Annotated in this window: 48 protein-coding genes and 1 rRNA gene (1 of these 49 running past the window's edge); 33 read left to right on the top strand and 16 right to left on the bottom strand. The window is 41.9% G+C overall.

Translation table 11 applies throughout. The features are described from left to right. The 3 genes in view from MTF66_RS27280 to MTF66_RS27270 are tightly spaced (at most 50 nt apart) and all read left to right on the top strand, a layout consistent with a single transcriptional unit that may run on beyond the window. A protein-coding gene (locus MTF66_RS27280) for an ATP-binding protein (protein WP_248529217.1) crosses the window boundary here: on the top strand, nt 1–782 show its 3' portion. 697 nt of this gene lie to the left of the window's left edge; only the last 782 of its 1,479 coding nucleotides appear in the window; its start codon lies off the left edge, out of view; the stop codon is at nt 780–782. Then, entirely contained in the window at nt 782–1,243 is a 462-nt protein-coding gene (locus tag MTF66_RS27275) for a response regulator (protein ID WP_054562693.1), read from the top strand. Before MTF66_RS27280 ends, MTF66_RS27275 begins: the two co-directional genes overlap by 1 nt. Nucleotides 1,244–1,293: 50 nt before the next feature. Then, nucleotides 1,294–3,261, top strand: coding sequence for a response regulator (locus MTF66_RS27270; protein ID WP_248529215.1), 1,968 nt, complete (start codon nt 1,294–1,296; stop codon nt 3,259–3,261). Here MTF66_RS27270 and MTF66_RS27265 read toward each other — a convergent pair. Genes MTF66_RS27265 through MTF66_RS27255 form a run of 3 tightly spaced genes read right to left on the bottom strand, consistent with a single transcriptional unit; the run spans nt 3,224 to nt 6,952 of the window. Beyond that, a complete protein-coding gene (locus MTF66_RS27265) occupies nt 3,224–4,246 on the bottom strand; it encodes a LacI family DNA-binding transcriptional regulator (RefSeq protein ID WP_248529213.1) in 1,023 nt (340 codons plus the stop codon). The two genes, MTF66_RS27270 and MTF66_RS27265, sit on opposite strands and share 38 nt — an antisense overlap. A gap of 21 nt (nt 4,247–4,267) precedes the next feature. Further along, on the bottom strand, nt 4,268–5,599 hold the full coding sequence (locus MTF66_RS27260; RefSeq protein WP_248529211.1) for a glycoside-pentoside-hexuronide (GPH):cation symporter: 1,332 nt from the start codon (nt 5,597–5,599) through the stop codon (nt 4,268–4,270). 24 nt (nt 5,600–5,623) lie between these two features. After that, complete coding sequence (locus tag MTF66_RS27255) at nt 5,624–6,952, bottom strand: GH1 family beta-glucosidase (protein ID WP_248529209.1); 1,329 nt, start codon at nt 6,950–6,952, stop codon at nt 5,624–5,626. A 230-nt stretch (nt 6,953–7,182) separates the two neighbouring features. On the opposite strand from MTF66_RS27255, the gene MTF66_RS27250 reads away from it, so the two are divergent. The 3 genes from MTF66_RS27250 to MTF66_RS27240 all read left to right on the top strand — a co-directional run bounded on the left by MTF66_RS27250 (nt 7,183) and on the right by MTF66_RS27240 (nt 11,693). Next, nucleotides 7,183–8,451, top strand: a complete 1,269-nt coding sequence (locus tag MTF66_RS27250) for a sugar MFS transporter (RefSeq protein WP_248529207.1) — start codon at nt 7,183–7,185, stop codon at nt 8,449–8,451. Between the two features lie 47 nt (nt 8,452–8,498). Then, complete coding sequence (locus MTF66_RS27245; protein ID WP_374237594.1) at nt 8,499–10,976, top strand: exo 1,3/1,4-beta-D-glucan glucohydrolase; 2,478 nt, start codon at nt 8,499–8,501, stop codon at nt 10,974–10,976. 105 nt (nt 10,977–11,081) lie between these two features. Beyond that, the gene (locus tag MTF66_RS27240) at nt 11,082–11,693 is read left to right on the top strand and encodes a fumarylacetoacetate hydrolase family protein (protein ID WP_248529204.1); all 612 of its coding nucleotides are present in this window, start codon (nt 11,082–11,084) and stop codon (nt 11,691–11,693) included. Here MTF66_RS27240 and MTF66_RS27235 read toward each other — a convergent pair. The 3 genes from MTF66_RS27235 to MTF66_RS27225 form a co-directional block, all read right to left on the bottom strand. Next, on the bottom strand, nt 11,644–12,570 hold the full coding sequence (locus MTF66_RS27235; protein WP_248529201.1) for an ABC transporter substrate-binding protein: 927 nt from the start codon (nt 12,568–12,570) through the stop codon (nt 11,644–11,646). The genes MTF66_RS27240 and MTF66_RS27235 overlap by 50 nt on opposite strands. Before the next feature lie 136 nt (nt 12,571–12,706). Then, on the bottom strand, nt 12,707–13,759 hold the full coding sequence (locus MTF66_RS27230) for an aldo/keto reductase (RefSeq protein WP_248529199.1): 1,053 nt from the start codon (nt 13,757–13,759) through the stop codon (nt 12,707–12,709). Nucleotides 13,760–13,771: 12 nt separating this feature from the next. Continuing rightward, entirely contained in the window at nt 13,772–14,200 is a 429-nt protein-coding gene (locus MTF66_RS27225) for a thioesterase family protein (protein ID WP_058586547.1), read from the bottom strand. A 153-nt stretch (nt 14,201–14,353) separates the two neighbouring features. Here MTF66_RS27225 and MTF66_RS27220 point away from each other — a divergent pair, with 153 nt between their 5' ends. The 4 genes from MTF66_RS27220 (at nt 14,354) to MTF66_RS27205 (ending at nt 19,090) form a co-directional block, all read left to right on the top strand. Continuing rightward, a complete protein-coding gene (locus tag MTF66_RS27220; protein ID WP_054562678.1) occupies nt 14,354–14,560 on the top strand; it encodes a hypothetical protein in 207 nt (68 codons plus the stop codon). Nucleotides 14,561–14,621: 61 nt separating this feature from the next. After that, on the top strand, nt 14,622–15,674 hold the full coding sequence (gene dinB, locus MTF66_RS27215; protein ID WP_058586545.1) for a DNA polymerase IV: 1,053 nt from the start codon (nt 14,622–14,624) through the stop codon (nt 15,672–15,674). A gap of 106 nt (nt 15,675–15,780) precedes the next feature. Next, nucleotides 15,781–17,463 carry a carbon starvation protein A gene (locus tag MTF66_RS27210; RefSeq protein WP_058586544.1) on the top strand — a complete coding sequence of 561 codons (1,683 nt, stop codon included), beginning with the start codon at nt 15,781–15,783 and terminating at the stop codon, nt 17,461–17,463. Between the two features lie 103 nt (nt 17,464–17,566). Then, a complete protein-coding gene (locus MTF66_RS27205) occupies nt 17,567–19,090 on the top strand; it encodes a leucyl aminopeptidase family protein (protein ID WP_248529197.1) in 1,524 nt (507 codons plus the stop codon). Between the two features lie 63 nt (nt 19,091–19,153). On the opposite strand, the gene MTF66_RS27200 is transcribed toward MTF66_RS27205, so the two are convergent. Together MTF66_RS27200 and MTF66_RS27195 are read right to left on the bottom strand one after the other, a co-directional pair. After that, nucleotides 19,154–20,788: a methyl-accepting chemotaxis protein gene (locus tag MTF66_RS27200; RefSeq protein ID WP_248529195.1), complete on the bottom strand. Its 1,635-nt coding sequence runs from the start codon at nt 20,786–20,788 to the stop codon at nt 19,154–19,156. Between the two features lie 149 nt (nt 20,789–20,937). Continuing rightward, on the bottom strand, nt 20,938–23,163 hold the full coding sequence (locus tag MTF66_RS27195) for a S9 family peptidase (protein ID WP_248529193.1): 2,226 nt from the start codon (nt 23,161–23,163) through the stop codon (nt 20,938–20,940). 112 nt (nt 23,164–23,275) lie between these two features. Here MTF66_RS27195 and MTF66_RS27190 point away from each other — a divergent pair, with 112 nt between their 5' ends. Beyond that, nucleotides 23,276–23,680, top strand: coding sequence for an HIT domain-containing protein (locus MTF66_RS27190; protein WP_058586540.1), 405 nt, complete (start codon nt 23,276–23,278; stop codon nt 23,678–23,680). 63 nt (nt 23,681–23,743) lie between these two features. Beyond that, a complete protein-coding gene (locus MTF66_RS27185) occupies nt 23,744–24,493 on the top strand; it encodes an ABC transporter substrate-binding protein (RefSeq protein ID WP_248529191.1) in 750 nt (249 codons plus the stop codon). A gap of 72 nt (nt 24,494–24,565) precedes the next feature. Here MTF66_RS27185 and MTF66_RS27180 read toward each other — a convergent pair whose 3' ends face one another. Beyond that, nucleotides 24,566–26,266, bottom strand: a complete 1,701-nt coding sequence (locus MTF66_RS27180; protein ID WP_248529189.1) for a Zn-dependent hydrolase — start codon at nt 26,264–26,266, stop codon at nt 24,566–24,568. 273 nt (nt 26,267–26,539) lie between these two features. Here MTF66_RS27180 and MTF66_RS27175 point away from each other — a divergent pair, with 273 nt between their 5' ends. Continuing rightward, nucleotides 26,540–27,382, top strand: a complete 843-nt coding sequence (locus MTF66_RS27175; RefSeq protein WP_217874855.1) for an HDOD domain-containing protein — start codon at nt 26,540–26,542, stop codon at nt 27,380–27,382. Nucleotides 27,383–27,441: 59 nt separating this feature from the next. Here MTF66_RS27175 and rdgC read toward each other — a convergent pair whose 3' ends face one another. After that, complete coding sequence (gene rdgC / locus MTF66_RS27170) at nt 27,442–28,350, bottom strand: recombination-associated protein RdgC (protein ID WP_175080272.1); 909 nt, start codon at nt 28,348–28,350, stop codon at nt 27,442–27,444. Nucleotides 28,351–28,440: 90 nt separating this feature from the next. After that, on the bottom strand, nt 28,441–30,204 hold the full coding sequence (locus MTF66_RS27165) for a sensor histidine kinase (RefSeq protein WP_054562670.1): 1,764 nt from the start codon (nt 30,202–30,204) through the stop codon (nt 28,441–28,443). A gap of 236 nt (nt 30,205–30,440) precedes the next feature. Between MTF66_RS27165 and MTF66_RS27160 the strand changes: the two genes are divergently transcribed. The 4 genes from MTF66_RS27160 to thrC all read left to right on the top strand — a co-directional run bounded on the left by MTF66_RS27160 (nt 30,441) and on the right by thrC (nt 35,698). Further along, nucleotides 30,441–30,815 (top strand): response regulator, encoded by a 375-nt coding sequence (locus MTF66_RS27160; protein ID WP_248529186.1) that lies wholly within the window; start codon nt 30,441–30,443, stop codon nt 30,813–30,815. A gap of 227 nt (nt 30,816–31,042) precedes the next feature. Beyond that, entirely contained in the window at nt 31,043–33,460 is a 2,418-nt protein-coding gene (gene thrA / locus MTF66_RS27155) for a bifunctional aspartate kinase/homoserine dehydrogenase I (RefSeq protein ID WP_248529184.1), read from the top strand. Nucleotides 33,461–33,469: 9 nt separating this feature from the next. After that, nucleotides 33,470–34,396: a homoserine kinase gene (thrB, locus tag MTF66_RS27150; RefSeq protein WP_058586208.1), complete on the top strand. Its 927-nt coding sequence runs from the start codon at nt 33,470–33,472 to the stop codon at nt 34,394–34,396. Between the two features lie 18 nt (nt 34,397–34,414). Further along, nucleotides 34,415–35,698 (top strand): threonine synthase, encoded by a 1,284-nt coding sequence (thrC, locus tag MTF66_RS27145; protein WP_248529182.1) that lies wholly within the window; start codon nt 34,415–34,417, stop codon nt 35,696–35,698. Between the two features lie 56 nt (nt 35,699–35,754). Here the strand turns inward: thrC and MTF66_RS27140 are convergent, their stop codons facing one another. Then, nucleotides 35,755–36,123 (bottom strand): hypothetical protein, encoded by a 369-nt coding sequence (locus MTF66_RS27140; RefSeq protein ID WP_130166844.1) that lies wholly within the window; start codon nt 36,121–36,123, stop codon nt 35,755–35,757. A 291-nt stretch (nt 36,124–36,414) separates the two neighbouring features. Between MTF66_RS27140 and glyA the strand changes: the two genes are divergently transcribed. From glyA to MTF66_RS27090, 10 genes are all read left to right on the top strand, one after another. After that, the gene (gene glyA, locus MTF66_RS27135) at nt 36,415–37,671 is read left to right on the top strand and encodes a serine hydroxymethyltransferase (RefSeq protein ID WP_217874848.1); all 1,257 of its coding nucleotides are present in this window, start codon (nt 36,415–36,417) and stop codon (nt 37,669–37,671) included. Between the two features lie 108 nt (nt 37,672–37,779). Next, nucleotides 37,780–38,229, top strand: a complete 450-nt coding sequence (nrdR, locus tag MTF66_RS27130; RefSeq protein WP_054552576.1) for a transcriptional regulator NrdR — start codon at nt 37,780–37,782, stop codon at nt 38,227–38,229. A gap of 2 nt (nt 38,230–38,231) precedes the next feature. After that, on the top strand, nt 38,232–39,371 hold the full coding sequence (gene ribD, locus MTF66_RS27125; protein ID WP_054562664.1) for a bifunctional diaminohydroxyphosphoribosylaminopyrimidine deaminase/5-amino-6-(5-phosphoribosylamino)uracil reductase RibD: 1,140 nt from the start codon (nt 38,232–38,234) through the stop codon (nt 39,369–39,371). 4 nt (nt 39,372–39,375) lie between these two features. Then, nucleotides 39,376–40,029, top strand: coding sequence for a riboflavin synthase (locus MTF66_RS27120; RefSeq protein WP_054562663.1), 654 nt, complete (start codon nt 39,376–39,378; stop codon nt 40,027–40,029). Between the two features lie 42 nt (nt 40,030–40,071). After that, nucleotides 40,072–41,187, top strand: a complete 1,116-nt coding sequence (gene ribBA / locus MTF66_RS27115; protein ID WP_248529180.1) for a bifunctional 3,4-dihydroxy-2-butanone-4-phosphate synthase/GTP cyclohydrolase II — start codon at nt 40,072–40,074, stop codon at nt 41,185–41,187. 105 nt (nt 41,188–41,292) lie between these two features. Continuing rightward, entirely contained in the window at nt 41,293–41,757 is a 465-nt protein-coding gene (gene ribE / locus MTF66_RS27110) for a 6,7-dimethyl-8-ribityllumazine synthase (RefSeq protein ID WP_054562661.1), read from the top strand. A 15-nt stretch (nt 41,758–41,772) separates the two neighbouring features. Further along, the gene (nusB, locus tag MTF66_RS27105) at nt 41,773–42,183 is read left to right on the top strand and encodes a transcription antitermination factor NusB (protein ID WP_054552571.1); all 411 of its coding nucleotides are present in this window, start codon (nt 41,773–41,775) and stop codon (nt 42,181–42,183) included. 44 nt (nt 42,184–42,227) lie between these two features. Further along, entirely contained in the window at nt 42,228–43,202 is a 975-nt protein-coding gene (thiL, locus tag MTF66_RS27100; protein WP_054562660.1) for a thiamine-phosphate kinase, read from the top strand. Continuing rightward, entirely contained in the window at nt 43,199–43,684 is a 486-nt protein-coding gene (locus MTF66_RS27095) for a phosphatidylglycerophosphatase A (RefSeq protein ID WP_054562659.1), read from the top strand. Before thiL ends, MTF66_RS27095 begins: the two co-directional genes overlap by 4 nt. A gap of 33 nt (nt 43,685–43,717) precedes the next feature. Then, nucleotides 43,718–46,804, top strand: coding sequence for a ligand-binding sensor domain-containing diguanylate cyclase (locus MTF66_RS27090; protein WP_248529177.1), 3,087 nt, complete (start codon nt 43,718–43,720; stop codon nt 46,802–46,804). Nucleotides 46,805–46,853: 49 nt separating this feature from the next. On the opposite strand, the gene dxs is transcribed toward MTF66_RS27090, so the two are convergent. The 3 genes from dxs to xseB all read right to left on the bottom strand — a co-directional run bounded on the left by dxs (nt 46,854) and on the right by xseB (nt 49,940). Continuing rightward, the gene (gene dxs, locus MTF66_RS27085) at nt 46,854–48,716 is read right to left on the bottom strand and encodes a 1-deoxy-D-xylulose-5-phosphate synthase (RefSeq protein WP_248529175.1); all 1,863 of its coding nucleotides are present in this window, start codon (nt 48,714–48,716) and stop codon (nt 46,854–46,856) included. Nucleotides 48,717–48,805: 89 nt separating this feature from the next. After that, nucleotides 48,806–49,693: a (2E,6E)-farnesyl diphosphate synthase gene (ispA, locus tag MTF66_RS27080; RefSeq protein ID WP_058586204.1), complete on the bottom strand. Its 888-nt coding sequence runs from the start codon at nt 49,691–49,693 to the stop codon at nt 48,806–48,808. Between the two features lie 4 nt (nt 49,694–49,697). After that, the gene (gene xseB / locus MTF66_RS27075; RefSeq protein WP_054552565.1) at nt 49,698–49,940 is read right to left on the bottom strand and encodes an exodeoxyribonuclease VII small subunit; all 243 of its coding nucleotides are present in this window, start codon (nt 49,938–49,940) and stop codon (nt 49,698–49,700) included. 272 nt (nt 49,941–50,212) lie between these two features. Between xseB and pomA the strand changes: the two genes are divergently transcribed. The 4 genes from pomA (at nt 50,213) to MTF66_RS27055 (ending at nt 54,490) form a co-directional block, all read left to right on the top strand. Beyond that, nucleotides 50,213–50,980: a flagellar motor protein PomA gene (gene pomA / locus MTF66_RS27070; protein WP_175083277.1), complete on the top strand. Its 768-nt coding sequence runs from the start codon at nt 50,213–50,215 to the stop codon at nt 50,978–50,980. A 3-nt stretch (nt 50,981–50,983) separates the two neighbouring features. Beyond that, nucleotides 50,984–51,907 carry a flagellar motor protein MotB gene (locus tag MTF66_RS27065; RefSeq protein ID WP_058586203.1) on the top strand — a complete coding sequence of 308 codons (924 nt, stop codon included), beginning with the start codon at nt 50,984–50,986 and terminating at the stop codon, nt 51,905–51,907. Between the two features lie 129 nt (nt 51,908–52,036). Further along, nucleotides 52,037–52,513, top strand: a complete 477-nt coding sequence (locus MTF66_RS27060) for a hypothetical protein (protein ID WP_054562655.1) — start codon at nt 52,037–52,039, stop codon at nt 52,511–52,513. Nucleotides 52,514–52,579: 66 nt separating this feature from the next. Further along, complete coding sequence (locus MTF66_RS27055; RefSeq protein ID WP_248529173.1) at nt 52,580–54,490, top strand: DNA topoisomerase III; 1,911 nt, start codon at nt 52,580–52,582, stop codon at nt 54,488–54,490. Between the two features lies 1 nt (nt 54,491). On the opposite strand, the gene MTF66_RS27050 is transcribed toward MTF66_RS27055, so the two are convergent. Then, entirely contained in the window at nt 54,492–55,805 is a 1,314-nt protein-coding gene (locus tag MTF66_RS27050) for a M20 family metallopeptidase (protein WP_248529171.1), read from the bottom strand. An 83-nt stretch (nt 55,806–55,888) separates the two neighbouring features. Between MTF66_RS27050 and MTF66_RS27045 the strand changes: the two genes are divergently transcribed. Together MTF66_RS27045 and MTF66_RS27040 are read left to right on the top strand one after the other, a co-directional pair. Next, the gene (locus MTF66_RS27045; RefSeq protein ID WP_248529169.1) at nt 55,889–56,746 is read left to right on the top strand and encodes a tetratricopeptide repeat protein; all 858 of its coding nucleotides are present in this window, start codon (nt 55,889–55,891) and stop codon (nt 56,744–56,746) included. Nucleotides 56,747–57,363: 617 nt separating this feature from the next. Further along, nucleotides 57,364–57,671 (top strand): 16S ribosomal RNA (locus MTF66_RS27040); the annotation flags it as partial.

Raw genomic sequence — 57,671 nt, 5'->3', positions numbered from 1 at the left:
CAGAACGTACGCAAGAGCTAACTATCTATTCAGATGAGCTAAGCCGTTCAAACAGAGAGCTTGAAGACTTTGCCTTTGTTGCAAGCCATGATTTACAAGAGCCACTGCGTAAGATCCAAGCTTTTAGTGACCGCTTAGAAAGAATGTTTAAAGATGAACTCGGTGAAAAAGGTATCGACTATATTAGCCGGATGAAAAATGCGGCGCAGCGTATGTCTAATTTAATCAATGACTTGCTTGAGTTCTCACGCGTAACCACCCGTGGTAAAGATTTTACTGATACTGATTTAAATGAAGTGGTTGCAGAAGTTTTAGATGATCTTGAAATTGCGATAAAAGAATCTGAAACCACAATTAACCTTGATACTTTACCGCACATTCAAGCCGATCCAAGTCAAATGCTGCAATTGTTCTTAAATATTCTTTCTAATGCGGTGAAGTTTAGGCAAGAGAACGTTGCGCCTGTGATTGATATTACATACCAGCGAACGTCAGAGTTTAGCGAAGCTCACAATAGTGATGTGGAGTGGGAAGTTATTACTATTTCAGATAACGGCATTGGCTTTTCTGAAGAGTATCTCGAAAAAATATTTGTTCCGTTTCAGCGACTGCATGGTCGTTCTCAATATAAAGGCACAGGCATAGGTTTATCGGTTTGTCGTCGTATTGTTGAGCGTCATGGCGGAGAAATAACCGCAAGCAGTCGCGTTGGTGAGGGTGCAAGCTTCACCCTTAAACTACCCGTGGAAGCATCACTTTTCACATTACAAGGAGAGGCGTAATGCCACTTAATAAAGTTAAACCAATTACCATTTTAATGGCTGATGACGACGAAGATGATCGTTTATTAACCCAAGATGCATTGGCTGAAAGCCGTGTATTGAACGAGCTGTTTTTTGTTGAAGACGGTGTAGAGTTGCTTGAATACCTTGAGCGTAAAGGCAAATTTAGTGAAAAAGAAAACTCGCCTCGTCCGGGCTTGATTTTACTTGATTTAAATATGCCGCGTATGGATGGCCGAGAAGCTTTACAAGCAATCAAAGCTAACCCTAACTTAAAGGGTATTCCGGTGGTGATTTTAACCACATCAAAACAAGAAGAAGATATGGTTAAAGGCTACGATTTAGGCGCTGCATCATACATCACTAAACCGGTTACTTTTGAAGGTTTAGTTGAGTTAATGCAAACTCTAGGGAAATACTGGGTAGAGTTTGTAGAGCTACCACCCTCACAGAACGATTAATACCAATTAGCAATAATAATTGATTAAGCAAACTGGTATAAGGAATAAGAATGTTAGATAAGGTAACCCGATTACTCTTAGTAGAAGACGACGAAGACGATTATATTCTTACTTGCGACTACCTAGACCTATTAGGTTCCCATACATTCGATGTTGAGTGGTTAAGTTGCCCTGAAGAGGCCATTAGTGTACTTAGCGAAAACAAGCATGATATTTGTTTGTTAGATTACCGCTTAGGAGCATCAGATGGCCTCGAAGTACTAAAACGGGCTGTGGCAAATGGTTTTCGTGGCCCGATTATAATGCTTACCGGGCAATCAGATGAAGCTCTCGATTCTGCAGCGCTCGATGCCGGTGCAGTTGATTATCTGGTTAAAAGCGAGATGAACTCTAGCCGCTTTGCCCGTGCTATACGTTACGCTTTAGCTCGCCGAGATGTTGAAGATGAACGTGTTGAGCGTTTAAAAGCAGAAGCTGAAAACCGCTCTAAAGACCGCTTTTTGGCTCATTTGAGTCATGAGTTACGCACACCCCTGTCTTCTATCTTGGGTTACACAGAGTTACTCATGCAAAGTGATAAAAATCAGCATGCTCAAAATGAGTTGGGTGTGATTTACCGAAATGGTAAACACTTACTGAGTTTGCTTAATGATGTGCTCGACCTATCAAAGATTGCTGCCGATAAACTGGAGCTCAATTGCAGTGATGTTAACTTAGATAGCCTTATGGCTGACGTTTATACCTTAATGCGCGTTTCTGCGCTTGATAAAGGCTTATCGCTTAAGTTTGAGTCGCAGCAAGCTCTGCCTTTAGTTATAAACACAGACGCTACACGGTTACGCCAAATCCTCATTAACATCATCAACAACGCAATCAAGTTTACCAACCAAGGCGAGATCACAGTGCGAGCTTGGACTGCTTGGGTTAATGAACGAGAAATGCTGTTTTTTAGTATTAAAGACACTGGCCTTGGTATTCCAGCTGAAAAACAAGCACTGATTTTTAAACCATTTGAACAAATTGCTGATGTAGAATCACGAGATGTCGGTGGAGCGGGGCTTGGCCTTGCTATTTGTTCAGAGTTACTTAGTCGTATGCAAGGCTCTATTGAACTTGAGTCAACTCAAGGCGTGGGCTCTGAATTTACCCTTTCGATTTACCCTGGCAATATTCGAGATATTGAACGCCAAGTGCTGCGCTTTGATTCAAACCCCGATTGCCAGCAAAAACTAGCAACGTTAAAAACCACTGGACGAGTATTAGTGGTCGACGATTTAAAAGATTTACGTAATCTCGTTGGTCACATGATTACCAGTACTGGCGCAGAAGTGGATTATGCAGAACACGGTAAACAAGCAATTGAAAAAGTAGCCAGTGCAGAGCAAGCGGGTAAGCCTTTTGATATTGTATTTATTGATTTGCACATGCCGGTTATGGGCGGTAAAGAAGCCACTATAGAGCTACGCAAAATGGGTTATCAAGGGCCGATTATTGCACTTACCGCCGCCACCATGAAAGGGGTGAAAACTGAGTTAAGTGCGCTAGGTTTTAACGATATGATTGCAAAACCGGTTGATTCTGGGCTGCTTTACCAAGTGCTCAATCATTATATTTGCGAAGGCAATACAGAACCTGTCGTTGAGCAAGACGACAGCCCTGAAGTGACATTACAAAGCACACGCTATTTATTGGTTGAGGACGACAGTGATGCGGCGCAAATCACTCAGTTATTGCTTGAAAGCTTAGGTGTTGAAACTGTTATAGCACCAAGTTGTGCTGCGTGTCTTGCGACCCTGAGTGACGATCAAAACTTTGCTAAAGTGTTACTCGATATGCACTTACCCGATGGCGAAGGGCTTGATTTAGCCCATGAAATAAAACAGCGCCACCCTGACTTAAATCTAGTCATTGTTAGTGGCGCAGAGCCAGAGCCTGAAAAAATTGAACAACTTGAGATTGAACAAGTGCTATTAAAGCCAATTAACCTTGGCTTGTTATCTGAGCTGATTGGCGGCTAATTGAATGCCTAACTATCAGCTCTGGTTCAAATAGCGTTTGTAGTGGTGGGGTTTGTGTTTGATAAACATGATTTAACACCCAATCTGCTGCCATGCGACCCATTTCATCTATTGGATAATTAACAGTACTCAATTGAGGGTATACGTGACGGGTGAAAAACACGTTATCGTAACCCATAATCGACAATTGCTTAGGTAAAGTTAACCCTAAATCACGCGCGCTAGCCATGGCACCTACGGCCATTTCATCATTGGCACAGATAAGCGCAGTGAATGGGTGTGTTTGTTGATGCAGCGCTTTTAAACCTTCGTAACCACTCGCTTCCATGAAATCACCTTGGAATAATAGGTTTTCATCAAACTCAAGGTTAAACTCAGCAAGAGCCTGTTTATGACCTTCTAAGCGGTCTTTAGCATCTCGTTTCCATAGCGGCCCGCTGATGTAGGCAATATCTTTATGACCTTGTTCTAAAACATGCTTAGCAGCTAAGTAACCACCTTTAATATTGTTAAGTAAAATACAGCGATCACTGAGTTCTTTGATATAGCGGTTGATCAATACAAACGGGGTACGGCCTTTACTGAGCTTAATAAGGTAGTCATCGCTGACCGCTTCAACATGTAAAATAAGGCCATCGCAGTTACGGCTTATTAAAAATTCAATCCCTTGTTTTTCGCGTTCTTCATCACTGTGGCCTGCAGCAATAATCAAATGCTTGCCTTGATTCCGAAAGGTATTTTCAATACCACTCATCATAGGCCCGTAAAACGGACCCTGTAATTCAGAGACCAGTAGGCCAACACTGTTCGAGCAATTTGATGCTAATGATTGAGCAATTGAGTTAGGTCTATAGCCAAGCTCATCCATTGCGGCAGTGACCTTTTTACGAGTTGCATCACTGACATTTGCATTGTTGTTCATTACTCGTGAAACGGTTGCAAGAGAAACACCTGCTAGTTTCGACACCTCGTAAATGGTGGCCATATTATTCCTTTTTAAACAAAATTATGGATGCTGCTTTAGCGATAAATCGGCACTGATCTGCTCAACCGTTTGGTTATCCAGAATATACCTTTTCATTATAAAAGCGACAAGCATACTACCTATTGCTGGGTAAAGGGTAAACGAAATTAAGATACCTGAAAGCGTATGTTCGCTTAATTCTGTATTAGCTTCATAGCCATAAAATGCCAGTAACCAACCTGCAATGGCACCGCCAAGGGCAAGACCAAGCTTAATAAAGAAGACCACGCTTGCGTAGACTAGGCCTGTAAGCCTTTCACCGGTTTTCCACTGCCCGTAATCTATGGTGTCGGCCATTTTTGCCCACAGTAGCGGGGTTGCCATTTGCGTGAAGAAACACCATAAAAAGTATACTGCAAAGGCAAGTATCAGTTGTTCGCCCGGCAGCCAAAATGCCACACAACTAATTGCCGCAGAGATATATTGCAACCGAATATAGGCGGTTTTCTTATCTACGCGTTTGCTGAGTGGGTTTGCACAGGCACAGCCAAGAATATTACCTATCATGCCGATGGTAACAAAGTAGGTGACCAGCTCTGCTTCACCAAGCACATATTTTACATAGTAAATGGCAAGGGTCGTGCGCAAAACCATACTGGTTAACAGCATAAATGCAGCAAAACACAACACTTTAAATGGGCCATTTTGCCATAGCGTGTTCATGCGGTTTTTCCAGCTCAACGATGAGCTGTTCTGAGCTACAACGCGCTCTTTGGTAAAGCGAAAACAAATCAAAAATAAGATCACACCAAAGCCACTCATTAAAGCCATAGTGAGTTGGTAGCCGGTAGCGTTATCACCTTTGCCTAGCCAGTTTACCAAAGGTAAAGTGCAGGCACTGACAATTAAGCCGCCCAGCATACCAAATACAAATCGGTAAGATTGAATGGATACTCGCTCTTTAGGATCGCCACTTAATACCCCACCTAACGCTGAGTAAGGAATATTAATAGCGGTATAAACCAGCATCAGTAAAGTGTAAGTGACAAATGCGTAAATGACTTTACCTGATTCTGGTAGGTCTGGTGTGGTGAAGGTGATCATGCTGATCACACCAAATGGTATAGCAAGCCAAAGCAAGTAGGGGCGATAGCTTCCCCACTTAGTGCGGGTCGAATCGGTTAAAGCCCCCATTAGTGGATCGGTAACTGCGTCTACGAATCTCACCACTAAAAACAAGGTGCCAACAATAGCGGGTGAAATACCAAAGATATCAGTATAGAAAAAAGTTAAAAATAACATCACCGTTTGAAAGATGATATTACTTGCTGTGTCGCCTAATCCGTAGGCTATTTTTTCTCTTTTTGTCAGCATGTGTGTTCTCTATTGTTGTTATTTTTATCGCTGTTTGAGTAGCGCGCGATATTGTTTTGCGCTTTCTTTTAAAATGCGTTGTTGGCTTTGATAATCAATATAAACTAAGCCAAAGCGCTTTTCGTAGCCATACGCCCATTCAAAGTTGTCCATTAAGCTCCATGCAAAGTAGCCTTGAATATCGACGCCTTGGCGAATTGCATCACACACTGCATTTAAATGAGTGTGGTAATAATCTACCCGCTCGATGTCGTTCACTTCACCATTTTCTAACGTGTCGGCCATGGCTGCGCCATTTTCGGTGATGTACATTTTTGGTAAGTCATATTGCTGGTGCAATGATACCAAAAGCTCAGTTAAACCTTGTGGGTAAACTTCCCAGCCCATATCGGTAACACGAACATCTGTAAGGCTTGCTTCTTCAAACCAGTTATCAGCGGTATTTTTGTAGTGTATGCGGGTATAGTAGTTAACGCCAATAAAGTCGACGTCTTGGCTAATAATTGCCATATCGCCAGCAATAACAGTTGGCTTAACTTCATCAGCTAAATCATTAAATAAAGATGGATAAGCGCCTTCTAAAACCGCTTTGATATACCATTGGTTGTGATATTGATCAGCAAGCTCAGCGGCTTTTTTATCATCGGCGGTTAAAGGGTAGGTCGGGCTGAAGTTTAATACGATACCTGCTTCTGTGTCTGGGCAGTTTTTACGTAATACTTGCATTGCAAGACCGTGGGCAAGCAATAAGTGGTGCGCAGCTTGTCGGCCAGCTTGTTGCGATTTAATACCTGGTGCATGTACACCGACTTCATAACCTAAGTAGGCACTACAAAATGGCTCGTTCAAGGTGGCGAATGAATCAACTAAATGGCCAAGGTGTTGAGTAACAAGTTCGGCATAGTCTTTAAATTTATAGGCCGTTTCGCGATTTAACCAACCGCCATTATCTTCAAGGTATTGGGGTAAATCCCAGTGATATAAGGTGACGTAGGTCTTAATATTACGTGCTTTTAACGCCGATAATAGCTGAGCGTAAAATGCCACACCTTGCTCGTTAACTGAGCCATCTTGCTGCATGACTCTCGGCCACGAAATAGATAAGCGGTAAGCATCGACAGCCAAATCTGCAATCATCTCGATATCTTGTTGCCAGCGTGCAACATGATCACAAGCTACATCGCCATGGCTGTTATCTGCAATGGTGCCAGGCTTTTCGCAAAATGTATCCCAAATACAATCGAGGCGCTTATCGCGTGCCCCTTCAATCTGAAATGAGGCTGTTGCCACCCCAAAAGTGAATTCCGGCTTTAGCAAAGCCGAATCTGGTAACAGTGAGATTGATTTATACACAGTTAATACTCGTCCTTTGGGTTAGTGTAAGGCTTGAATATTTAGAGCTTTGACTCGGCTGTAAGCGCTTACATTTTTTCTGTAAATAAATTGCTAAATATGATTTATATGTTATAAATGTAAGCGCTTACATTTAATGTTGCAACATTTTTCGCTATTTGTTGTTAGTGATTAAGTACCAGAGTTTGCTGTAACAAACTGATAAATATAATTAACTAGAGAAGAAAATTATGGCTCATGTATCAACTCCTGTTTCGGCTGCAGCAGGCCAAGCAGATATGCCAAAGCAGCACTTTGCGCTGGCATCATTGACCACATTATTTTTTATGTGGGGGTTCATCACTTGTCTTAATGACATATTAATCCCTTACTTAAAAGGCATGTTTTCACTTAACTATACGCAGGCTATGCTCATACAGTTTTGCTTCTTTGGTGCGTATTTTGTGATGTCGATTCCGGCAGGCAAGTTGGTCAGTCGTATTGGCTACCAATTTGGTATCGTGGTCGGCTTAGTGGTTGCAGCCATTGGTTGTGCGCTGTTTTACCCAGCTGCTGTTGCTCATGTGTATGAGTTATTCTTACTGGCCTTGTTTGTACTGGCCTCGGGCATCACTATTTTACAAGTATCTGCCAACCCTTATGTAAGTGTTCTTGGTCCACAAAAAACAGCGTCTTCGCGTTTGACTATGACACAAGCGTTTAATTCTTTAGGAACAACAGTCGCGCCAATTTTTGGTGGTTGGTTAATTCTATCTGAAATTAGCCAAGCAACGGCAGAAGAAGTGAAACTCCCTTATTTAATGTTATCGTTAAGCTTATTGGTACTTGCGGTTATCTTTGCGTTTTTAAAACTGCCAAAACTAGGTAAAGAAAGTGATAGCGAAGCGGCACATCAAGACTTAGAAGACTTTGTTGATTTAGGCAGTGTTTGGCGTTACCGCCACCTTATTCTAGGTGCTGTAGGTATCTTTGTGTATGTAGGCGCAGAGGTAGCGATTGGCAGCTTCTTAGTAGGCTTTTTGACCCTAGATAACATTGCTGGTTTACCAGAAAATGAAGCCGCGCATTATATTAGCTACTATTTTGCAGGTGCTATGGTTGGCCGTTTCATTGGTGCTGCTGTAATGCAAAAGTTTAATGCCGGTAAGGTACTAGCCTGCCATGGCTTATTAGCTGTATTGCTGGTAATTATTGCCATGACAGGTGAGGGTAGCCTTGCTATGTGGGCAATTTTACTTGTGGGGTTATGTAACTCGATTATGTTCCCAACGATTTTCAGTCTTGCTCTACACGGCCTTGGTAAATATACCTCTAAAGGCTCAGGCATTTTATGTTTAGCGATTGTAGGTGGTGCGATTATTCCATTACTACAAGGTGTGTTAGCAGATTCTATTGGCGTGCAAATGGCGTTGTTTTTACCTATCGCATGTTATTTATACATTACTTACTTTGCGCTGGTTGGCTCAAAAGTATCGACTCAGACTCAGCAATCTTCATAGGTGTAAAAATGAAATTGAAAAAAACATTCACACTCTTCTCGTTAATGATGGCAGGCGCCAGCATGACAGCTTGCACTGGGCAAGATAAGGTGGCAAACGTGAGCGCTGAGCAAGAAATTTGGCCAAACATCGAAACGGGCATTGCTGCAAATCCAGAAATGGAAGCAAAAATTGCGGAAATGCTGGCAAATATGACCCTTGAGCAAAAAATTGCGCAAATGATCCAGCCAGAAATTCGCGATATTACCGTTGAAGATATGCGCAAATACGGCTTTGGTTCTTACCTTAATGGCGGTGGCGCATTCCCAAATAATGATAAGCATGCCAGTGCCGCAGATTGGATTGATCTTGCTGAAAAAATGTATCAAGCCTCAATTGATGACTCGCTCGATGGCAGCTCAATTCCGACTATGTGGGGCACTGATGCTGTGCATGGTCACAATAACGTTATTGGTGCGACGCTATTCCCACATAACATTGGTTTAGGTGCAACAAACAACCCTGAGTTAATTGAAAAAATTGCAGCCGCTACGGCGCAAGAAGTGATGGTAACTGGCATCGATTGGGTGTTCGCACCAACAGTCGCAGTTGTTCGTGACGACCGCTGGGGCCGTACTTATGAAGGCTACTCTGAAGACCCTGAAATTGTAAAAGCCTATTCAGCAGCCATTGTTAAAGGATTGCAAGGTGCAGTTGATGACGACTTTTTATCAGATAAGCGCGTGATCAGTACCGTTAAACACTTTTTAGGTGATGGCGGTACCGAAGGCGGTGATGACCAAGGTAATAACACGGCATCTGAGCAAGAGTTATTTGATATTCATGCGCAAGGGTATGTTGGCGGGCTAGGTGCTGGTGCACAAACCGTAATGGCGTCATTTAACAGCTGGAATGGTGAAAAAATTCACGGCAGCAAATACCTACTTACCGACGTACTAAAAGGCAAAATGGGCTTTGATGGTTTTGTAGTTGGTGACTGGAATGGACATGGTCAAATTCCAAGTTGTACTAATGGTAACTGTGCACAAGCAGCAAATGCGGGCCTTGATGTGTACATGGTGCCAACAGATGCATGGAAACCTCTTTATGAAAACCTTATCAAACAAGTTAAAAGTGGCGAAATTGCGCAAAGCCGAATTGATGATGCAGTAACACGTATTTTACGTGTGAAAATGCGCGCAGGTTTGTTTGATAAGCCAAGCCCTGCTAAGCGTCCGCTTTCAGGGAAAACAGAGATCATTGGCAGTGCGGAGCATCGCGCAGTTGCAAAGCAAGCGGTACGTGAATCATTGGTTCTTCTGAAAAATAAACAACAGTTGTTACCACTCGCACCAAATACAAACGTATTAGTTGCCGGTCAGGGCGCTGATAATATTGGTATGCAGTCAGGTGGTTGGACAATCACATGGCAGGGTACAGGTAACGAAAATAGTGACTTCCCGGGTGGTTCTTCAATTTTTGATGGTATCAAAAATACGGTTGAGCAAGCCGGTGGTCAGGTTCAATACAATGTAAATGGCGAATTTGAAGCTAAGCCAGATGTTGCGATTGTGGTATTCGGTGAACAACCGTATGCAGAAGGCAATGGTGATTTAGATAACCTTGAATACCAACGCGGTAATAAAACTGATTTAGCCTTACTTAAAAAGCTAAAAGGTGCCGGTATTCCTGTGGTGTCGCTATTTATTAGTGGCCGCCCAATGTGGGTGAATGCAGAGCTCAATGCCAGTGATGCCTTTGTCGCAACTTGGTTACCAGGTAGTGAAGGTGATGCAATCAGCGATGTTATCTTTAAAAACCAAGATGGTTCTATCAATCATGACTTTAAAGGTAAGTTATCGTTCTCATGGCCAAACAACCCTGTAGGTAACCAAAACCGTGGTGATAAAGATTACGCGCCACTGCTGCCTTATGGTTTTGGTTTAACTTACCAAGATAAAAATACATTAGCAGATGACTTAAGCGAAAAATCACAAGTTGCCGCTAAATTAGAAGACTTAGTACTATTTGAGCGTGCCGTAAAAGCACCATGGTCACTACAGTTGCAAAGTGGTTCTGAGCTACAAGCCATGACCAGTAGCCGTGCAGCACTTAACGCTGTTAGCGTAAAAACCTTTGATAAAGACGTACAAGAAGATGCGCGTGCCATCACCTTTAACGGTAAAGAAGAAGCTGCGGTTCGTTTAATGGCGGCTTTCCCGTCGGATCTTCGTTCATACGTTGAAAAAGCGGGGCAGTTAGAAATGCAAATTAAGGTAGATCAAGCCGCTGATGCGCCGCTAATGCTGGGTATGCAATGTGGTGAAAACTGTGACGGTCAATTTGATATTAGCAAACAGGTTAAAGCAGCAAATGACTGGCAAACCCTGACTATTGATTTGAGCTGCTTTGCTGAGCAAGGTGTGCAACTTGGACAAGTGTTCTCACCTTGGCAACTAGCCACTGAAGGTGCATGGCACGTATCGATTGCTAAATTGAATGTGACAACCTCGAAGAAAAACGATACTGCTATTTCTTGCAACTAACTTTTTTCTCCCTTAATGTTCCTCATGGCTAACAGTTGCTATTGCATCTGTTAGCCTTTTTTATGTAAAGCCATTATTTGGTATAAATTACTTAACGGAGGAATAATGCATAAGGTTAGATTTGCAGATAAAACGTTTTTACCTAGTAAAATCATTTGTGTTGGCCGTAATTATGCAGCGCATATTGCAGAGCTAAATAACGAAACGCCTACAAATATGGTGCTGTTTGCAAAACCAAATAGTGCGATCACCGATTCCCTCAATAGTGAACACTTAGGTGAGACTTTACATTACGAAACAGAGCTTTGTTTTTTAGTTAAAAATAAGCAACTGGCTGCGGTTGGGCTTGGGCTTGATTTAACCAAGCGTGGCCTACAAAGCTCTCTTAAAGAAAAAGGCCTACCTTGGGAGCGCGCAAAAGCATTTAATGGTTCTGCGCTTTTTACTGAGTTTGTTGCCGTTAATTCCAACTTACACTATCAATTTAGTCTAAAGATTGATGGTAAAGACACTCAATTAGGCGATACAAAGTTAATGCTGCATAACGCAAAGCAAATCTTAGCTGAAATCAGTGAATTTATGGACCTAGAAGATGGCGACATCATTATGACAGGCACGCCTGAAGGAGTAGGGAGGGTAGTCGCTAATTCAACCTTTGCGGTAACACTTATGGATGGTCAGCAGGCGTTGTTATCTCATCAATGGCAGGCTCTTTAAGCGGGTCTAAAATGTAGCGCTGATAATACGATGAAAACTCAGGAAAGCTTTGTTCGAGCCAAACTCGTTGGCTTTGCTGGTATTTCTCACTTGGTAATACCTTGTTTTTCAGTGCTTCATTAATTTCTGCTAGCACTTTTTCGGCATAATTATTAGGTGCGCTTGTCGAGCAGCCTATGGCACCAAAAACCACATTCTGGGCTGGGTTAACAATAGTAAGCTTTTGAATATTCTTTTGGTGTTGTTGGTTGTAATAATCAGCTACAAATGGGTAATCAATGGTGTAATCAATGTAGCCATGCTCTAACTGTGATAGCAAAGCAAAATTTGGACTACTGCCATTACCACTTAGTGCTGCACTTTCGTAAAGCTTGGTATTTTTCGCTATCTTATCCAATTTACTGCCAAATTTACGTGCATCGTTTTGACCATAAATAAAGTTGGCATCTGTGAATAAAGAAATCAGTGATACAGGATTACCGTGTTTTTGCTTAATTTTTAGTGTTTTTTCTTCGGTACTTAATACGCTAAACGGGGGGTACACTGTGGTTGGGATTGAGTAAGTAGCACGGTTAGTTTTTTTATCTCGATGGATCATGCAAGCATAGCATGCCATTTGTCCGTCACTGAGATATTTACTGCCACGTTTTTGCGGCAACATTACTTTGCTGTGGTTAATATTGGGTAAGGCTTCAATCAACATATCGGTAATTTCATTGCATAGCCCACCATGGGGATAAGCGTTACTTTTCTCGATAAAGAAGGGCTTACCATCATTTTCAAGCCAGGTAATAGAGAGCTTGTCGGAGGCATGAGTAATTGGAGCTAGCAACATCCCTGCAACCACATATAATACTTGTTTTATGTATTTACTCATTAACAACCTACATAGTGAAACGCTATGAATAACTATACACTAAAGTATGGGTATAATTGTAGGTTGAGTATAAAAATGATGAATAAGTATTAATAAGCCTGTCAGGCAACAGGCTTATAATAATGCAAAATATTGCTTAGAAAGGCATTGGATAGCGGGTAAATACGTCAGCGATTTTATCGTTAGCTTCATCGCTTAATTGCACAGAAAAAGCATCTATATTTTCTTTTAACTGCGCCATTGATGTTGCCCCAATAATTGTTGAGCTTACGCCATCTACCTGATCACACCAAGCCAATGCAAGTTGTGAAGGTGTTAAATTAAAGGCGTTAGCAATTTCAACATATTCAGCAATCGCAGCACGTGATTGTGATGTGTCTCTAAATAGGCCATTACGTTGCACCAGCGTCCAACGACTACCTTCAGGGCGAGCACCATTTAAGTACTTACCACTTAGCATGCCGCCACCTAGTGGTGACCAAGGTAGGTAAGCAATATCTTCATGAATACATTGTTCAATCAAATACGGCCAATCTTTGGCGTGCAATAAACTAAATTCGTTTTGAATCGATACCATGCGCGGAAGGTTATGCTGTTCACTTAAACGCAAGTACTGGCTAATGCCCCAAGGAGTATCGTCTGATAAACCACAGTGCTTAATTTTACCAGCCTTGATACAGTCATTCAGACCTTCAAGAATATCTAACATGCCAGCAATATTTTGCTCAGTGTCAGCCTCAGAGAAGCACACTTTACCTGGCCACTGTTTACCAAAGTGCGGTGATGTACGGTTAGGCCAATGCAATTGGTATAAATCGATAACCTCAGTTTGTAAGCGTTTAAGAGATGCATCAACGGCTTCAACAATGGCTTGGCGAGTAATATCGCCTCCATCGCGTACCCAAGATAAGCCGTTACCTGCAATTTTAGTGGCAATGACAAGATCATCGCGTTTGTCTTTATTACGCGCTAACCAATTACCAATGATCTCTTCAGTCTTACCGTAGGTGTCAGGAGAGGGCGGAACGGCATACATTTCGGCGGTATCAATAAAGTTAACGCCTTTATCTAATGCGTAGGCGATTTGTTCATCGGCATCGGCTTGGTTGTTTTGCATACCCCATGTCATGCTACCTAAGCAGACACGAGATACATCAATACCACTTCGACCAAGTGGGCTATAAAGCATAATAGATCCTTGTTAATCGCTAGAATGGGCTTTAAGTGCAGTTAATAACTCATCATTTAACTGGGCTTTTTTACCCGTTTTAAAATTAAACATAACCACTTGTGATGAGCCAATGGTTGTTACTGCGTCTTGGCTTTCACTAAATACAGTGTAATGCATCATAAAACGATCTTGTTCAATGTCACTAATCTTTACACCAACATGCACAGTATCAGGAAATGTCACAGGGCGTTTATAGCGGGCATTGTTTTCGCTGATCACCGGACCCACACCTGTTACTTGTAAATCTTTAAGAAAACCCAGTTGAGTAAAAAAATCGATACGGGCTGTTTCAAAGTAGCGAAAATACACCACATTATTGACGTGCTGCAGGGCATCCATTTCACCCCATGCAACATTAATTTTTGTTCTGATAGGGTGTTGTTCTATAAACGATTGCATAGTAAATCTTCGTTGATTGTGAGAAAACTTAGGTTAGCAATATGCTGCTTTTAGCTCAAGGAAATTAGAAAACTCAGTAGATTGTGCTAGATTTATAAGTTCACGCTTACGTAAAGTGTGAGCAAAATGAACACACATTAAAGGACCTTAATTATGCAGCAACTAACCTTGAGGGTGATAAAGTGGATTGCACTTTTCATCTTACTCGCTCTAGCTTTGCTCTGTTATAGCATGGGCACAATGTCAGGATTTATCGCTTTAATTGTCGTGGGCTTGTTATTAGAAGCCGCGTTTTGGTTATTTGGTTCACGGCTTATTAGCCGTAAAAAACCAAACCAACAAACAAGCCAAACCTCTTAGCTTGCACTCTCAGGAAGTTTAAATATAATAACTGTATATATAAACAGTTGTTGTATTCCTGATGAAAAAATTCATTCACATCGATATGGACTGCTTTTATGCAGCCGTTGAGATGCGTGATAACCCCGCGCTTGCCAATGTGCCACTGGCTATAGGTGGTAATAGTCGTCGCGGGGTGCTTTCAACTGCTAATTATATTGCCCGTAAATATGGTGTGCGCTCGGCGATGTCGAACTATCACGCCAAGCAACTGTGCCCCGATTTGGTTATCGTGCCCGGACGAATGCAGGTTTACAAAGAGATCTCCACACAAATTCGCGCCATTTTTGCAAAGTACACCGACCTTATTGAGCCGTTATCGTTAGATGAAGCCTACCTCGATGTAACCGACAGTACCGCATGCAAAGGCAGTGCAACACTCATGGCTCAGCAAATCCGCCAAGAAATCTACGACACCACAGGACTAACAGCATCAGCGGGCGTCGCGCCAATTAAGTTTATTGCCAAAATAGCTAGCGATGAAAATAAGCCTAATGGTCAGTTTGTGGTATTGCCTGATGAGGTTGATGACTTTTTAGCGAATTTACCGCTTGGTAAAATTCCCGGCGTCGGCAAGGTGACATTAGAAAAGCTGCAACTTAAAGGGCTTTACACAGGGGCTGATGTGCGTGCGAAAGGGGTTAATTGGATGCAGCAGCACATTGGTAATTTTGGCGTGTCTTTATATCAAAAGTGTGCAGGGGAATACGTTGGCAAAGTGTCAACTGAGCGAGTACGAAAGTCACTCAGTGTTGAGCACACCTATGAATACAACAAAAATAATTTAGATGAGTGTCTAAGTCAGTTACCCCGCTTGATGGATGAATTAACTCGTCGTCTTGATAAACAACAATTAAACAACCGCATCAATAAGTTATCGGTGAAGGTCAAGTTTGCCAATTTTGTCGTGACCAGTGCCGATCAAAGCCACCATCAATTAGACGAACGCATTTTTGCTGAGTTAATGAGTAAAGCTTATGAGCGAGGTAACAACCAGCCCGTACGCCTGTTAGGAATAGGTGTCGGAATAAAGAGTCAGGCTCACGAGCATTTTCAGCTGAGTATATTAGACTAAAGGTTAACACCTTGGTGCTTGAAAGTTTGTTAGTGTCTAGTTGGGGTGCTAGGCCTGCCTAGTTCAACACCTTAGACAACATTATAACTTAATAAGAGAGATGACTATGCAATCGGTCGTAATCGTGCTGCTCGGAATAGTCGGTATGTTGTTCGGATGGTTCTTTTATTCGAAATTCATCGCCGAAAAAATCTTTAAAATGGATGATAATTTTGTCACACCAGCTCATGAACTTGAGGATGGTGTGGATTATGTGCCAACTAACAAAGTTGTGTTATGGGGCCACCATTTCACCTCTGTCGCAGGTGCTGCGCCAATTGTTGGCCCTGCCATTGCCGTATACTGGGGCTGGGTGCCTGCGGTACTTTGGGTAGTATTTGGTACTATCTTTTTTGCTGGTGTTCACGACATGGGAGCTCTTTGGGCCAGTGCGCGTAATAAAGGTAAATCAATGGGCGCTTTATCTGAAAGCGTAATTGGTAAACGCACCCGTGCATTATTTATGATTGTGGTGTTCTTAGTACTACTGATGGTGAATGCGGTATTTGGTGTGGTGATTGCCAAATCATTTGTATCGCAACCTAATGCGGTATTCCCTGCTTGGTCAGCGATTGTCGTGGCCTTAGTTATTGGTCAGTTGCTACGCCGTAAAGTGTCGTTAATTCCGCTTTGTTTCATTGGTGTGGGGATTCTTTATTACACCATTTACCTTGGTAGTGGCATGCCTATTTCATTACCTGATGAAATGTTTGGCTTAAGTGCTAATGCGAACTGGATCATCATCTTATTTATCTATGCAGCCATTGCTTCATTATTGCCAGTATGGATGCTTTTACAGCCTCGCGACTTCATCAATGGTATGCAGTTATTGGTTGGTTTAGTGTTACTTTATGGTGCAGTGTTTATGTCAATGCCAGATATCACAGCCCCTGCGTTTAATACTCAAACGGCGGTTGATACACCAAGTATTATTCCATTGCTATTTGTGACCATAGCTTGTGGTGCGGTATCGGGTTTCCACGGTATTGTGTCTTCAGGTACCAGCTCTAAACAGTTGAACAAAGAAACCGATGGTCGCTTTGTGGGCTACTTAGGTGCAGTAGGCGAAGGTATGCTTGCGCTTATTACGCTAGTTGCAGTTAGTGGTGTTGCACTTGCAGTATCTCCTGAAGAATGGCACGAAATTTACAGTCACTTAGGTGCCGGTAGTGTGAGCGCCTTTATTAATGGTGGCGCTAACTTAATTGAAAGTGGTTGGGGTATCTCGCAAGAAGTGGCATCAACCTTACTTGCTGTAATGGTGGTACTGTTTGCGGGGACTACGATGGACTCTGGCGTACGCCTGCAGCGTTATATCATTCAAGAGTGGGGTGATATTTATAATATCAGCATCATTCGTAATGGTATTGTAGCTACACTCATTGCAGTGCTTAGCTGTTTACTGCTTGCCTTTGGTGCTGGTGGCGCTGACGGTAGTGGCGGTATGATTATTTGGCCATTATTCGGTTCGACTAACCAAATCTTAGCAAGCTTAACCCTACTGGTTATCTCGGTAATGCTTATTAAAGCGAATCGCCCGGCTAAATACACCTTGATCCCAATGAGTTTTGTATTAGTTATGGCGTTCTTTGCTGGGGTTATTAAACTGGGCGAGTACTACCAACAAGGTAACTGGTTACTGGTGACACTTGATTTGTTAGTACTGGTTGTGAGTGTACTGGTTATGCTTGAAGCTTGGTCTGTGATTGTTAAGCATCGTAAAGACTCAGCACACATTACAGAGCAGTAAACTTAGCTTGCCAGCTATATAGTAAGCTGTCTTACTTGGCTGGCAATAGCATTCTAAATCAATGATAATAAGGTCCTATGTTTCTAACAGCAGGACCTTTTTTATGGCATACCCTCATGCAGTTGCAGCCCCGCAATTAGCGGATGCAAATCACGATGCATTAATTATTATCGGTGATGATTTTTCTTCTTTAGCAGACGCAAGCTTAAGCCAAGCTATTAGCGCTCAACAAGCTGTAGACGCACGTATTGGCAAACAAGTGACATTACTTGTAATTGACTCTAAACGCGTTATTTTAGCACCTACAGGCCCTCTAAACCGTGATTATGATGATGTACGTCGTTACTTTGACGCAGCAAAGCAAGGTGTACTAGAGGCGAAAGCATCGGGTAGCACTCAGCCAGCAATTTTACTTGCTAACGTAAATCAAGACAGCCGTTACAAGCATGCCCTTGAAGTGGCTTATTTAGGAGCTTGCCAAGCGCTTTGGCAACCACTTGAGGCACGTGAGTTCCACAGCCAAGCGATTGAACCAATTAGCCAAATTAGCCTAGTGGGTGCAGATGAGGCAATGAGCAAAGCGCTTAATGCTATTGCTGCGGGTCAGTACGCTGCACGTGATTTATGTGGTACAGAGCCTGAGCGTATGGCACCACCTCGTTTTGCAGACTACTGCGTTGAGTTATTTGCTGGTAGTAAGGTGTCTGTTGAAGTGATTTCAGATATCAACACTATCGATAAAGATTACCCAATGATGAGCACTGTAGCGCGCGCATCTTATGCTGTTGAGCGTCATCACCCTCGTGTTGTAAAACTAGAATACGTGCCTGAAGGCGACGTTGAGCGTACCTTAATGTTTGTTGGTAAAGGTTTAGTTTACGATACCGGTGGTGCAGACCTTAAAGTGGGTGGCTTTATGGCAGGTATGAGCCGCGATAAAGGCGGTGCAGCTTCGGTTGCTGGCTTTATGAAATCAGTGGCTGACTTTGCACCAAAAGGCGTAAAAGTGATTGCTTACTTAGCCGTAGTTCGTAACTCAATTGGTTCTGATTGTTTTGTTCCTGATGAAATCATTACCAGCCGTGAAGGTGTACGTGTTCGTATCGGTAACACAGATGCTGAAGGCCGTTTAGCAATGGGTGACTTACTGAGTGAAATGAAAGATCGTGCTTTAAACGAAGTAAATCCAGAGCTATTCACTGTTGCAACACTAACAGGCCATGCAGCTCGTGCGATGGGCCCTTACAGTGCGTATGTTGAAAATGGTCCAGCTCGCGCAGCGAAAATTTCACGCCAAATTGCTGACTTAGGCGATTTATGGGCAGATGGTGCCGAAGTATCTCGTAGCCGCCGTGAAGATTATGACTTCATTCGTCCTCGCACGTTAGCTGATGATGTATTATCAAGTAACAATGCCGCTTCTGCAGTGACAGCTCGTGGTCACCAGTTCCCAATGGCATTCTTAGCGATTGTTGGTGGTTTAGACAAACATGGTACTGAATCAGCACAACCATTACCGTATGTTCATATGGACATCGCAGGTAGCGGCGTAGAAGGTGGTGATTGGCAACATGGTAAGCCTACCGCAGCAACAGTAAGCAGCTTATTCGCTCGTTATTGTATATAAGCTAAAAGCTATAAGTTTTTAGTTTTAAAAGCCCCGCACAGCAGTGCGGGGCTTTTTTTGGTGTTAATCGAGCTTGAAGCGGTTAACCACATCACTTAACGCTTGTGAGCTTTGTTTTAAGTTTTCACTGGCGTTCGAGAGTCCTTCGGTATTCGACAGTGATTGCTCAGTTGATTGCGAAAGCTCATTAATCCGTAAATTAACCTCATCTGCGGCGCTGGTTTGTTGCTCGGTAGCACGGGCGATTTGGCTGTTCATATCTTTAATAATAGAAACAAGTCGCTCAATCTCACTCAATGAACTATTTGCTTCACCTGCTTGTGAAACTGTTTCAGTTGATAGCTGTTGGCTTGCAGAAACTGCATCAACAGCAGCTTGTGCGCCAGTTTGTAGTTTACTGATCATGGCTTGAATTTCGTCGGTACTTTTACCTGTGCGACTTGCTAATGTACGCACTTCGTCAGCTACTACGGCAAAGCCTCGCCCTTGCTCACCAGCACGGGCCGCTTCAATGGCAGCATTGAGTGCCAGTAAGTTGGTTTGCTCAGCAATACTGCGGATAACATCAAGTACTGAGCCTATGTTGTTACTCTCTGCAGCAAGATCGGCCGTTACCTTACTCACTTGTTCAATATTATACGACAGTGTTTCGATGGCGGTGATGGTTTTGTTAAGAACCTGCTTGCCCGCTTCGGCATTTTGCGCCGCTTCATTGGCGGCATGCTCAGCTTGGTCGGCATTTTGACTAACATCGTGAATTTGATGAGTCATTTGTTCCATCGCGGTTGCTACTTGTGTAGAGCTGTCGTTTTGTAGCTCAATAAAAGAGTGATTTGTCTTACTGGCATCATCAACGCTATGAGCAAACTGATTTACTTGCTCGGCATTGTGGGCGACATGTTTGAGTGACTCACGCATTTTTGCGGTGTACAAGTTAAAGTAGCGCGATAAACGAGATACTTCATCATTGCCATTTTCATCAAGCTTTTGGGTCAAATCGCCTTCACCTTGCGAGATGTCTTTCATCATGTTTGCGGCAAGTTGGGTCGGGCGAAGAATGCTATTGGCAATGAGGTAGCTTAGCGCAACCAGTAGGGCAATGAGCACCACTGCGGTAATAATCACATGATTACGTAGCGAAGAGAATGCCTCTTCAATAGTATCAATATAGACACCAGAACCTACAATCCATTGCCATTTATCAAAGCCTTTTACGTAGGCAATTTTATCAACAGGCTCGTCTTTACCTGGTTTTGGCCACTTATAGGGAATAAAGCCTTCGCCTTGTTTTTTTACAATATTTACCATATCGACAAATAACAACACGCCATCAGGGTCTTTACTGCCCGATAGCGATTTACCATTTAATTCGGGCTTAAATGGGTGCATGACCATCACGGGTTGATAGTCGTTTATCCAAAAGTAATTGCTGTTGTCATAACGTAGTGCAGAAATTGTTTCGAGGGCTGCTTGTTTGGCTTGTTGCTCACTCAGCTTACCTTGCTCAAACAACTCATAATTATGCTCAATAATAGAGTAAGCAGACTCAACAAGGTTTTGGGTCTTAATGTATTGCTCTTGCTTTAGCGAGCTGTATTGCTGCGTTAAACTCGAGACGCTTAAAAATATCAGCCCTATCACGACCACACTCACTAACATGGCGAGGCGCTGAAAAATTGTAAAACGGCGTAAATTCATGTGTATTCCTTCGTCATGCCCATAGGAGCAATGTATTAAGCGTAGCTAAAATAGGTCGAAAATCTAGTTAAATAGTAGAATACATTGAGACAAAAAAAAGGCTGATTTAACAATCAGCCTTTAGTCTAAGTCACCGAAATTAAACGTGATTACTCAACGTTAAAGTGTCGGTTGAAGAAACTTGTGATGGTTTGGTGTAAGTGCGTTTGTACGCTCTTGCCACGTAAACTGTGTTTTGACCCCGGGTAAGTCATCATTTCGAACTGCTTTTCTTGATCTTGCAGTTGTTTGAATAACTTAGTAGCGTGAGTGAATAACACGTTATCATCTGCCATACCGTGGTAAATCATCAGTGGGCCTTTTAAGCCTTCGGCATATGGGAAAACTGCACTTGCCTCGTAACCTTTCGCGTTAGTTGCAGGGTGACCTACATAACGCTCAGTGTAGTGAGTATCGTAAAGTGCCCAATCAGTGACTGGCGCACCAGAAACACCGGCTTTGAAGTAGTCGCCCGCTTTAAACATCGTCATAAGCGCCATATAACCACCGTAGCTGTGGCCATAAATACCAATACGTTCAGGGTCAACGTAATCAAGGGTGCGTAAGAACTCGACACCTTTAATTTGGTCTGCCACTTCAGCAACACCTAAGTGCTTATAAATCACGTCTTCAAACTTTTTACCACGGTTGTATGAACCACGGTTATCAAGTTGGAAAATAACATAGCCTTGTTGTGCCATGTACTGGAAGTATAAGTTTTTACTACGCCAGCTGTTCGTTACGCGCTGAGCATGAGGGCCGCCATACACGTTAACAATAACTGGGTGCTTTTTACCATCTTGGTAATTAGTTGGCTTGAATAAACGGTAATGCATGATTTGTCCGTCTTCAGCCTTTAACGTGCCGTATTCAGGGGTGATCAAATCAGCTAGGTAAGGCGTTAATGGGTGTGACTTATCTAACTTGTTTTCTTCAAGCCAAGTGATAAATTCTCCATTAATTTTACGTAATGCTGCAGAGCCAGGCTTATTCACTGATGAGCTGTTATCGATAAAGGTTTTGTTATCTTTAGCAATCACCACATTATGATAAGCTCCTAGCTCAGTTACGCGCTTAATTTCGCCTTTTTTGAATAGCGGTACGCTGTATAGGTGGCTCTCAAGTGCTGTATCTTTGCGACCTGCAAAATAAACAATGCCTTTTTTCTCGTCGATACCTTTTAAGCTATCTACAACCCATTCACCCTGGGTGATTTGACGGATCATTTCACCGTTTGTGCGGTATAAATAAAGGTGTTTAAAACCGTCGCGCTCAGATGCCCAAACGAAATGTTTTTTATCGTTTAAGAACTGCAAATCAAAGTGCAGGTTAATCCAAGTATCACTGGTTTCTGTTAGGGCAACCGTTTGTTTTTTAGTGTCGCTATTATAAAAGCGTAACTCTAAGTTATGTTGCGAGCGGTCTTGCCACTGATAAGAAAGTGTTTTGTTATCTTTTAACCATTTTGCGCGAGCGATATAGATATCTTGATCGTCGCCTAAATTAACCCAGTCAGTTTTTTGATTGTTGATGCTTACAACACCTAACTGAATTTTAACGTTGTCGGTACCTGTAAACGGGTAGCGTTGATTAAATAGCTTTACTTCATCGGCGTAAATTTCATTACGGATTGCTTCTTTTACTGGGCTTTCATCAACACGGGTATAAGCGATTTTAGACTCATCACCAGACCACCAGTAGCCAGTCATACGGCCCATTTCTTCTTGCGCAACAAATTCGGCCATACCGTTTTTAATAACGCCGCCACCATCTTTACTTAATTGGATTTCTTGACCCGATTTTAAGTTAAGTGCATACAGGTTTTGCTCACGAATAAACGACACATAATGGCCTTTAGGTGAGAAACGTGCATCGGTTTCAAATGCTTCTGTGTCGGTTAATTTACGGCTTTTAGCTGAAGCAAGCTCATAATAGTAAAGGTCGCCATTAAGTGGGAATAAAAGCGCTTTACCGTCTTTTGACCATTTATATTCTAAGATCCCTTTACCAAAAATACGCTGGCGCTCACGGCGTGCTTTTTCTTCATCAGATAAGTTTTCTGGACCAGAAAATAGCGCAGCAGAGTCAACTAATAAGCGGTTTTTGTTATCTTTTAAGTTGTATTCCCATAAGTCGTAACGGTTGTAATCATCGGTTTTACCTTGCAGGTAAGTAACACGACTTCCGTCTGGAGAGAATTTAAGTTGTACAGGTGCTTTACCTGCTAAGCTTGGATCGTCAAAAATACGCTCAAGAGTGAGTGGTTCAGCGGTCACACTGAATGCTGTTGCCAACACTGGCAAAGCAAGTGAGAGAGATTTAATTTTTTTTAGCACAGGAGTACCTTCGCTCGAATAAAAACTGCCATGATGGTAATGGTAAGCTTAGGCAACTGCAACAAAATGCTATAAAGTAGGGTTTGTTTACCCAAGATCAAAGGATTTATTGATGAAAAATACTGATGCGCCGTTTTCTTTGGCCCCAGAATTACAACGCGACTGCATTGAGCTTGCTGATTGGCCATTGTGTAAAGTATTGCTGATGAATGATAGCCAATACCCTTGGTTTATTTTAGTGCCAAGAGTCGCTGGCGTTAAAGAGATAATAGACCTTTCTGAAGAGCTACAAATTACCTTATTACAAGAGTCGGGCAAACTGAGTAAATTATTACAACAGGTATTCAACCCAGACAAACTCAATGTAGCAGCACTAGGGAATATGGTACCGCAATTACATGTTCATCATATTGCGCGTTTCACAACTGATGCAGCTTGGCCAACACCAATCTGGGGTAAATTACCTGCAGTACCTTATAGCGACGAACAAATTGCCGCATTAAAAGCGCACTTTTAAACTGTTTGATCTAGTTATATTGAACTAAGCTAAATGGATGATAAATACAGAGGTGCAGAATAAATGAAACACACAGTCTTTGCCGTGTTGCTTATTCTGAGCTCTTTTTCATGTGTGGCTAAAAGTTACTATTTTGTTGGTAGCCACTTTCCAGCGATTTTAGAGCAAGACCAACAAGGCACAGTGGTTGGCTTAGGTGCCGATATTGCCCACGAAATTTGCAGGCGTTTAGGGCATGAGTTGGTAATTGATATCATGCCACTAAAACGCGCTCTAAAAATGGTAGAGCAAGGTCAGGCTGATGCCATTATCGGCCCTTACAAATCCATTATACGTCAGCAGTATATGCAATTTAGTGACTTGCCCTTTTACGAAGACCCGATTGTTTTATATACCAAAAAGAACAATGATGTGACTTGGGTTGGAAACTTTGCCAGTTTACGAAAAGATATTATTGGTACCATTCGAGGTTGGAACTATGGTCCTGAGTTTAAGCGTAACGAGGCAAATTTATCGCTATCTGAAGTGGGTAATGTGCGGGCTAGTTTTTTACAATTGATGCATAACCGAGTTGACTTAATTCTTACCCATCCACGGGCTGCAAAGCCTGTGATCGACAGTTTAGATATAGCAGATAAAGTGATTATGTTATCGCCGCCGGTGACGGTTAATCAGGGTTATTATGGCTTTAGTAAGCAACGCGAACTCGATGAATTTATTAATTCTTTTAATGCAGAGTTTCAAAAAATGCTGATCAACGGGGATATTGTAGAATTGAATTCTAAATACGGCCTCAATTTTGTAGCACACTAGCTATGCTTTAGTAGATTTGGGGCAATAAAAAACGCTGCAATTGCAGCGTTGTTTATTAAAGGAGAATAAGGCTTAAAGACCTAATACTTCTTTACCTTGTTTGAAAGTTACATCAACAGGGATGTTAGCTTGGCTTAGTTTTTCTAAGTCTTTAGCTAGTTCAGCTTTGATTTCGCCATGAGTTGCGATTAGCTGATCAACTTTTTGGTAATCACCGTCACCTTGAATAGTAAGGATTAGGTTAGATAGTTTCTCCATTGCTTGGCTCATTTTCTCCATGTTAACGCTGTATAAGCCGTCAGCATTTTTAGAGAATGCACCTTCTTCAGCGAAGAAGTTAAAGCGGATCATGTTCGCTTTACCGTGTGCGCTTGATGCACCAAAACGTACTGAGCGGAAGATACCAGCCATAAAGGTGATGTAGTAATCTTCTAATGTGCCCTCTGTGATCTCGCCTTTCTTAAGTAATTGCTCAACCATGTAAAGACCTAAGATATCCGCTTTACCTTCTTCAAGGGCACTTGCATGCTCTTGCAATGATTGGCGAACAGTTCCTTTACCAGTAATGGTGTTTTTAATACCTAAACCGTGCGCTACCTCATGGAACATAGTGTTTGCGAAGAAAGCATCAAAGGTAATGTGTTTACGCTGCTCAGGAACGATTAGTTGCTCTGAAATTGGCACTAAGATTTTATCGAATTTAGCGCGCATTGCGTTTTTAAGCTGTAATCGACGTGTGCCTTTTTCTAGTTGTACTTGCTCATCATTTGGTAGGTTGATAGCAATTGTTTTACTACCTGCATTTGAGTGACCTGCGTAATAAACAACATCGTAAGCATTTAGGTCAGCATCAGAGCCAGGGACTTCTTGCTTGTACTTTTCGTCTACAGGTAAACCTTTTTGTAGCTCAGGTAAGAAAGCGGCAAATTTAGCTAAACGTTCGCTCCATGCTAAATCTTTAATTAGTACATAAGATTCATACGCTGCACGATAACCAAATAATTGATCTTCATAGGTTTCGATAGGGCCAATAACCACGTCAATTGGGTTATTTTTCATATCCATCCATGCAAAATCAGATGGTTGGAAATCATCACTTACTAGTGCGTCTGCACGCATGCTTAGGTAGTTAGCGAATTCTTTATCATCAGCCAGTTTACTTGCTTCGCGTAATAAATTAGCTGCTTTTTCTAGTTCTTGTGCATACTCAACTGAGTAAGCCACGCTATAAAGAAGACCTTTTTCATCGCGCTTGATCACCGAGTAAAGACCGGTTTTGTCATCAACGATTGCGTTGTTTAATTCTTCTTTAGTGATATCGCTTGGGTAAAACTCAGCGCCTAGTGGCTTTTCTTCATAACCCGATAAGAAAACCTGGTCACCGTTTAAGCGATCCCAAGGGCCGTAGTTAATATCTGCAAACTTCTGAACTTTTTCATCATTAATTTTTGCTAAGAAAGCGTCTTTGCTCTCACCAAATGCTTGGCGCCAAAATAGCTCATCCATGATTTTTGAGGCATCTATTAACTTGCCAATCATTTGCTTCTGGTTATCGCTTAAGTGGCTAAGATCAGAAGTAAGCGTAAAGTCAGTGTAAATGTCTAAGCGGCTTTTCTCAGCATTGATAAGTTGTGGGTTGTTTTGTTCAGTAGTTTGCTTTGTTTGCTCTGCAGCAGGCTTAGTTTGAGAAGTGGTGGCTTGCTCGTCAGAACATGCACCAAGGAAAACAGCACCTGATAAGATAAGTGCTTGGCTAATTTTATTTAATGTCATTTTTTTGCCCGTTAAAAAAGTGAGAGTCATTGCTTAGAAAACAAAAAGTCTATGCATTAAAGCAAACCTGACATATATATGGCAAGTTTACAGCGCTAGAAGCAATATTTATTTATGAGTTAAGAAGTTAAAAAATATAAAAAATAGATAATTTCTGTGAATTTCTTAACTTTAGCGCTAAGTTAGACAATACTAAAACTATAACTAATCTAATAATGTCAGTCATTAGTCTGTCTTTGTTTGGGCGGGCTAACCCAAGAGGATGGCACACATATGTCAACAGAAAATGCATTACTGACCATATTGGTCGACAGAATAAATAATGACACTTTAGTGTTACCTACCTTACCAGAAGTTGCAGTGAAGGTGAGGCAAGCTGCGGATAACCCCGAGGTAAACTTGATGGATATGGCAGATGTCATCTCTCATGATCCGGCATTATCAGCACGAATGATCAAAGTCGCCAACAGTGCATTTATGGGGCGCTCAGTTAAAGTTACAAATCTACACCAAGCTGTAACACGAATTGGCCTACGTCAAATTAAGAACATTGCAACTGCAATGGCAATGGAGCAGCTGTTTGTATCGCATAATGAGCTTATCAAAGGCTATATGGACAAGGCATGGCAAAAAACCCTTAAAGTAGCGTGCCACTCAATTACCTTAATGGATTTCTTCTTACGCAGAAATAAGCAAACCTCGCTTAATCGCGACACAATTACCTTAGCGGCATTAGTTTATAACATTGGCGTACTGCCCATTTTAACAGAAGCTGAAAAGCACCCTGAGGTGTTCGCAAACCCAAGTTTCCTTGCTCATGCCATTCAAAAGCTGGGTGGTAAAGTAGGTGGCGCAATTATGCGTGCTTGGGGCTTCACTGATGAGTTTGTAGAAGTAGCTGAAAGCTGGGCAAATCCAAACTATCGTCCAGAGCATATTTGCTATGTTGATTTCATTCGTATTGGTGCGATATTAGAAGGCATCTTACAGGTTTCTGATAAGTCTGCGGCATTACAAACTTACATGGACAAAGGCGTGATTGAATCACTTGATATGTTCAGTGACGATGAATATCACGATATGCTTAACGAAGTAAAAGCGATTTTTACTGACTAACTACATCAAAAAGCGCGACTAAGTCGCGCTTTTAATATTAACCATTATCTGGGTTAATTTTATAAATCTTCTGCGTCACCTAAGCCTTGAGTTAGCTCTTCTAGCAGCTGTTTAATTTCTTCTGATGCTAAGATAAAGTCAGCATCAAGTTTTACCGCCATATCTTCTTTTGGAATGTCGGCGTTTTCTTCTTTTAATGTTTCTGAGTAGCTTAAACGCTTAATTGAACCATCGTTTTGTAGCATGAACTTAATGCGTTCTTGCCAATCAAGAGCCAGCTTAGTTACGCGCTTCCCATTTTCTAAGTGTGATTTTACTTCGTCACACGATAAATCATGGCCTTTTAATTTAACCTGAGCGCCACTGTCATCAGCTTCTTCAAGCTCAGCATCGTTACCGATAGAAAAGCCTTCAGGGGTGCTGAAGTTCGTTAGCCAATCTGTTAAAAATACATCTAAATCGTAGTTCGCAAATGCAGGTACGACAGGTAACGTGCCAAGTGATTTACGTAATAGGGCTAATAGCTCTTCTGCTTTATTAAAGCTTGCGCTGTTAACCACAACCCAGCCATTCTTTTGGTCAATAAACGCAAACTGTAGGCTCGATTTTTTGAATGCTTGAGGCAGTAAAGTGTGCAGAATATTTTCTTTTAGTTCGTCTTTTTCTTTTTTCTTTACTGGGCGGTTTTCTTCAGCTTCGATTTGCTCAACTTTCTCTGCAACTAATTCGTTGATAACGGCAGCTGGCAGTACTTTTTCTTCACGTTTAGCACATACTAAAATGCTGTCTTGAGAGAAATGAGATAGGGTTTGACCATGCTTACCAAAGGCTTTTGTCCAACCAAATGTTGAAAGCTCTTGGCCAGTACATGAGCGAAACAGATCTTGTTCTAGGGCTTTGTCGAAGTCTTCTTGAGAGTATGAAACGTCTTGTTTAAAACGGTAACAGATAAGGTTACTAAACCACATAATTAGGCTAATCCTTTCAATAAATTTGCCCAATCATAGCAATAAAAAACTGATGCCGAAATGAATCATTTCGGCATCAGCGTTAATTGCTTATGAGTTAAACATTGAAAGTGGCTTTGGCATATTTTTCGGAAAACTAATATGGTAGTGCAAGCCTTTACCGACTTCGCTTGATACCTCAATATCGCCACTCAGGGTTTGCTTAACAAGGTTAAAAGTAATATGTGTGCCCAAGCCACTGCCGCCTTGGTCGCGCTTGGTTGTAAAGAATGGGTCGAATAGCTTTTCTAACTGCTCTTTTGATACGCCATTACCATTGTCTTTAAAGTCGATAACGACTTCGTCATCTTCTTCTTTAATAACAATATCAATGATGCCACTTTCAATTCCTTCGAAACCATGAATGAGTGAGTTCATAATCAAGTTTGTGAAAATTTGACTAATCGCACCTGCAGGCAGGTTAAGTGTTAAATCATCAGGGCAATCTAAATTAATATGGTGCGATGTTTTCTTTAGCTTTGGATGTAGTGAGCGGATCACTTCACCTAAATACTCTTTAAAGTTAATGGTACGTACCGCTTCACTGGCTTGGTCTACTGCAATTTGCTTAAAGCTTGCAACCAGCTCAGAAGCTCGGTCTAGGTTACTAGTGAGTAGGCTAGTACTTTGCTTGGCGTCATTAATAAACTCTTCAAGTGCTTTTGGCGATAGGGTTTTTTCTTTATATGCCGCTTCAATTTGGTCCAAGCGTTCTTGTAAAAATGACGTTGCGGTAACACCAATCCCAATAGGTGTATTAACATCATGAGTAATACCCGCCACTAAGCCACCTAATGCTGCCATTTTTTCTGATCCAACTAAGCGCTCTTGCGCCATATTTAGTTCATCAAGGTAGCGTTGTAACTCAGTTTGCTTGGTAATGAGCTCTTGTTCAGTTTGTTTACGTAAATCAATTTCTTCAGTTAGTGTCAGCTTTTGTTTTTCAAGCTCGTATTTTTGTTGCTGCAAGTCCATCATCGCTTGGCTTAGGTTTGATGTTTTGCGCGCTACTTCTTGCTCTAACTGTAAGTTATGTTGGTCGAGCTTTTCGTTGCTTATCAAAAGCTCTTTTTGCGTATGTTCGAGCTCTTCACGGTAAAGTACCACCTTATCAATTAAGCGGTTGAAAGACTCTTCCATTACTTTTAATTCGTTGTGCTCAACAGTTTTGATCTCGATATGGCGGCCTTCTAGGTCGTTTAGTTCCAGATCTTCAATTTGTTCTGTGAATTGTGCCAGTGGCTCGGTTAAGCGCTTTCTAAATGCAAGTAGGAAAAGAATGATCAAAAAGGTGGTTTTGATCATCGCATTACCAATTAAAAAGTAGATAGAAATCATGATGCGGCTAAATACCACTTCACGACTTGAGAACAGGGTTACATCACCTACTTGGGTTGTTTTTCCTGAAAATTCAAAAATGAGTGGGAATGTATAACCGAATAAGCCTGATGGCGTATCTTCGATAATCGCTTCTTCCTGCACTAACTGTTGACTGTATAGCTCGTGAATATCTAACGAGCGACCTAACTGAGAGAGTACCTCGCCGCTATCATCACGCACAATAATACCCTCGATCATAGGGATTGCCAGTAAGCCCTCAGCCGTGGTGATGGTTTGTTTATCGTTCAGTTCCCAAATAGCGCGGGTTAAACTACGGCTAAATGTTTTTTGTAAAGTCGTTAACTCGTCGCGAATATAATCTTTGGTATTAACGTACTCAGCAATAACTTGTCCACAGGTCACTACAAAAGTAAGTAAAAAGTAGACTGAGAGTACATTTGTTAATAATTCTTTGGACAGGCTTTTTTGTAGCATGGAATATCCATAGCTCCTTGGTGACAATTGTAATACATTCAGCTAGTTCTAAAGTTAGCTAATAAATGGTTAAAAAGAAATAAATATATCCTTTTTTACTGGAACATTTCTAAATTGTTAGTAAATTTTGAAAAAACTTGCCCTTACTGCGCTTGAAAAAGTGTGTTATAAATTTATTCCATCTTTAATTTAGCCTTTTTTGATGTTGTATTTGCTACAGCGAAGATTTTTATTTCATGAATAATCCTAATTTTTCAGTACTGGTCTGTGATGATTCAAATATTGCCCGAAAGCAGGTAGTACGCTGTTTAGGGGAATGCTTGGATGCAGATGTTCAACAAGCCACTAATGGCCGTGAAGCTCTGGCCTTATTACGCGAGCAAAACTTTGATCTATTGTGCTTAGATTTAACCATGCCAGAATTGGATGGTGTTGCTGTGCTCGAAACGATCAAAGCAGAGAAAATAGAGTGCTTTGTTATAGTGATTTCGGCTGACATTCAGGCCGAAATGAAACAAAGAGTAGTAAAATTGGGTGCCATTGACTTCATTGATAAACCGATAGATCTTGTGCGACTAAAAGCTACTTTGCATAAATTTGGTATTCACTAATCTTTTATATAACACAAACGCATAATTTATCTTTTCTATAAGGGTTGACAGCCTGGCTACATTTAAGGCAGTCTACAGTCTATGAAAACATTTAATCACGCAACGACCATTATTATTACAACCATCATCCTTACGGGATAGTGGCATAGGTCGGTGCAACAAAATTATAGGCCTGTGTTCACTAGAACACAGGCCTTTTTCGTTTATGGAATGAGGAAACATAAATAATGCGAGTATTAAAATTTGGTGGGTCGTCCTTGGCCGACTACGCATGTTTGCAACAGGTAGCTCAGTTAGTCAAAGAAGAATTACGCGATGAAATGCTGTTAGTACTGTCAGCACCCGGTGGTATGACAGATTCATTAGTAGCATTAGCAAGCGCTGCAGAGCAGGGACAAGATTTTAGTGAGTTATGGCAAGCATTGGTTGCGCGCTGTGAACAACTAAAAGCTGCTGTTGAAGCTGACTTTGGTCAGGTAGCAAGTTGGCCTGATTTGAGCGAACTTAAGAATAAACTAGATGGTGTTGCACTTTTAAAGTGCTGCCCAGACCAAGTACGTGCTTATGCAATCAGTTTTGGTGAGCGCGTAAGTGTAGCCTTAATGGAGTGTATGCTTAAAGAAAGTAATGCTCGTTATTTAGAAGCGACAGATTGCATAGCTTCAGTGGGTGGCTACATTGATGCTGAAGCTGACTTGGCTACAAGTAAGTTACGTTTTCAAGCAGCATTAAAAGCGGCACCGAGCACTATTTATATCATGCCGGGTTTTACTGCTGCCAATGAGCAAGGTGAGCTAACAACACTTGGTCGCAATGGTTCCGATTACTCAGCAGCTATTGCGGCAGCATGCCTAGAAGCTGAAGTATGCCAAATCTGGACTGATGTTGACGGTGTTTACAATGCAGACCCACGTTATATCAAAAAAGCATCTAAGGTTGATTCGTTATCTTATAAAGAAGCAATGGAGCTTTCTTACTTTGGTGCGAAAGTGTTGCACCCGAAAACGATTTTACCTTGTGCCAAAGCAGGCGTGCCGTGCGAGATCAAAAATACTCATAACCCACGTGCAGAAGGTTCAGTGATCAGTAACGACAGTGTGTCGAACGATCCAGTTAAAGCGTTATCAAGTTTACAAAACCTCGCTATGTTAACGGTGTCTGGCCCTGGTATGAAAGGCAAAGTGGGCATGGCGTCAAAAGTATTTAATGCATTGGCGCACGACAATGTTTCAATTGTGCTGATCACTCAATCTTCGTGTGAATTTAGCATCAGTTTCTGTGTGCATGAGAGTGACCTATCTCTTGCTTTAGAAGCATTACAAACTGCTTTCGAATTAGAATCACAAGCCGGTTTAATCGAGCCAGTACAAGTACAGCGTAACCTTGCGATTGTTACTCTAGTCGGTGATAACATGCGTGCGCACAAAGGTTTAGCTGCTAAGTTCTTTGCTTCATTAGCTCAAGCGCAGGTTAACATTGTTGCTATTGCACAGGATTCAACTGAGAGTGCTATTTCAGCGGTTATCGACGGTGAACTATGCAACGACGCAGTAAAAGTGTGCCATGAGAACTTCTTTACTCACATTCCTTCAATCGATGTGTTTTTGCTTGGCTGTGGCTTAGTTGGTCAAGAGCTTATTCAGCAGCTGGAACGTCAACAAGCATGGCTTGAAAAACGTAACATCAAGCTGAACTTGTACGGTGTTGCTAACTCAAGACAGCTTTATCTAGATAGTGAAGGTATTGCTTTTGATGGCTGGCAAGACAAACTAGCCGAGTCAGAACAGGCATTTGATTTAAATCTGGTTGAGCAATTTGTTAAACAAAACCATTTAATTAACCCTGTGATAGTTGATTGTAGCTCAGCCGATAAACTTGCTGGACAATATGTTGATTTCTTGAATGCCGGTTTTCATGTGGTTGCGGCGAATAAAAAAGCCAATACTAGCTCGTATGCTTACTACCAAGATTTAGTTACAGCAACACAAAAGAATAACCGTAAGTTTTTATACGAAACAAACGTAGGTGCAGGCTTACCAGTACTTGATAACTTGAAATCACTATTTGGTGCCGGTGATGAGCTTATTAAGTTCAGTGGTATCTTGTCGGGTTCATTATCGTATATGTTTGGTGCGCTACAAGATGGTTTATCTCTTAGCGAAGCAACATTAAAAGCGAAAGAAAGTGGTTTTACAGAGCCAGATCCGCGTGATGATTTATCAGGCACTGATGTAGCCCGAAAACTACTGATCATTGCTCGTGAGTCGGGTCTTGAGTTAGAACTAAGCGATATTGAAGTTGAATCAGTTTTACCAAAAGGATTTGCAGAAGATGATTCTGTAGCCGATTTCATGGCAAAACTACCATCTCTTGATGCACAGTTTAACGACCGCATTCAAAGCGCTGCAAGTGAAGGTAAAGTACTTCGTTATGTGGGCACTATTGAAAACGGTCAATGTAAAGTAGGCATTGAAGCCGTAGATAGTAGCCATGCTCTTTACGATATCCGTGACGGTGAAAATGCATTGGCAATCTTAAGTCAATATTATCAACCACGTCCGTTTGTGATTCGTGGTTATGGCGCAGGTGCTGAAGTAACGGCTGCAGGCGTATTTGCTGATATCTTAAAAACATTAACACGTTAGGAGCTGGTCATGATCCGTGTATATGCACCCGCTTCAATCGGGAATTTTGCTGTCGGCTTTGATGCACTAGGTGCTGCGCTAGCACCTATCGATGGCACGTTATTAGGCGATGTTGTAGAGGTGAGTGCCGCTGAGCAAGATACTTTTGTCTGCTCTGGCGACTATGCCCATAAACTACCTGCAAATGCTGAAGAAAACTTGGCTTATCAATGTTTAATTCACTTTAAAGAGCACGTTGCGCCGGCTATGCCAGCGGTAAAACTTGAGCTTAAAAAGAACCTACCAATTGGCTCAGGTTTAGGTTCAAGTGCTTGTTCTGTGGTGGCAGCATTTGCTGCCCTTGATAAATTTGCCGAAACAAATTTATCTCAAGAGCAACTTATCGAGTTGATGGCTGATTTTGAAGCCATAGTAAGTGGCGGCCGTCATTACGATAACATCACACCCTGTTATTTAGGTGGCTTGCAATTAACTGGTGAACTCATTCCGAACAAGTCAATTTCGTTACCCGTTGATAATCAATGGTATTACGTAGCGGCTTTTCCAGGTTTTTCACTGAATACCGCAAAAGCGCGTTCGGTATTGCCAACGCAATTATCAATGCACGACAGTGTTGAGTTTGCACAGCGACTGTCTGCATTCAGCAGCTTATTGCTAACAGGTCGTTTTGATGCTGCGTTATCAATTATGACAGATGAAATCGCTGAGCCACATCGCGCACCATTAATCCAAGGTTTTGCCGAAGCTAAAAGTGCCTTGCCAGAGCTTGGCGCAGAGATTGTTAGTATTTCTGGTGCTGGCCCAACATTATTTACCGTGTGTAAAAGCCTTGAAGCTGCTCAAAAATGTGCAGCTTGGCTGAATGATAATTACGTAAATGAACAAGGTTTCAGCCACATCTGTAAACTTGATCAGCTTGGCACACGACAGCTTTAAAGAATTTAAGGAATAAACATGCAATTACATAATTTAAAAGATGAAACACAACAGGTGTCGTTTGTTGAAGCGGTAAAAACGGGGTTAGGGCGTAACCAAGGGGTGTTTTTCCCTGAAAGCCTTTCGCCAATTCAAGACATTGATGCGTTACTTGATTTAGACTTTGTTAGTCGTAGCAGCAAGATTTTATCGCACCTAATTGGCGATGAACTACCTGCCGATACCGTTGCACAGATGGTACAAAATGCTTTTAACTTTGATGTGGAATTGGTTGAAGTAGAAAAAGATATTTATTGCTTAGAGCTATTTCATGGTCCAACGCTTGCCTTTAAAGATTTTGGCGGCCGTTTTATGGCTGAGTGTCTTGCACAATTTAACCAAGGCGAAAAAGTCACTATTTTAACAGCAACATCAGGCGACACAGGGGCTGCGGTTGCCCATGCATTTTATAATAAGCCAAATATCGATGTCGTGATCTTATACCCGAAAGGTAAAATTTCACTAGCGCAACAAAAGCTATTCACAACGTTAGGCAATAACATTCATTGCTACGCTGTTGATGGTAGCTTTGATGATTGCCAAAGCATGGTAAAACAAGCGTTCTTAGACGATGAAGTTAAACAAAAGCTAGGTCTAAACTCTGCTAACTCAATCAACATCAGTCGTTTAGTTGCACAGGTTTGCTATTACTTTGAAGCGATTGCTCAATTACCTAAAGAGCAGCGTAGTAAAGCACATATCTCAGTACCAAGTGGTAACTTTGGTAATGTGTGCGCTGCAATGATCGGTGCTGTGCTTGGTATGCCAGTGGCTAAATTAAGCGCTACAACTAACCAAAACGACACTGTGCCTCGTTTCTTACAAAGCAAAGAGTGGGCACCGAATGACACGCTTGAGTCTTTATCTAACGCTATGGATGTGAGTAAACCGAATAACTGGCCACGTGTTCAGTTTATGTTGGATAACAAATGGTTTAGCTATGATGACTTTTATTCAAGCTGTGTTGGTGAAGAAGAAACAAAAGAGGTGATGAAAAAAATTCATCAAACGGGTTATATCGCAGAACCTCATACTGCAATTGCTTATCAAGGCTTGAAAGAAAATCTAGCAGATGGCAGTGCAGGTATCTTTTTAGCGACTGCACACCCAGCAAAATTTAAAGACAGTGTAGAAGAAATTTTAGACATCGAACTACCTATGCCGAAGCCGCTTGCTGATGCGCTAGCAAATGAGTGCTTGGCTGAAGATATTAAGTTTGACTATCAATTGCTTCGAACTGAGCTGTTAAATAAATTAGCATAACCTTGATTATAGAGCGGCTAAGCCGCTCTTTTTTATGCAGTCTTTTAATAAAGCCCTCAATGAAGTAACGAATGGCTATGACGGTTTAAAATCCGCATGCTTAGAATGACCCCTGCCGAGATACACAGCAAAATACTGATCACCGAAACGAGTTCATTTTGCGTCCATTGCATCAAGGTGAATGCCGAAATAAAAATGATAAAAGGTTTAAATTCATAGTAATAGCGACGTTTTCTTTGCTTGACTCGCTGGCTTGAATGATCGGTTCTTCTGGCTTCAGAACGCATCCGCCAAATGTTAGCACCTAATAAAAATAAGATTACACCGATTAATGTAGGCACATAATTATTGGCTAATGTGATACAACTGATGCCGAGAAAAAAGTATCCGTAGGGGACTAATTCGTATATTGGTTTAGCTAACATGTACTTATACCATCCTTGATATTGACTAGTTATATAAGCTTAGTTTGCCCTAATAAAAACGCAATTTAACAGAGCGATTTTTTGTTTAAGTAACATTTTAAATATCTATGAAACATTTTAAATTTATAAATTTTTGTTATGTATCAATAAAAAAATATCATTATTAAAACACTGTGAAATAAATTCAATCCCTGTTTAAATATGTTCATCTTTACAAGATAGGCAAAAGTGCGTTTTAAGCGTACAATACAGCCTTTAAAAAACACCATACACGTTGCCTTAGGAGACCCCATGTTAGAACGTAGCATGAATATTTCGGATTTCGATCCAGAGTTATTTGCAGCCATCAATAAAGAGACGGCTCGTCAAGAAGAGCACATCGAACTGATCGCGTCTGAAAACTACTGTAGCCCACGCGTACTTGAAGCGCAGGGTTCTCAGCTTACCAACAAATATGCTGAAGGTTACCCAGGCAAACGTTACTATGGCGGTTGTGAGCATGTTGACGTTGTTGAGCAACTAGCAATTGACCGTGCAAACGAATTATTCGGCACAGATTACGCTAACGTTCAACCACATGCGGGTTCACAAGCAAACGCAGCTGTTTTCCAAGCTCTTCTTCAGCCACACGATACAGTACTAGGTATGAGCTTAGCTCATGGTGGTCACTTAACTCACGGTTCACACGTTAACTTTTCTGGTAAAACGTACAATGCAATTCAATACGGCCTAAACGACGAAACTGGCGAAATTGATTACGCTCAAGTTGAAGCACTTGCATTAGAGCACAAACCAAAAATGATCATCGCTGGTTTCTCTGCATACTCAGGCGTTGTTGACTGGGCTAAATTCCGTGAAATCGCTGATAAAGTAGGTGCATACTTATTCGTAGATATGGCTCACGTTGCTGGTCTTATCGCGGCAGGTGTATACCCAAGTCCAATCCCTCATGCACACGTTGTTTCAACAACAACTCACAAAACATTAGCAGGTCCTCGTGGCGGTCTAATCGTTTCTGCATGTGGTGATGAAGAGATCTACAAAAAGCTAAATAGCGCTGTATTCCCTGGCGGTCAAGGTGGTCCTTTATGCCACATCATTGCTGCTAAAGCGGTTGCTTTCAAAGAAGCATTACAACCAGAATTCAAAGCGTACCAAGCACAAGTTGTTAAGAACGCACAAGCAATGGTTGAAGTACTGCAAGAGCGTGGCTACAAAGTTGTTTCTGGTAAAACAGACAACCATTTATTCCTTCTTGACCTAATCGATAAAGATATCACAGGTAAAGATGCTGACGCTGCACTAGGTAACGCAAACATCACTGTAAACAAAAACTCAGTACCAAACGACCCACGTTCACCGTTTGTAACGTCTGGTCTTCGTATTGGTTCTCCGGCTATTACTCGCCGTGGTTTCAAAGAAGCTGAGTCAAAAGAGCTTGCTGGCTGGATCTGTGACGTACTAGACAACATCAACGATGAGTCTGTACAAGCAGAAGTAAAAGAGAAAGTTAAAGCTATCTGTAAAAAATTACCAGTTTACGCTTAATTACTGGTTAAACCGTAATTAAGATAACAATAGCGTTGTTTTTTGCTATTATAAAGGCCGCTTACTAAGCGGCCTTTTTTTGTTTTTTATAAACGGAAGTTGAACCCTATGCATTGCCCTTTTTGCACCGCAAAAGATACTAAAGTAATTGATTCTCGACTTGTTGGCGGTGGTCACCAAGTGAGACGTCGACGTGAATGTAACGAATGCCATGAGCGCTTTACCACCTTTGAAGGCGCTGAACTTGTGATGCCAAGAGTCATCAAGCAAGACGGTAGCCGCGAACCATTCAATGAAGACAAGTTACTGAATGGCTTGCATCGCGCTTTAGAGAAACGCCCAGTGAGCACTGAGCAGGTCGACGAAGTCGTTAACATCATTAAATCTCAACTTCGTGCTACGGGTGAGCGTGAAATCTCTAGCCATTTAATTGGCGAGTGCATCATGGAGTCACTAAAGAAACTCGACAAAGTAGCCTATGTGCGCTTTGCATCGGTTTATCGTTCATTTGAAGATATTCGCGAGTTTGGTGAAGAAATCGCTCGTTTAGGTGATTAATCATGTCGTTTACAGAGCTTGATACGGCTTATATGGCGCGTGCCATTGAGCTTGCTAAACAAGGTCGTTTTACTACGACGCCAAACCCGAATGTTGGCTGTGTTTTGGTTAAAGATGGCGAAATAGTCGGTGAAGGGTTTCATCAATTAGCTGGGCAGGGCCATGCTGAAGTGAATGCCTTGGCTGTAGCTGGCGACAACGCGAAAGGCGCCACAGCGTATGTGACCTTAGAGCCTTGTAGTCATTATGGACGCACTCCACCTTGTGCCGAAGGTTTAAAAGCCGCGGGTGTTAGCAAGGTCATTGCCGCTATGGTTGACCCAAACCCTGCGGTGAGTGGTCGCGGCCTACAAATTTTAGCGGACGCAGGTATTAGCGTTGCATCTGGTTTACTTGAACAACAAGCGCGCGATTTAAATAAAGGTTTTTTAAAGCGTATGGAATCTGGATTGCCATATGTGACTTGTAAAATGGCATGTAGTTTAGATGGTAAAACCGCGCTAAATAACGGCCAAAGTAAATGGATAACAGGCCCTAAAGCGCGCCAAGATGTGCAAGCATTTCGTGCGCAAAGCTGTGCTATCTTAACCGGTGCAGACACCGTTATTACTGATAATGCCAAACTTAATGTCCGTGTTGATGAGTTGCCATTTACCATGCCAACCTCGTTGCCTTTGCGCCAACCAACCCGAATCATTATTGACTCACAAAACAGGTTAACGCCTGAGCTTGCGTTATTCAGCATCGAGAGCCCGGTGATAATTTTTACCACTTCGCTTGATAATCACACCAAGTGGCCTCACTTTGTTAAACACGAAGTGGTGCCAGCAAATAACAATAAAGTTGATTTATCGGCGGTTTTAAAGCGTCTTGCTGAACTACAATTTAATCATATTTGGCTCGAAGCGGGGGCAACCCTTGCTGGGGTGTTCGCAGAGCAAGATTTAATTGACGAATACATTGTTTATATTGCCCCTAAGTTAATAGGTGATATGGGCAAAAGCTTACTAAACTTTGCAGAAGTCACCATGATGAGTGATATCACTGAACTGACCTTTACTGATACAGTGATGATTGGCGATGATATTCGCTTAACAGCGATAAAAGCAAAGCAAGCCACAGACATTGAAAATAAAGAGTAGCACTATGTTTACTGGAATTATTGAAGCAACAGGTAAAATTGTTGAACTAACACAAAAGCAAGGTGATCTAGCTATTCGTATTCAAAGCCCTAATTTGGATATGAAAGACGTCAAGCTCGGTGACAGTATTGCCACCAATGGTGTGTGTTTAACGGTTGTCGCTAAACATAGCGATGGTTTTAGTGCTGACTTATCAAACGAAACAATTAGCTTAACTGGGTTTGCACATTATAAAAAAGGTCAAACAGTTAACCTCGAAAAAGCCATGCAACCGGTTTCTCGCTTAGGTGGGCACTTAGTGTCAGGCCATGTTGATGGTATTGCGACTGTCGAAAGTATTAGTCCTAATGCTCGTGCAACTGAGTACTGGTTAAGCACAGACAATGATTTAATGAAGTACATTCCGTACAAAGGTTCGGTGTGTATTGATGGCATTAGCTTAACCGTTAACGAGGTTGAGCAAAATCGCTTTAAGCTGACGATTGTTCCGCATACTGCAGAGCAAACAACGATTGCAGAATTTCAGGTGGGGACTCAGGTGAACTTAGAAGTTGACCAGATTGCTCGCTATTTAGAGCGCCTAATTAAAGGGGCTGAACAACCTTCCCGTTCAGACATATCAATGAGCTTGCTAGCACAAGCTGGCTTTATTAAATAAGCAAAGATACGTCACTATTAATCATACTCTCATGGGCACATTATGAATTTACACAGCGCGCAAGAAATTATCGATGACATTAAAGCCGGTAAAATGGTTATTTTAATGGACGATGAAGACCGAGAAAATGAAGGCGATTTAATCATCGCAGCAGAGCACATTAGTGCTGATGCTATCAACTTTATGGCAACACATGGCCGTGGTTTAATTTGTTTAACAATGACACAAGAGCGTTGTCAGCAGTTAGAATTACCACTTATGGTGAAAAATAACGGTGCTGCTTTTTCAACTAACTTCACAATGTCAATTGAAGCGGCGAAAGGTGTAACTACAGGTATTTCAGCGGCCGACCGCGCACGTACCGTTCAAGCTGCAATCGCTAAAGGTGCCGTGCCGAGCGATATCGTACAGCCAGGGCATATTTTCCCAATTATGGCGCAGCCTGGTGGCGTGTTAACACGTGCAGGTCATACTGAAGCGGGTTGTGATTTAGCGCGTTTAGCGGGTCTTGAGGCGTCATCTGTGATTGTTGAAATCTTAAACCCAGATGGCACCATGGCGCGTCGCCCAGATCTTGAAGTATTTGCTAAAGAGCATGACTTAAAGATTGGCACCATTGCAGATTTAATCGAATACCGAAACCTAAACGAAACCACCATTGAGCGCGTTGCTAAATGTAAACTGCCAACAGATCACGGTGAGTTTGATTTAGTGACGTACAAAGACACCATTGATGGTCAACTTCACTATGTTTTACAAAAAGGTGAAATATCGAAAGACGAGCCAACGTTAGTACGTGTTCACTTACAAAGTACCTTTAACGATATCCTATTATCAGATAGAAGTGCTGATCGTAGCTGGGGCTTATCAGATGCTATGGCTTATATCGCTCAGCACAACGGTGTGCTGGTTATCTTGGGTAAACAAGAGTCAACAGAAGACCTAGAAGCAACCGTTAAAGCCTTTGCCGCTGAAGATGCTGGCGAAAATGTCAGTCATCGTAAATTCCAAGGTACATCGCGTACTGTGGGTGTGGGCTCGCAAATTTTGGCTGATTTAGGTATTGAAAAGATGCGCTTAATGAGCCGTCCTAAGAAGTACCATGCGTTATCTGGTTTCCACTTAGAAGTGGTTGACTACGTTGAGCCTCGCTCTTAATTAGGGAAAACAGATTTACTAGGCTACTTTTATATTTTTGTGGTATTATGCGCCGTAATTTTTGCGCAATCGCAACCGCTTAAACTTATTTTTTAGGGTTATTAAATGAAAATTATTGAAGGTAACAAATACGCACCGGGCAAAAAATTTGCCATTGTCATTTCTCGCTTTAATGACTTTATTGGTAGCAGCCTATTAGCAGGTGCTGTTGATGAGCTTAAGCGCACAGGTGGCGTATCTGAAGACGACATTACAGTTGTTTACGTACCAGGTGCCGTTGAATTACCTTTAGCAGCGAAACGCGTTGCAGCAAAGAAAGAACACGATGCAATCATCGCTTTAGGCGTAGTGATCAGAGGTGGTACACCACACTTTGATTTAGTCGCTGGCGAATCAAACAAAGGTCTTGCGCAAGTATCTCTTGAGTATGATATCCCGGTTGCATTTGGCGTATTAACCACTGAAAGCATTGAGCAAGCAATTGAGCGCGCAGGTACCAAAATGGGTAACAAAGGCGGCGAAGCTGCTTTAGGTGCGCTTGAAATGGTTAATGTGTTAGACAAAATTTAAGTTTAAGGAATCTCTGTGAAACCAGCAGCAAGACGTAAAGCACGTATCTTAGCACTTCAAGCCGTATACTCTTGGCAGTTAAGCGGTAACCCAATTGCTGATATTGAACAGCAAATGTTAATTGAAAATGATGTGACTAAGATCGACGTCGAATATTTCAAAGACCTAGCACGCGGTGTTGTTGTTAACTGTAAGCAATTAGATGAAATCGTTGCACCACATTTAGCACGCCCAGCTGATGAGTTAGACATGGTCGAAAAAGCAATTTTACGTCTGTCTGGCTATGAGCTGAAATTCCGTGAAGACGTACCTTACAAAGTGGCAATCAATGAAGGCATTGAGCTTGCTAAGATGTTTGGTGCTGAAGACAGCCATAAGTTTGTCAACGGTGTACTTGATAAAGCAGTGAAAGAACTGCGTAAGTAAGTAACCCCGTAAAGGAGAGCCGGCTTGGGCCGGCTTTTTTGTGTATGAAGGAATTTGAACTAATCAATCGTTACTTTAAGGGGCGTGGCATTATTCGCCGCGATGTGAACCTAGGTATTGGTGACGATTGTGCCTTAGTAACTGTGCCTGAAAACTGTCAATTGGCGGTAACAACAGACACTTTAGTTGCGGGCGTACACTTTTTTGATGACATCTCTGCGCGTGCCCTTGGGCATCGAGCTTTAGCTGTTAACTTAAGTGATCTTGCGGCAATGGGTGCTGAACCTACGTGGATTTCGGTAGGCCTAACTTTGCCTGAAGCAAATATAGAGTGGCTTGAAGAGTTCACTGAAGGCATGCATGAAATTGCAGAGTACTTCAATGTGCAAATTATTGGTGGTGATACCACTCAAGGCCCTTTAACTATTACGATTTGTGCTAAAGGTATCGTGCCTGAAGGCAAAGCACTGCGCCGTAGCGGTGCTAAAGTTGGCGATTGGATTTATGTAACTGGTCCATTAGGTGATGCTGGTGTAGCCATTGAAGCCCGTAAACAAGGCCTCGATATTGCCCCTGAACACTTAAGCTATTTAAATAATCGTTTTGATTATCCGACTCCACGTGTTGCAGCTGGTCAGGTTCTGCGAGGCGCTGCCTCTGCAGCAATTGATATTTCCGATGGCTTATTAGCTGACTTGGGCCATATTTTAGCGCTATCGCAAGTTAGTGCAGTGATCAATGTCGATAAAGTGCCTGTTTCTGATGCATTAAATTCGTCGATTCCACGAGCAGAGCAATTTGACTATATCTTAAATTACGGTGACGACTACGAGCTGCTGTTTACTGTGCCAGAAAGCAATAAAAGCATGGTTGATATGAAGCTACGCCAATATGGTGTTGAAGCAAGTTGTGTAGGTCAAATTAAAAGTGGCGAAGGTGAGATTGAGCTATTACTTGATGGTGAGCAATTTAACTATCAAGGTAAGGGCTTTCAGCATTTTACGAAGGAGCCGGTTTGAGCAGTAACCGATTATTCAATTTAAAACGCCCACACCAATTTTTTGGTTTGGGTTTTGGCTTAGGCCTTGCCCCTAAAGCACCTGGTACCTTTGGTACCTTTGCTGCCTTGCCATTTATTTTTACTACTATGTACTTTCCACTGTGGTTACAAATTGTGTTTGCCATCGTGATCAGTGTATTTGGTATTTGGGCATGTGGTAAAACAGCAGATGACTTAGGGGTACATGATCATCCAGCCATTGTTTGGGATGAAGTTGCTGGTTATTATATCACCATGATTGGTGCTGCACTGAGTTGGCAGTCACTGTTGGTTGGTTTTTTATTGTTCCGCTTTTTTGATATCGCTAAACCAGGCCCTATCCGAATTCTAGATAGACGTTTACACGGTGGCTTGGGCATCATGGCTGATGATATTTTAGCAGGTATATTTTCATTAATTTGTGTTCAAGCCTTGTTTAAAGCAGGCTATTTGCCTTTTTAAACGATGAGTTAAGTGTTACTTGGTGGCAAGTATATGATGCGATTTCTAGTTGTCTGTTTGTTGATGCTTTGCAGCACGCCTGCGTTTGCATCTATTACTGACTATGTCGTCAAACAGTGGAACATCCAAAATGGCTTGCCATCGCAATCTTTAAAAAGTATTGCTCAAGATGAGCAAGGCTATATGTGGCTGGGCACTCAGTTTGGCTTAAGTCGCTTTGATGGTAACACCTTCACTAACTTCAATACGCAAAACAGCGATTTCCTGCCAAGTAATGGTATTAATAAACTATTAGTTGATAGTACTGGGTTACTTTGGGTTGGTACCAAAAATGGCTTGGTAACACTTGATCCTAAAACCATGATGTCGCAAACCTTTAACGTAAAAGGTCCGGTTCGCGATATTCTTGAAGATTCCAAAGGCAGTATTTGGATTGCAGCGAATGGCCTTTATTACGTTGCTCGAAACCAAGTCACACTAAACCAAAACTCCGCATTAATCGTGCCGGTATCTAATGCCACAGCAATTACGCAAATTGTGGGTTCAGTGAGCCAAATGGCGTTGTCGCCAGAAGGCATTTGGCTGGTTAATGAGCGTCACTTATTGCGTTTAACCAATACCTCTTCTGACTTTGCTAAATTACGATTAGAGCTGACTGCCAAAGTTTCATTACCTGAACGATTAGCACAAACCATTATTCATGACATGGCTTGGCTTGAAGGGAACTTATACCTTGCTTCAGAGCTGGGTGCTTACTTTCTTGATTTAGATGACGAGCTGCGCCCATTTCCACTGCCAAATGCCAGTAACTCTGCCGTTTATAAGTTTATGAGCGACTCAGATGGGGCGCTATGGATCTCGACCTATGGCCGACTGTTATTTCGTGACAACTCAGGGGATTGGCAATGGGTTGAGCCAAGCCAGCTCGATCAAAGCATTTGGTTTGCCGATATTTTCCGTGACAATCAAAATAATATTTGGCTGGCAAGCTTCAGTGAAGGCTTATGGCTTGCTCACGAAGGACGTATTGAGCGTCACTCAGCTATCTCAAATATGACCGAAGCGGTGATGGCGATTAGCCAAGCACCTGATGGCAAATTATGGGTGGCTAACCGCAGCGGTGTTGGCTACTTCGATTACAACAAGAATTTTGTAAATCAAATTCCGAGTAATCAGTTTGGTCGAGCAGCAGTGCACGACTTACAGTTTGACGGTGATCGTTTGTACATAGCAACAGGCCGCGGTGTGTTTTATTACGAAAACCAAAACTTGTATACGGTGCCGGGGCGAGCACTGCGCGATAACCCAGTATTCGCAATAAGCCGTTCTAGCAAAGGCGGTTTTTGGCTAGGTACTGGCCGTGGTATGTACCGCTTAAGCTACGGTGGTTTAACACCCTTTGCATACAATGCATTCTTAAGCAGTAAATTTATTACCTATGTTCTGGATGAGCAAAACTTTGGCTTAATTGGCACCAGTAAAGGGGCTTATTACTTTACCGACCGTGGTATTGAAAAAATTGGCGACCAAACCAGCTTAGAAAGTGCCTACGTTACCAGTATTTTGAATATTGAAGGGGTGGGGATATTAATTGGCTCACTTAACGATGGTTTATTTTATCGCAGTACCAAAGGCCAGTGGCGTCAGTTAGATGCAACCGATGGTCTGCCGTATGGCTCTATTTTTAGTCTTGTTTACGACAAGCAATTAAAACGTATCTGGGTCAGTACCATGAAAGGTGTATACCGCATGCCAGTCGAACAGTTTGGTACTGATATCGAGAGCTTAAAAGTAGAACAAGTGATCTCATCGTTCGACCGCCAACTTGATGGTAAGGCAAGTCAGTGTTGTGCTGGTCTGGGTCATGACGCTGTAGCAGATACAGGTAACTCTATTTGGTATCCAAGCCTACAAGGTGTGGTAGAAATACCAAAGAGCGTTGAGCTTTTTGGTGTACAAGCACTTAAGCCTCGTATTGAGAGCTTGATCACGCCGCTTCGTCATTTAAGTACCGCAACTTTAGGCGATAAACCAGAGCTACAAATTGATGAACGCGATGTAACGTTAAAATATACCGCGATTGATTATTATGCTCCTTCAAGTATTGAGTTCCGTTACCGTTTAAGTGGCTTAGACAGTGACTGGCGTTATGCCAATACTCGTCGTGAGGCAATCTATACCAACTTACCACCGGGGTCGTTTTTATTCCAACTTGAAGCAAAACGCCGTGGTGAAGATTGGCAAAAAGCACGTCGTACTGAGTACAGCTTTGTAGTGCCGCGCCGTTTTGATGAGACTATTTATTTTAGACTATTGATCACCAGTAGCTTTATTTTACTGTTCTACCTTGTGTTTTGGGTATTTAGAGCGCAAGAGAAACGTAAGCAATTAGCCCTTGAAAGCTTAGTAACAGAACGTACCGTAGAGCTTCGAGAAGCTAACGATAAGCTTAACCAAGTGAACTCACAGCTTAAGCTAGTAAGTCACTCAGATGAGCTTACAGGTCTTCGTAGCCGACGCTTCTTGTTTGATCAGCTCCCTAAAGATATCGAACACTTCCAGCGAAACTCGCAGTCATTGCAAGCGCAGGGTAAGTCGCTCGTTCTATTGATAATTAACTTTGATAACTTTAGTCGCATTAATGATGCATATGGCCCGCTCGCTGGCGATAGCTGCTTACAGCAAATGGCGACTTTATTGAATAGCCGTACTCAAGGTTCTGACTATGTTGCACGTTGGAGTGGTGATGAGTTTTTACTCTTACTACGTGATTTCAAACGCACAGCGATAGACAATTATGTGGCCGATTTATGTGAAGCAATTGCAGCAAACCCATTTAGATTACCGAATGGAGAATCGACCACGATTACAGCTTCGGTTGGCTGGTCTTTCTATCCATTACCTTTATTGGGTGGCCAAGTTATTGGTTGGGAAACTTCAGTTAACCTTGCCGATATCGCCCTGCATCAAGTTAAAAAGCGCGGTGGTGATGGTGTAGCAAACATCACCTTTGACGAGCAATTAGATGCCTTTGAGTTCGAACAAAGCCACAATGTTGATCAGCAGCTTAGTGCACTACAAGCTAATGGTTTAGCCGATATTAAAATTTGGATGCGCTAGCGATTAAAAAAGGAGCCTTAAGGCTCCTTTTTAGTGAATGCTGTTTGGCTTAAGCCATGAACTCTTTGATGCTAGTTAAGATACCACTTGCATCTAGGCCCATTTCGGCGTGCATTTCATCTTGCGTACCATGCTTAATGAACTCATCTGGAATACCTAAGTTTAAGATAGTCACATCGGCTTTGATTGCAGCTAAATATTCATTCACAGCAGAACCTGCACCGCCAGCAATGGCGTTGTCTTCTAGGGTAACAATGACATCATGGCTGCCGAGTAATTCACTGATAGCGTCAGTATCAAGAGGCTTAATAAAGCGCATATCAATAACTGTTGCGTTAAGCTCTTCTGCAGCTACCTTGGCGTTCTCTAGCAGCGTACCAAACGACAAGATGGCCACTTTATTACCTTGTTTGATACTACGCGCTTTACCGATTTCAACCGCGCTCATAGTCGATTCAACTTCACAAGTGCCGGCACTACCACGTGGGTAACGAACAGCAACAGGTTGATTGCATTGGTAGCCAGTGTAAAGCATTTGGCGGCACTCGTTAGTGTCGCTAGGCGCCATGATGATCATATTAGGAATACAGCGCATAAAGCTTAAGTCATAGGCGCCTTGGTGAGTTTCACCATCAGCACCAACAATACCAGCACGGTCAATAGCGAATAAAACAGGTAAGTTTTGTAATGCTACATCGTGGATAAGTTGGTCGTACGCACGTTGTAAAAAGCTTGAATAAATAGCAACAACAGGCTTCAACCCTTCACAAGCAAGGCCAGCTGCAAGCGTTACAGCATGTTGCTCAGCAATTGCTACATCAAAGTATTGCGCTGGGTACTCTTTAGAAAAACGTACCATGCCTGAGCCTTCACGCATCGCAGGGGTAATTGCCATTAGCTTGTCGTCTTGGGCTGCCATATCGCATAACCAGTCACCAAACACATTTGAGAATGTGGCAGCGCCAGGTTTAGATTTTGGTAATTTTGACATGCTCGGATCAAATTTTGGTACGCCATGGTAACCAATTGGATCCGCTTCGGCAGGCTTATAACCTTTACCTTTTTGCGTTTTAATATGTAGTAATTGCGGGCCTTTAAGGTTACGCATATTACGTAAGGTATCTACCATCATATTAACATCATGACCATCAATTGGGCCGATGTAATTAAGGCCTAACTCTTCAAAGAAAGTGCCCGGAATGACCATACCTTTTAAATGTTCTTCCATTCGGCTGGCAAGTTCTTTCACTGGCGGTAAACCAGAAAGAAGCTTTTTACTGCCTTCACGAATATTGGTGTAGAAGCTACCAGACAAAATACGGGCAAAGTGATTGTTTAGTGCACCTACGTTTTCTGAAATCGACATTTCATTATCGTTTAAGATAATTAACACGTTAGGGTTAACATCACCCATGTGGTTCATCGCTTCAAATGCCATACCAGCAGTGATCGCACCATCGCCAATAACAGCAACAGTTTTACGATCTTTACCTTCTTTTTCGGCAGCAATGGCCATACCTAAGGCAGCCGAAATAGAGGTGCTCGAATGGCCAACACTAAAAGTATCGTACGGGCTTTCTTCACGGAATGGGAAAGGGTGCAAACCGTCTTTTTGACGAATAGTATGCATTTGGTCACGACGACCCGTTAAGATTTTGTGCGGGTATGCTTGATGACCCACATCCCATACTAAACGATCTTCAGGAGTGTTATAAACATAATGCAGCGCAACGGTTAACTCAACAGTGCCTAAACCTGATGCTAGATGACCACTACTTTGCGAAACTGAATTAAGTAGGTATTCGCGTAACTCTTTACTAAACGCAGGTAACTTGTCTTGCGCTAAATCACGCAGCTGTGCTGGTTCGTCAACCAAACTTAATAATGGATACTTGCTACTATCAAGTGTCATGATTTTTTATACATCCTTCGCTAACCAGAGTGCATTATAGCCCATTGCTGCTCTGATTTTTTAGTTATTTTGTCTTTCTTTTTTAGGCATTAATAATTACGTTCAACGATATAGCTAGCAAGGCTCGCCAGTTCGCTGGTGTCGTAATCAATTGCCTCAAGAGCTTGATGAGCTTGAGCTAGTAAATCTTGTGCTTTTTGCTTTGCACCAGCCATACCTAATAAAGCAGGGTAAGTTGCTTTATTAGCCGCAATATCTGAGCCTTGTGGCTTACCTAATGTTTCAGTATCAGCTTCTACATCAAGGATATCGTCTTGTACCTGAAAAGCTAGCCCTATTGCTTGGCCAAATAGGTTTAATTGCGCGAGAGTATGTTCATCACAGCTTTTTGCACTCAATGCACCGAGTGTAATAGCACAATTAAGCAAGGCGCCCGTTTTTAGCTGATGAATGCGCTCTAACTGCGCAACTGAAATTTCTTTATCGGTCGCTTCAATATCCAGTGCTTGCCCACCTACCATACCTTCAATACCTGAGGCTTTGCTTAATGAGGCAATCATTTTTACTTGCTGGCTCGCAGGAACGGCAAATTGATGGTTGGCAATTAAATCAAATGCCAGCGTTTGTAATGCATCGCCCGCGAGTATGGCTTGCGCTTCGCCATAAACAATATGACAGGTAGGGCGGCCACGTCTTAAGTCATCATCATCCATGGCTGGTAAGTCATCATGGACTAAAGAGTAGCTATGAATACACTCAATAGCGGCAGCAAGAATATCAAGATCGGCCTTGTCTGCGCCCATCATTCGACCTGTTGCGTATACAAGGTATGGACGTAAGCGCTTACCACCATTTAAAACACCGTAATGGGTGGCTTCTTTGATAGTTTTTTCGGTATTAAGTGGTAGTTCGAAATAGCGATTTAAATGTGCTTCAACGTCTTCACGAGCGCGTTGTAGTTGTTCTTTTAATTGCACTTAATTAGTCCAAGTTTGAATCAAAATTACTAAGAGGAGCTTGGCTATCGTTACCCATTAAAATGGCAACCTTTTGTTCGGCTTGCTGTAACTTACCAGACGAAGCATTCGCCAGTGCAATGCCGCGTTCAAATTGTTTTAGCGATTGTTCTAGTGACAATTCACCTTGCTCCATTTGTGCAACAATTTGAGATAATTCATCCAGCGCTTCTTCAAAGCTTAAGTTTTCTGGTTTCTTTGTTGCCATTGTGGCCTCGATAGCTGTTAGAAAGTGAGGCCAATTTTAGGGGGAATGCTAAACTAGGTCAAAGAATGATGTGTTTTTTTACGCATAATCCATTTTCAATATGCTATTTTTACGGTTTTAGATACAGCTTAAACTTGTAGCTTAAAAATCTTACATTAAAATAAAATTAATTCATTTAATGATTTAAGTATTTCAACTGCTTGCCGATAAGCAGTTAATAATAAAAATTTGATACCTGAGGGTGTCGTGTAATTGTTCCTCTGGAGGGGTATGTGGATTTAGCAACCATAATAGGTATTCTTGGTGCCATAGGCTTAATTGCTATGTCGATGGTGTTAAGTAGTGACGGCCAAGTTGCAATGTTTTACAACACGCCTTCGGTGGTCATTGTATTTGGTGGTTCGATTTTTATCGTATTATCGAATTTCACTATGGGGCAATTTTTGGGCATAGGTAAAGTTGCTGCAAAAGCCTTTATGTTCAAAATCGAATCTCCAGAAGAGTTAATTGAAAAAGCAGTAGAATTAGCTGATTCAGCACGTAAAGGTGGTTTCTTAGCATTAGAAGAAGCCGAAATCCCCAACGGTTTTATGCGTAAAGGGGTCGATATGTTAGTGGATGGTCATGATGCTGATGTTGTTCGTGCCACACTGCAAAAAGATATTTCTCTTACTGCTAACCGTCATGAAATAGGGGCTGGATTATTCAAATCACTTGCCGATATCGCTCCTGCAATGGGTATGATCGGTACGCTAATCGGTCTGGTTGCTATGTTATCAAATATGGATGACCCGAAAGCAATCGGCCCTGCAATGGCGGTTGCACTTTTAACTACTCTTTATGGTGCGTTCTTAGCAAACGTTGTTGCTATTCCAATTCAGGTAAAACTAGAGCTACGTAAAGACGAGGAAGCGCTTAATCAACGCTTAATTCTCGACGCGGTACTAGGTATTCAAGATGGTCAAAACCCGAAAGTAATTGAAGGTATCTTGAAAAACTACTTAGCTGAATCAAAACGTAAAGTTGATACCGAGGAGTAGGGCATGTCAGATGAAGAGTGCAAATGTCCACCACCGGGTTTACCCGCCTGGATGGGAACCTTCGCAGATTTAATGTCATTATTAATGTGCTTCTTTGTACTCTTGCTTGCTTTCTCAGAAATGGACGTACTGAAGTTTAAGCAAATTGCCGGTTCTATGAAGTTTGCTTTCGGTGTACAAAATAAAATTGAAGTAAAAGATATTCCAAAGGGAACCTCGGTCATTGCCATGGAGTTCACTCCGGGTAAACCTGAACCCACTCCTATTGAAACGATTCAACAACAAACCGTAGAAATGACGCAACAAATGCTTGAGTTTCAGGCTGGTGATGAAAGCTCTGCCGGTGGTCGTCAAGAACAGCGCGGTAATAAACGTGGTGGTGAATCGCAAAGTACGGCTCAACAACAAGCTTTAGAACAGTCAATTTCAGCAGCTGATCAAGAACAAACAAATGAACTTGTGAAGAAAATTGCTCAGCAACTAGAACAGCAAATTATGGATGGTGCGATTGAGCTCGAGTCATTAGGCCAGCAAATTATTATTCGCATTCGTGAGAATGGTTCATTCCCATCGGGTAGTGCTTTTTTACAGCCAAAATTTAAACCTATTATTCGTGATATTGCTACGCTGTTAAAAGATGTGCCGGGTGAAATAACCGTGTCAGGGCACACTGATGACTTCCAAGTATCGAATGAGCTTTATACAAATAATTGGGATTTATCATCAAAACGTGCGGTGGCAGTTGCCAGTGAAATGGAAAAAGCGCCCGGTTTTGATAAATCTCGTATGATGGTGGTAGGTCACGCAGAAACAAGGCCCCTTGTACCGAATGTGACCGATGAAGATCGCAAGCGTAATCGCCGTGTTGAAATCTCTATTATGCAAGGTAAAGCACACGAGTCTGACCCTATTGATGTAAGGCAATAAATCAATTAAAGTGAAACTTCATTAACACATGTAATGGAGTATAAAAATGAAAAAAGTTGATAAATATAGCTATATGCCAGGCAATGGTGATGGCGGTGATGACGATAAAACTGATTAAGGCACTGCATTTTGCCTGATTGGTTTGTAGAAATTAGAGTTATATTAAGCAATAGCTGGGTGTTCATTTTGAGCCCGGCTATTATTATTTTTTACCTTCGTAAAGATTGGCCCGCTTTTTATTTCTCTATCATTACTGCTGCTTTTTTCCTTTATGGAACTCTTATTTATTCTGCTTTAAGAGAGTTTGATGATATCTATATCTGGCGCTATGTCGTTTGGGCTTTTAATGATATTGCTTGGATGGCAATCATTGCTTACTTAGGTATTAAAGATAAAGTCTACTTATGGCAAAGTGTTTTAGGGCAGTTGGTTGTGATAATGGCGCCCATTTTACAGTTGTTCCGTTTAGTTGACCGCCACCTTTGGGATTTGTCTTACAGCACCTACATGTACAAGACCCTGCTACCGCTAATCAATATTGGTACTGTGGTCGTATGTTACCTACCGCTTATCTACCTCTTTACTCGACGAAGCCAGCAAGCTTAAGGCGTTTCTTCGTTAAAAATCCTGTGCTAGACTACTGGTTATAAAAACAGTATTTAGTGTTGCGTTATGAAACTTTACATTGCCGAAAAACCATCCTTGGCGCGAGCCATTGCAGATGCTCTGCCAAAACCACAAAAAAAGCATGATGGCTATATAGAGCTAGGTAATGGTGATTGTGTCTCATGGTGTATTGGTCATTTGCTTGAACAAGCAGAACCTGATGACTACGATGCAAGTTTTAAAAAGTGGCGGTTTGAACATTTACCTATCGTGCCTGAACAATGGCAATTAAAACCTAAATCAAAAACACGTAAACAACTCACTGTATTAAAAAAGCTAATCAAGCAGGCAAATATAATTGTTCATGCCGGTGACCCTGATCGCGAAGGCCAGCTATTGGTTGATGAAGTGATCGAACAGGTTAAACTTAGCCAAGCTAAAAAACAGCAAATTCAACGACTCTTGATCAGCGACTTAAACTTAAGTGCAGTTAAAAAAGCGCTGAATAATTTAAAGTCGAATCGCGATTTTATTCCATTGAGTGTATCTGCTTTAGCTCGCTCACGTGCAGATTGGCTATTTGGCATGAATTTAACTCGCGCTTATACGCTTGCTGGGCAAAAAGCTGGATTTGGTAATGTGTTATCTGTTGGGCGTGTTCAAACTCCTATTTTAGGTCTAGTTGTAAATCGTGATAATGAAATCGCTAACTTTGTAGCAAAACCTTTTTATGAAGTATTAGCTCATCTTGAAACTCAGCAGCAGCAAGCATTTTCTGCAAAGTGGCAGCCAAGTAAAGCATGTGAACCTTATCAAGATGAAGAAGGGCGAGTATTGCATAGAGGGCTTGCTGAAAATGTTGTGTCACGCATAACTAATCAACCGGCTAAAGTGGTTGAGCTTGATCAAAAGCAAAAAAAGCAACAAGCGCCACTGCCTTATAACTTATCTGCTTTGCAAATTGATGCGGCAAAAGCGTTTTCTATGCCTGCACAAAAAGTATTAGATACCTGTCAAAGCTTGTATGAGCGCCATAAGTTAATTACGTATCCTCGTTCAGATAACCGCTATTTACCAAAAGAGCATCATAAAGATGCCGCGAGGATTATTGCTGCTATCGTCAATAATGAAGGTCAAGCAAGTGAAGCTTGCAAACAAGCTGATACCAGTAAGCGGAGTAAATGTTTTAATGACAACAAGGTTGCAGCTCACCACGCTATTGTTCCTACCGAAAAACAGCTTCGCTCAGCATCATTAAATAGCGATGAACAAAAAATCTATCGCTTGGTCTGTCGTCATTATTTAATCCAGTTTTATCCAGACTATGTTTTTAACGAGACCAAAGTAACGGTTGAAATTGCGGGTGGGCTTTTTAAAGCAGCTGCTAAGCAAGATGTTAGCTTAGGCTTTAAAACATTAATGGGCAAAACAGAGTTAAAAGATGAGCAAACCTTACCGCCACTTGAAAAAGGTCAGCCGCTACATTGCAATCAAGGTGAAGTGGTAGACAAAATGACGACACCGCCAGCGCATTTTACTGATGCTACCTTATTGAGTGCTATGACAGGCATCAGCCGCTATGTGAAAGACCCAGAAATTAAAAAGATCCTCAAAGAAACTGATGGCTTAGGCACTGAGGCTACACGGGCTGGTATTCTTGAGCTTTTATTTAAACGCCGCTTTTTAGAGCGTCAGGGTAAAAACATTCTAGCTACCGCAACAGGCAAAGCTCTCATAAGTACATTACCAGAGCAGCTTGCTAGCCCTGACTTAACAGCTAAGTGGGAAGCATCGTTAGGGAATATAGCTGAGCAACATATGAGTTATCAGCAATTTTTAACGCCATTGTTGGCAGAGTTACATGCTTTAGTTGAGCAAGCTAAGCAGTGCGACAGCCAAGTCTTTGCCCAGTTACCAAAAACGCCGCAAAAGCGACGTTTTAAAAGAAAAGCTAAGCCCAGAGCTAAGTCAGCCTAAACTATTTTTTGTTGAATAGGGCAACCGCAGCATTACTCATCGCTGTAATCCCAGTAGGAAGCGCCTTTTTGTAATCAGGTGCAAACTTACTTGAGTGTAAAGAAGGTAATGTTGCGCCAGATTGCATTGCTGCATCATATTGACTCGGTTCAACACCGCCTAGCCAAAACAAAGTAATTGGCACGTGCTGCTCTGTACGACCATAAAGGCCAAAGTCTTCACCAGCCATGACAGCTTCAGTTTCAAGTACATTGTCTTCACCAATAGCATTAGCAATTGCTGAACGCACTACATTGGTTTGTGCAGGGTTATTGTAAGTCGAGGGAATTGACTCATCTTCATGCACATATACTTCAGGTGCTAAGCTTTCATCAAGTCCTGCACTTAATGCAATACCTTTAGAAATTCGTTTAATCGCTGCGATTTGTTGCAAACGTACTTCAGGGTTGTAACTACGCAATGTAAGTTGTAGTTTTACTTCATCAGAAATGACATTGTGTTTAGAGCCACCATGAATTGAGCCAACGGTAATCACAGAAGGTTCTAGTGGTGACAATTCGCGACTAGTAATAGTTTGCAGTGCCAATACAATACGTGAAGAAATCACAACAGGGTCTATTGTTGTATGTGGATAGGCACCGTGACCGCCTTTACCCTTTACAGTAATATCAACAGAGTCAACACTTGCCATCGTATACTCAGTTTTCATGCTAACTTTACCAGCAGGAACACTCGCACTTACATGTAAACCAATAACATGGTCTGGAGTAGGGTACTTAGTAAAAAGCCCTTCTTTAAGCATTGCTTTTGCACCACCGCCCACTTCCTCAGCAGGTTGTGCGACCATCATTAGCGTACCTTGCCACTGATCTTTATGTGTCATTAACTGTTGTGCTGTGCCAATAAATGAACTCATGTGAATATCATGACCACAACCATGCATTACGCCAACGGTTGCACCAGCATCATTTGTTACAGTCACTTTAGAGGCGTAAGGTTTTCCAGTTTGCTCAACAATTGGTAATCCATCAGTATCAGTGCGGATCATTACTGTAGGGCCATCACCGTTTTCATAAATACCAACAACGCCATAACCACCTACATTATCTGTAACAGTAAAGCCCAGTTGTTTTAATTGCTTTGCTAGCTTTTGACCAGTTTCTTTTTCGTGGTAAGACAGCTCGGGAGATTGATGTAAATCTAAATAAAGCTTTTCAATCTCAGGCATAGTTTTTTTGAGATTTAAATCGAGCGTTGTTGCTTGTGCGAATGGACTAAGAAGTAATAAAGCTGCAGAAATAGCAGATAATTTCATAATGACCTCGACCCGTGGGGCTTGTAATTGTTATGTTTGCCACTATATAAAAACCTAAATACTTATATAGTGCAATCGATCAAATGAATAATATGATAAAACTTACCCAGCAAAATTTGCAGCAAGCACTGGGTGAAACGTCCGCTGAAAAGCTAGTGCTACTTACTTTTTACTCTGCGCAAAACCCAGAGTGTCATCAGCAAGCTGCAATTTTAGAGAAAATAGCAAATGAGTATGGTGAGCATTTATTAGTAGCGACATTAGATTGTGATGTTGAGCAAGCCCTTGCTGGGCAACTTGCGCAGCAAATTGGTTTACAAGCATTACCTACGCTTGTGATGTTAAAAGATTCAGCGCCTGTGGATATGTTACCTGGTGCTCAAACAGAGCAGCAAATTCGCGATGCGCTAGCCAAACATTTACCAGCTCAACACGAATTATTACTAGAGCAAGCTAAGCAAGCGTTAATTAATCAAGATCTAAATAATGCCTTTAACTATGCAAAGCAGGCTTATGAGCTTGATCCAAACCATACACGTGTAAAGTTAGTTTTAGCTGATATCTGTATTCAAATTCATAAATTAGAGGATGCGCAAGCATTATTAGATTCGGTTGCAGAAAATGAACGTGACGCGTATTTCACAAATATTCAAGCAAAATGTGAACAAGCATTAGCTGCAACAGATTCACCAGAGATAAAAGCGCTGCAGGATAAAGTTGAAAAATACCCAAATGATTTAGAGATAAAAGTAGAACTAAGTAATGCTCTTAATAGCGCGGGTCGTAAAGAAGAGGCTTTAGAGATGCTATTTAATGTACTTAAAAAAGATCTTAACTACGCAGATGCAAAACCAACCTATCTAGAAATTATCGCTTCTTTACCTGATGGCGATGCCTTGGCATCTAAGTATCGTCGTAAGTTATATAGTATCTTGTACTAATTCAGAGTTGATTGATAAAAGCGCCACTAAGATTGTGGCGCTTTTTTTATTTAAAAACTTGCGTATTACCTAATTTCGATAATACTTAAGATCCTCTCGAGAAAAGTTGGCTGTATTTTGTACAGTAAACTGTGTTTTTTACTGCCTTTAGCTTGTTTTTTGCGCGAAAGGTAAGTTTTTAGTAGTTTTCTACAAAAAGTGCTTGCGTTAATTCTTCGCATCCCTATAATGCGCATCCACTGACACGGCGGGCAGCAATGAAAAGCGCTGAACAAAGTGACACAGAGTTAAGTAAAACTTCGGTTTAAAACGGTCTAAATAGAAAGTTTAAAATTAAGTGTTGACTCGAAAAATTAAGGATGTATTATACGCATCCCTAGCGACAACGTCGCAACGTTCTTTAACAATATAAAGCAATCATCTGTGTGGGCACTCGTACAGATTGAGTTCTAACAGCGGAGCTTAGTTTACTAAGTAACGCAAACAAATTTAGAGTCTCAATTGAACTGAGTGACCAACGGAAACAAGTTTACTTGTTTCAGCACAGTCAATTCGATATCGAAAGATATCAAAATTCAGAATTCATTGAGCATGTCCTTCGGGACAGAAAAAACTTTTAATTGAAGAGTTTGATCATGGCTCAGATTGAACGCTGGCGGCAGGCCTAACACATGCAAGTCGAGCGGAAACGAAGAGGTGCTTGCACCTCTGGCGTCGAGCGGCGGACGGGTGAGTAATGCTTGGGAATATGCCTTATGGTGGGGGACAACAGTTGGAAACGACTGCTAATACCGCATGATGTCTACGGACCAAAGTGGGGGACCTTCGGGCCTCACGCCATAAGATTAGCCCAAGTGGGATTAGCTAGTTGGTGAGGTAATGGCTCACCAAGGCGACGATCCCTAGCTGGTTTGAGAGGATGATC

The organism is Pseudoalteromonas sp. 2CM39R, assembly GCF_023161845.1.
This window is presented reverse-complemented; position numbering and strand designations above follow the sequence as displayed.

Excerpts from the sequence above, each read along its gene's own strand:
- thrB (WP_058586208.1), top strand. The coding sequence starts at position 33,470 with ATGATCCGTGTATATGCACCCGCTTCAATCGGGAATTTTGCTGTCGGC.
- dinB (WP_058586545.1), top strand. The coding sequence starts at position 14,622 with ATGAAAAAATTCATTCACATCGATATGGACTGCTTTTATGCAGCCGTT.
- MTF66_RS27050 (WP_248529171.1), bottom strand. The coding sequence starts at position 55,805 with ATGAAATTATCTGCTATTTCTGCAGCTTTATTACTTCTTAGTCCATTC.
- MTF66_RS27240 (WP_248529204.1), top strand. The coding sequence starts at position 11,082 with ATGCATAAGGTTAGATTTGCAGATAAAACGTTTTTACCTAGTAAAATC.
- MTF66_RS27200 (WP_248529195.1), bottom strand. The coding sequence starts at position 20,788 with ATGAATTTACGCCGTTTTACAATTTTTCAGCGCCTCGCCATGTTAGTG.
- dxs (WP_248529175.1), bottom strand. The coding sequence starts at position 48,716 with ATGACACTTGATAGTAGCAAGTATCCATTATTAAGTTTGGTTGACGAA.
- ribE (WP_054562661.1), top strand. The coding sequence starts at position 41,293 with ATGAAAATTATTGAAGGTAACAAATACGCACCGGGCAAAAAATTTGCC.
- rdgC (WP_175080272.1), bottom strand. The coding sequence starts at position 28,350 with ATGTGGTTTAGTAACCTTATCTGTTACCGTTTTAAACAAGACGTTTCA.
- thrA (WP_248529184.1), top strand. The coding sequence starts at position 31,043 with ATGCGAGTATTAAAATTTGGTGGGTCGTCCTTGGCCGACTACGCATGT.
- MTF66_RS27235 (WP_248529201.1), bottom strand. The coding sequence starts at position 12,570 with ATGAGTAAATACATAAAACAAGTATTATATGTGGTTGCAGGGATGTTG.
- MTF66_RS27270 (WP_248529215.1), top strand. The coding sequence starts at position 1,294 with ATGTTAGATAAGGTAACCCGATTACTCTTAGTAGAAGACGACGAAGAC.
- MTF66_RS27250 (WP_248529207.1), top strand. The coding sequence starts at position 7,183 with ATGGCTCATGTATCAACTCCTGTTTCGGCTGCAGCAGGCCAAGCAGAT.
- MTF66_RS27090 (WP_248529177.1), top strand. The coding sequence starts at position 43,718 with ATGATGCGATTTCTAGTTGTCTGTTTGTTGATGCTTTGCAGCACGCCT.
- MTF66_RS27140 (WP_130166844.1), bottom strand. The coding sequence starts at position 36,123 with ATGTTAGCTAAACCAATATACGAATTAGTCCCCTACGGATACTTTTTT.
- MTF66_RS27275 (WP_054562693.1), top strand. The coding sequence starts at position 782 with ATGCCACTTAATAAAGTTAAACCAATTACCATTTTAATGGCTGATGAC.
- nrdR (WP_054552576.1), top strand. The coding sequence starts at position 37,780 with ATGCATTGCCCTTTTTGCACCGCAAAAGATACTAAAGTAATTGATTCT.
- MTF66_RS27265 (WP_248529213.1), bottom strand. The coding sequence starts at position 4,246 with ATGGCCACCATTTACGAGGTGTCGAAACTAGCAGGTGTTTCTCTTGCA.
- MTF66_RS27045 (WP_248529169.1), top strand. The coding sequence starts at position 55,889 with ATGAATAATATGATAAAACTTACCCAGCAAAATTTGCAGCAAGCACTG.
- MTF66_RS27245 (WP_374237594.1), top strand. The coding sequence starts at position 8,499 with ATGGCAGGCGCCAGCATGACAGCTTGCACTGGGCAAGATAAGGTGGCA.
- MTF66_RS27225 (WP_058586547.1), bottom strand. The coding sequence starts at position 14,200 with ATGCAATCGTTTATAGAACAACACCCTATCAGAACAAAAATTAATGTT.
- ribD (WP_054562664.1), top strand. The coding sequence starts at position 38,232 with ATGTCGTTTACAGAGCTTGATACGGCTTATATGGCGCGTGCCATTGAG.
- xseB (WP_054552565.1), bottom strand. The coding sequence starts at position 49,940 with ATGGCAACAAAGAAACCAGAAAACTTAAGCTTTGAAGAAGCGCTGGAT.
- MTF66_RS27065 (WP_058586203.1), top strand. The coding sequence starts at position 50,984 with ATGTCAGATGAAGAGTGCAAATGTCCACCACCGGGTTTACCCGCCTGG.
- MTF66_RS27055 (WP_248529173.1), top strand. The coding sequence starts at position 52,580 with ATGAAACTTTACATTGCCGAAAAACCATCCTTGGCGCGAGCCATTGCA.
- MTF66_RS27230 (WP_248529199.1), bottom strand. The coding sequence starts at position 13,759 with ATGCTTTATAGCCCACTTGGTCGAAGTGGTATTGATGTATCTCGTGTC.
- MTF66_RS27175 (WP_217874855.1), top strand. The coding sequence starts at position 26,540 with ATGTCAACAGAAAATGCATTACTGACCATATTGGTCGACAGAATAAAT.
- MTF66_RS27160 (WP_248529186.1), top strand. The coding sequence starts at position 30,441 with ATGAATAATCCTAATTTTTCAGTACTGGTCTGTGATGATTCAAATATT.
- ribBA (WP_248529180.1), top strand. The coding sequence starts at position 40,072 with ATGAATTTACACAGCGCGCAAGAAATTATCGATGACATTAAAGCCGGT.
- MTF66_RS27120 (WP_054562663.1), top strand. The coding sequence starts at position 39,376 with ATGTTTACTGGAATTATTGAAGCAACAGGTAAAATTGTTGAACTAACA.
- MTF66_RS27220 (WP_054562678.1), top strand. The coding sequence starts at position 14,354 with ATGCAGCAACTAACCTTGAGGGTGATAAAGTGGATTGCACTTTTCATC.
- glyA (WP_217874848.1), top strand. The coding sequence starts at position 36,415 with ATGTTAGAACGTAGCATGAATATTTCGGATTTCGATCCAGAGTTATTT.
- MTF66_RS27165 (WP_054562670.1), bottom strand. The coding sequence starts at position 30,204 with ATGCTACAAAAAAGCCTGTCCAAAGAATTATTAACAAATGTACTCTCA.
- MTF66_RS27180 (WP_248529189.1), bottom strand. The coding sequence starts at position 26,266 with ATGACATTAAATAAAATTAGCCAAGCACTTATCTTATCAGGTGCTGTT.
- MTF66_RS27190 (WP_058586540.1), top strand. The coding sequence starts at position 23,276 with ATGAAAAATACTGATGCGCCGTTTTCTTTGGCCCCAGAATTACAACGC.
- thiL (WP_054562660.1), top strand. The coding sequence starts at position 42,228 with ATGAAGGAATTTGAACTAATCAATCGTTACTTTAAGGGGCGTGGCATT.
- MTF66_RS27210 (WP_058586544.1), top strand. The coding sequence starts at position 15,781 with ATGCAATCGGTCGTAATCGTGCTGCTCGGAATAGTCGGTATGTTGTTC.
- thrC (WP_248529182.1), top strand. The coding sequence starts at position 34,415 with ATGCAATTACATAATTTAAAAGATGAAACACAACAGGTGTCGTTTGTT.
- MTF66_RS27205 (WP_248529197.1), top strand. The coding sequence starts at position 17,567 with ATGGCATACCCTCATGCAGTTGCAGCCCCGCAATTAGCGGATGCAAAT.
- MTF66_RS27260 (WP_248529211.1), bottom strand. The coding sequence starts at position 5,599 with ATGCTGACAAAAAGAGAAAAAATAGCCTACGGATTAGGCGACACAGCA.
- MTF66_RS27185 (WP_248529191.1), top strand. The coding sequence starts at position 23,744 with ATGAAACACACAGTCTTTGCCGTGTTGCTTATTCTGAGCTCTTTTTCA.